A 57,671-nucleotide genomic window follows, 5' to 3' on the forward strand; every position below is an offset into this window, starting at 1 on the left:
GAGTCGCACCCTATATGGGTGCGTGGATTGAAATACCAAACGCCGTATATTAGCCATGTGGGAGAAAGGTCGCACCCTATATGGATGAGTGGATTGAAATGTTTTCTTTACGAAGAATATGTGTCTTATGATAAATCCCTCATCTTAGCACTAGGAAAATATTTTTATCTAAATACTGGATTAAAATAGACTCTGACGGTCTCTTTTGTGTTGAAGATTTGATTCAATGTAATATGTACCTTTTGAAAACTTTTAAACAAAAAACCAATGTAGAAGGTATACAGCCTATAGCATTGGTTTTTTTGAATCGTTTTATTTTTTTATTGGATATCCAGTAATACAAATATCATCCCCAAATCTTTCTATTGAGATGTTTTCTAATTCAACTGCCTGTGCCATTAAATCGAATCCTTTACCACCAATTGGTGTAATGCTTCGCTTTCCTCCAAGTAGTTTCGGAGCAATGAATGATACTACTTTTTGAATAAGACCAGCTTCTAGCATGGACCAGTTAAGCTGACCTCCACCCTCCAACAAAACGGATTTGACTCCATTTTCTCCTAAAATTTTCATTACTTTCACTAGATCAACTGAGTTATTACCAGCACGAAATACTTTCACTCCACGCTCTTCCAATTGTCTTGCTTTCTTTTCATCTGCTTCTTCGGAACAAAAAACCCATGTTTGTGCTTCTTCTGTAGTGTTAACTAAGGTGAAATCAAGTGGAATGCGTAACTTGCTATCAGCTACGATCCGTATTGGGTTTTTTCCTCCTCCTTCAGGTAATCGTGTAGTCAGACTTGGATTATCGTTTAAAACTGTGTTGATCCCAACCATGATACCATCGAGATTGTGGCGTATATAATGTACATTTTCCCGAGAAATACTATTTGTTACCCACTTGCTGTCTCCTGATTCAGTGGCCAATTTCCCATCTAAGGTCATGGCTGTCTTCAAAACAACAAAAGGTAGTTTTGTTAGGTTGTAATAATCTATTATTTCTTGATGATTAAACTTCATGCTAAATTTCCCCCTATTTTATAACATAAATTGATATTCAAACTGGTACACATCTGTCCGGCTTGTAAGCTGGCAATACTCCACAAGTTTACTGGATGCATCGAAAGTCTTTCGAGTAATTCTAGCTACTGGTACATTCTCTTCAATTCCTAAAAGATCGATTTCTTCATTTACAGGTTTACCCACAATTAAAACCTCATCACAAGAGATGGGTTTTCTTCCGAATGATTCCAAGGTTTTATACAAACTAAGTGTCGGATTTTCTTTTACTTCCTCAAGGGCTTTTTTCAAATCTTCAATAGGTAAAGAATTGGGAAGATAAGATTTTGAAATGGTGATAGGTACACCGTCTCGTAGTTGTAATACTTGGTAAAACAACACAGGAGGCTGCAACTCCTTACGTATGTTATCTGGAAGATCAGCTAATGTATTGTAAATCTGGAGATCAAGATATTTTTTTGTAGCCTTGTTTTTATGATCTCTGCCAAAACCTTTACGAGTCGAAGAAAATCGCCCCAAGAGCCAATCTACAGAAACATTATATAAGTCAGCCAATTTGGATAAAGTCTGTGGGTCTGGATCGCGCCTTCCCTTTTCATACAGTGACAGAGATCCATTGGAGATTTCTATTTTTTCGGCAGCTTCTTTCTGTTTAAAGTTAGCTGCAACTCTTGCTTCTTTTAGTCGTTGAGCCAATATTGTCATTTTATGATTCACCTCGATTTCTTACTAACTTAGTATAGTGTACGTCATAATTAACGAAATGGAAAGAAAATTTACAATTTGTCAATTTTAGTATTGATTTTACATATTGTAAATTATATACTCAGATTATTAACATAGGATAAAAAATTCTGAAAAGGTGATGCCGATGATGAAAACATTCATCATTATTGGCTTGGTAATCATAGTCGTAGCACCAATTGTCCTTATATTGCGAAATCTATATGACAACCTAATAAATCCAGCATTTCAACACAGTTTAGACAAGATCAAATCCCTGATACCTCGATGGATCAAGGGAAAGTAATTTAGAACTTTGACAACTGAAAAGGGGTGAGGAAGTTGAATTTAGCGGGAATATTTACCCTTGCAAATTCGGTTTTAATTATCATTGGAGCTTGGCGGATGATCAGAGTCTTTTGGAAAAAGGAATCCTCAATCAAAGATACCAAGAAAGAGTTTTTTCATTTGATTTTTATCTTGATTGTTTTCGGGATGATCCCAGGACTTCCAGCATTCGCTATGCATACAGGTGAAGCGTTAATGAAGCCATTGACAGCGATTGTTGATTTTATCACGGCTCAAGTTACTGGTGCGGTTAATGAATCGGTAAAAGGAAACTAGGACCATGAATCCTATTCTGCAAGTGATATATATGTCCATCACGGTGTTGATGTATTACAAAATTCTTCAACTTTTCTTACTTGGCTTGGTCATAAAGCGAGCGGTCAAGGGTGATACCAAACGAGTGGGAATCACGGTTTTGTCATTTTTTATTGCACTGGTGTTTCTGTGTGGTATCCCATCTGGTTATGTGAAACAGAAGTATCCAAAATATATGCCAAATGCAGAGGCTGAGATTATCAAGGAGGTGACTACTTCATGGAACCACTAACAGCTTTCTTGATTAGCGTGGCAGGTGCTGGATTTCTTGTCGGATTGTATAAGTTTTTGGAAATGAAAGAACAGAAAAGAGAACAAACCACGGATAATACAACCAACCATTATGAGGACTAATTTTTTAGCTAGTCCTTTATTTTTTAGCCCATTTTCCATAAGTACACCCTTTAGTACACCTGAGAAGGAGGAAAACCCATGAAATATAAACGGATCAAAACAGATAGTTTTCGTGTGATTCCCATCAAACCGTTGGGGCAAATACCTATAGTGGAACCAAATGATTTTAAACAAATCATTCATACCATCACGCATATGAACGATTTGTTCACTGGGACGGGTAAGATTCGCCAAGGGAAAGAATGGGTTTACCGAGACGAACCGAATTTCAGTTTCAAACTTTATAAGAAGGATGGACAAATCCATCAATTGGTGACGTTTCCACAAGATCAGGATCAAGAGTCATTTAAGCAAATAAAGAAGCCCTTATGCCCAATGCTCCAAGCGTCTATCTTATCCGATGCACAAAGCTGTCGATTTGTATCAGAAGATTTGGAGCTATTTGATGAAAATCTATATGCTTTTGCGGTTCGGGGGTTGGAACAATATGCAATCAACCTAGAGCAAGACTTTCGTCAACAAATCAAATCCCTCCTTCTATCTACAGGTAAAGATGATTTGCTTTATAGCTTAACGATGAAAGAAGTAGTGGATCATAAGAAAAAACGAGTAGAACTGCTGGATTTACTAGCAGGAATAGATCCTAACCAAAGATATTCGATATGGAACCACTCCAAAAAGTGGATCGCAAAGGGGACGAAATTGTTATACGAGCAATTTCATGATGAATCGGAAATCGAGAAACATCAAGAAGTAGTAAATCGTTTAAAGGAAAAGAGTAGTTGGTTGAAAGGGATGGTTCATAAAAAAGCAGATGAATGGGAGTGGACTAACCGAAAGACTGCGGAAAATCGATACACACAAGTGGAGTTATTATTTCTGCTGTGGACAGATTCTAAGGAAAAGGCACAGCAATTTCAAACCAAGCTGCAAAGACTCATGACGGATATGCAGGGAGAGAATGAACTCCAAGTTGTATCTGTTAGACCTGATCTCAAGCGAGTTCAGAAAGGGCAGCTTCAATATGATGTGGTTCCACAGTTGTGCCTCTATCAAACGGAATTAAGCAAATTCCTCTATATGCCTAATGTGAAAGAAATAGATGAGTCATTTTACTTTGAACAAATTCAGAAAACCCAGATACCAGAAATGATGCTCAAAAATAAAATTGGATCACTAGCCTTTGGGCGTGATTTATACAATAACCAAATCGTCTACATGCCACGCCCGATTAGTAAAACGGAACTGGATGACCGAGTGAAAGGAACAATTGTAGTCGGAGAGCAAGGAAGTGGAAAAACAAGTTACTTAGAAAATCAAATCTTAGAAACATACCTTGGTGGATCTACCAATGAAAAAGAGTGGTTGATATATGGAAGGTCTGTCATTGCTTTCGAAGTAGCAGACGGTGCATTGATGAAAAACGTCCAGCAACACATCCCAGAATGGTCAAGGAAAAATGTAATCATCCTCAATCATGCTGATACAGCAAATCCCATCTATGTAGGATTTCACGATGTGCTCAAGGTTAACAAAGACAGCCGTAGTATCAAAAAGCAGGTCGCGGATACGGAGACAAAAATCCTCCTTGACTCAATGGGGGATGATAGCAAAACAGTAGCTGTCGAACGTTATTTTAAAGCAGCGCTGCAAGCAAGCTACGAAGTAGGAAAAGGTAATTTGATTGATGCACTACGGATACTCAAAGATCAAAAATACCTATTTGATGTGATTCAAAAACGATTAGAGAAGAAAAAAAGGTTCAGTTTGATGCAAATCCTAGAAGACAATGCAACCGATATGATCAATGATCCCTCTGTGTTGAAGACAATTAAGAATCGTCTTATCCCGTTTATGGCTGATGATGATTTCATGAACCTGGTAGCCCAAGATGTAAACGAAGAAATTGACTTCTATAAGTGGATGAACACCGAACCGTATCTTGTTCTGATCTATCTACCTGGTAGCGGACAAGAAATCTCCCAAGAGCTACGCAAATTTCTGTTTACCCATTACTTCATTAAAATCTGGATGCTTATGCTTTCGAGGGAACGGATCGAGCAAGATAAACGAAAAGAATGTTTGGTGGTAGTCGATGAACTTCACCAAGTGATTGACCAACGAGCTATTCAAAATCTATTCGGTAGCCTGTTTAAAGAGCCAAGGAAGTACCGTTTTCGTTTTGTTTTCTCTGTTCATGGCTGGTCCAGCTTCAACGAGGCAGGTAAAAACAAAGATAGATTGATTCGAGCTATTGAAGACGCGAGACCAAACCTTGTGTTGCTAAAGGGTGGTAATGATTTCTTTAAGTCCATGTCAGCACTATTAGCTCCTTATGATTTGGAAGATTTTAAAGACCTTATGAACATGCAGTATTGTGGAATCTTTCGGGTGGATGTAGCAAAGCAAACACATATTTTCCGATCCAAGTTGATTGAGCCAATTGATATGAGGTTTCCCGTTTATCAAAAGATAAACTTAGAAGAATCTAGATCGATGAAAAATAAGTTAGGCCGTCCTATAGCAGAAGTTGAAGAGATGATTTACAACAGACAAGAGCAAGATGAGGAGGGGAAAGCATGTCAGGAACAAGCAACGCCAGCAGTTCAAAATTTGGAGGAAGCTATCGATCAAGAATTCGCAGCACTTATAAAAGACTAAGACTTCCAAAAAGTGAGCTGTCCTTAGATTGGGCGAAAACCAATGTGGAACTTACAGAGAGAAAAGAAACCATACTCCAGATTCTGAAAACGCACCACTTACTAACAATTGACCAGTTAGAATATTTCCATCCTGATTTTGGGCATCAGTCCCAAAGTCAGCTCCTACTAAGGAGAGATATAAACAAACTCCATGAGACATTCTTTTTAGACAAGGCTACTCGAAAAACGATAAAGCAATGGGATAACAACATCAAGAAGACGATCATAGTCGCACTAGGTGAAATTGGAAGTCAGTACGTTGGCTGGCAGAGACACTATAAACGGATTCAGCATCAAAATGGTGAGGTGATCCTTCCAAAGAAAGCTCACCATATCCTAAGAATTCATGATATGGAGATTCAGACAAGAGAGCTATTAAAAACAATGGATGTTGAGATTAGAGGATGGGCATATGAATGCGGAAATGGAATCGTAAACCATGAAAACAAATTAAATCCTGATGCTTTTTGCATGATGGAGGATCAGACAAACGGAAAAAAATATACTGCTTTTTTTGAATATGACACAGGAACAATGGATTTTAGGAAAAGAAAAAAATTCCCTGAGCTATCTCAGAAGTTTCGTAAATACAAAGAAATTCAAGAATGGAAACCTTGGTACAACAAAGCATTCAGTCTAGCAAGTGAGAATAGATTTCCTCATCTTTTCTTTGTAACAGAAGCTGAAAGTCGGTTCCCTGGCATACCAGATATGCTAACGAATATGGGATTAAAACATACAGTTTGTATGCAAGATGAATTTACTTTACATCTAAAAGAATTTATCGAAAATATGCGAAAGAAGAACGTATGACCCTGTATTAAAGGGTGTACTTAATACATTTTCCTTAAGTACACCCTGCCAAATCTATTTCGAGCGTTATTTTTCAATAGATTTTCGCATGAATTACCAGAACTATTTTTATTGCAAGTTTCTTTATATGCACTCTTTTTATCTTTTCTTTTAAAAATTTGAATCGAGTGGCACATGACAATCTCTTTTGAGGGAGGTGAAAATGATGTTTGTACAGCTGGATAATTTCTTCCGATCCGCTTCCGAAACGGGAGGACTCATCATCATAACAACAACTTGTTTACTTATCATTTATCTGCTCTTCAAACTAACATATTTTATTGAACGTATCATTCAAAGAACAAGTAAACAAGATGTAGATGTGGCTATAAATAATAAAGAAATTCATATTAATGTCGGGCAAAAAACAATTGAAATCCACTCTAAAAAATTAGACCGTTTATTCTGGTTATTGATGGCCCTAGGGTACATTGTAGGAATTGTATATGCACTTTCCAATTTCTTTTTTGTTGTTGGGATAATCCTTTTGATAATCCTTCTAATTTTTGCTCCAAAAAAAATATTGAATATCTTCGGATTTATACTCCGAACAGGAGTCAAAGGAGTGCTTCGGATTGGTTCACCAAAATAAAACAGGTATATAAATCTGAATATTCGTTCTATTTTCTGATTTAAATTTAAATAAGACATGCTTTTATGCATTGAATGTTTGCATACATTGAATGGAAGGGGTGATTAGTTTGAAGAAATCAAAACTAAGCGTAGGCAAGGAAATATACGGTACAAAAGACATCAAACAGGCTTTTTACGAAGCATTTGCACCGTATTTCGAACAAAACAATATGCACCCTGCAAGGTTTGTAAGTTGGATAACTCAAGAGCCCAAAAAACGTGTGGGGAGTAGTTAGCCCCTTTTTTGCTAGAGATTTGGACAAGCATAGAAAGGTGATGTATGAAATGGCACGATCCCGAAATATTAAGCCAGGATTTTTTCTAAATGATTTATTGGCGGAAGTTGATCCTCTTGGAAGATTACTTTTTGCCGGACTTTGGACCATAGCTGACAGGGAAGGAAGAATAGAAGATCGTCCCAAGAGAATCAAAGCTGAGATTTTACCATATGACAATTGTGATGTAGTCGAGTTATTGGACGAGCTTAACGATAGAAAATTCATCATGCGTTATCAGGTTAATGGTGGAAAATATATTCAGATTACTGGCTGGAACAAACATCAAAATCCACATGTAAAAGAAAAAGCAAGTACCATACCAGCACCAGACTTATCTAGTGCAAGTATTGTACAAGCACAACAAGATAATAAACAAGAAAAAAATAGTTTTGGTTCTGGTGATGACAAAGAAAAAAAGACGAAGAAAGATAAGCTAGCTGATTCAGATGAAATGGATGGAGGAGAAATTTTTGAGAATAACAAATCAGCGAAATCCTGTATAAATAAAGGGATTTCGGAAGAACTGGACAAGCACCATACAAGTCCAGTACAAGAACCAGAAAAGCATACAATAAATCTTGCTGATTCCTTTAACTTGATTCCTGATTCCCTTAACCTGATTCCTGATTCCTTCAACCTCGTATCTGGTTCAAAAGAAGATGAAGATGATTTATTAGCTCATAAAGAAAGTTCGTTAAAAAAGATCGAAGAACAATACATTCAGAATCAAATCATAGGTCGTGGTGTTGGAGTTATACCTAACCCGAAAGACTATGAATCTATGAAAAACCTTCTGAAAGCCAAAATACCATTAGAAGATATCCTATCTGGTATTGATCAGGCTTTTAAAAACTTTAAACCTAAGCACCCCAAAGATCGTATAAATTCATTTGCTTATTGCGAATCAGTTATTTTAGATCAACATGCAAAAAAGCTAGCAAGAGAAAATACAAACAGGGAGAGTGTTAACTATGATGGATTTTCACAAAGTATTGGATCAAATACCCAATCCACTGAACAGTCAAAAGGAAAATGGGATCACCTCGTCTATCGTGGATGAAATGGATTCAGCACATTGCTGCTTGATCTGTAGGAAAGAGATACGACGATTGGAGTTACATGTACTTGATAGAATCATACGCCCGTTACCTGTTTGCAACTGCATCAAAGAAAAAGAGCTTGCTGAGCACAGGGAACGAGAATTAGCGGCCCAACGGGAGAAGGTAAAACGGATTTATGGTGAGGGATTGATAGACGAGGAATTAAAAAAAGCCAGCTTTGACAACTTCAACAAAAGACCTGAGTTAGAGAGTGCTTATCGCATCGCAAAAGATTTCACAACAAATTTTCAAAATCAAGAATTCGGATTATATATGTTTGGTCCGGTTGGAGTTGGAAAAAGTCATTTAGCTGCTTCCATCCATAAGAAGCTAATCCAGCAGGGTTATGCATCTGTATTTATTGACGTAACTCAATTGTTTGGACTAGCTAAAAGCACATTCAAAGACGAAAAAAAGAGCGACCAGGATTACATACAAGCAGCTATCAAATGTGATCTTTTAACGTTAGATGAGATAGGCCTAAATCCATTGAGTAGCTATGAATTCGGTCTTCTGTTTCAAATCTTGAACGGTAGAAAAGGAAAACTCACTAATCTAACCAGCAACCTAAATCTTGATAGATTGCGGAAATGGTTTGCGATTGATAATAAAGGTAGACCTTTAGATGAAGACGGGCGAGTATTCGATAGATTGATAGGAAGTACCTTATTGATAGAATCACAAGCAAGTTCCTACAGAATGTACAAAGCACAACAAAGAATGATGGCTATGCAAAAAGGAGCAGTTTAGATAGCTAGGTTGAAAAAATTGCAGGCGAGGTTCACATGATTTGTTCTATACAAACTTTATGCATGACGTTAGTGTGTGTCTTGATCTACAGAATGAAAATATAATTTACAAAACGTAAAATATTTTATTGATTTTACATATTGTAAATTATATACTTGGATTATTACCAAAAAATAAAAAAATTCTGAAAAGATGATGCCATGGAGGACTACACAACAGAACAACTCCTTCAAGAAATCAAGGAATTACAATCATCAAAAAGCATTTGCGCAGTTTGACATACGAGCAGAACAGCAAATAAGCCTATACCACAAGTTATAGACCAGATAAGGGAGGTGAGATGAATGTTGAAAATCGTTTCTACATCACTTTTAATAGTTGCGGAAGGCCCTGATGGAGACGCAGTATTCGAAGCTGAAGAGGGACAAGTACCAAATGAATAAAAGCCCTCAACACATGGTAGAGGACTCTCGGCAAAGAAATTTTACCATGTGTGAGGACCATCCGTAAAGGAGGTTCTACCATGTCGGTTGATGACCTTGTAAAAGTTGATGGTGAGTATGCAACCATCGTTGAGATAAGAGGATCAGAAGTTACAGTCAAATTTTGTGATGGAAGCAAGGAAACATGTAGAAAATCTGAGATCAAAGAGCTGTAAAGGAGCGGAAAAATGAATCGTGTTGAAATGGAGCCGTGGCCAACAGAGCCAGTGAGATGAACTGTTAATATACTTTATTCAACTTGGAGTGAGACAAAATGCAAGAACTGAAAGAGATTGTGTTCCTTTATAACAACATTGAGGAAGTACTGATTGTTGAGGATATAGAGACAGGCAAACGAGCTACAGTCACTAGTGTTTCAGATATCAGACATTTTTTACATCAACAATATTTATCCCCTGATGATTACTACAGTGGCTGGATCGATGGAGACGATGTACTTGATCTCTTTAGTTAATAGGTAGAGATCCCATGGGTCGCCTTGAGCCGTCTGAGTATTTATTCTTTCCACAGTGATCGAAAGGAGGAGACAGCGTGTATATTCCAGCAGATCCAATAGAAGCTCAGAAAGCAATTGAAGCGTACATGAAACAAAACCTCACAAAAGAAGAAATCGATATTCTTATTGATGCAGTCAAAGAAGCAAAACGGAGAGTAGATGAGCAAATTAACCAGTTGAAGGAAAAATAAGATGTCGACAAAGTAATTTTCATCGGAGATGAGAGAGATAGTTGCTATTGTTGTGATGTTTAACAGCAGAACTGGAAATGTAATGGATTGTGCGAACCAACCTGTTCTGTTCGAGTTTGGCTTCTGATCAGGAGTATGAAGATGAATAAGCAAAATAAAAAAGGATTTTGCGTGGAATCTCTAATCTGAATTATTAGAGTTTATTACTTGGATCTCCAAAAAAAAGGAGAATGTAAAATGCGTGATTATATGGATAATAGCAAGGGCAGCGAAGCCATGGAAAAAGCATATAAAAAGTTACTTGAAGAAAAAGAACTGAAGAAAGCAGAAGAAGATCGCAAACGTAAAGAACGAGAAAATAAAAAGTAAACGTAACCCCTCTATTTGAGGGGTTATTTTAATTCTCCATTATGTATTTGTAGCAATTCATGTTCCTGTAGAAGCTTAAAACATTCGTGTAGATCAACCCAAATGTTACGGTTTTTGATATCATCATTTTTTCCATAATATATAGCAATATCACTAATCCAACTACGAATGGATACAGGTGAGCAATCTTCTACAGCTCGTAAGATCAAGGGTTTTACCTGGTTAAACTTGGTTAAGATTAGTCGTTCATTATCAAGATGAACATGATCTGTATAGTCTAAAGCTCGTAGCTTTGACCAATGTTTACTGATTTTCTTAGTTAGAAGATTAATCATAACATCACCCCTATACTTCATGGGATGAGTATACCAAATAACCGTATCATTTTTGATACGGTTTATTAATCGTAGTAGGCGCCTTCTACGATTAATATGATGTTATGGCTCTATCTTGAACATTTCCTTTTTGATCTTCTGTGTTGTTATTCATCAAACCCAAAATCCTCATGTATCTCATCAAAATTATTTTTATTGATGGGAATAAACTTTTCATCGAAATCATCAGCATCAATTATAAAAATTACTTGTTCTTCAATATCAAGGATCGGAAAATACTCTGTAGCCATAAATTGTTCCTTATCTCGATCTGCCCTTTTATTTTAAATATGACAACTAACTATTATACACAAGCCTTTATTTTCCTGCTTTTCAAAACTCAAAATGTTTTTCTTTAACCGGACAACCTTATAATACGAAGAGCCACCACTAGGGCAGCCCTTCACAACCATACGTTCATGATATTTATGCTCAATCAGGAACATATGATTGTATTTTATCAAAACAGCGTTGCTGTCACTAGGTGCAAAAAAGCTTGTAATTATTTACAGGGTTTCTCAAGATGTAATTCGAGTTAAATTCTACTATGCGATCACAGGGATATTTATATGATTTCAATTCAAATAAGGATGCAATTCAAGTTTCTCCCTTTAGCAATTGTTTTTCTTTAAGGGGAATCGCCGTATGTAAATTTGAATATTTTAATAATTTAGATTAAAATGTAAATAGATATTATTTTTTTGTTTTTCTACAAAAACTGCATGTAAATCAATTCAGTAAAATTAAAAGTCAATAAGGAGTGATCTAATGCATCAAGGCCGTATCAAACCGAAAGGAAAACTCAAAGAACATGATAGAGCATTCTATTTTGCGATTGATGAAACTGGGAATAAAGTATCCGCAACCGAGGCATTAAAAATAAAGCAGGAAAAACCTAATTCGGTTTTTTATTGTCCATCCTGTTATAAAAGAAATCGCAAAACAATTGGTATTCCTCAGAACACTCTGCCTCGTCACCGATTCCATCGTTACGAAGCTGATTCACATTTAGATGATTGCCCATATAACAATCCAAGAAAATTTCTCATTAGTATGACTCAAAAATTGGATATTGAACTAGATGATCAAACATTAAAATTAAATCTTATGCCATATGAGGGAAAGAGTGTTGTCATTTGTGACTTTATAGATAGATTGAAAGTTCATATGCAGGAAGATCATATCAAATTCATTGGATTGATTGAATATTTACTCCGGGATTATGACATGCAGTCATTTTACAATGAATACAGCGGCTTAAAGATTCCCTTTGAAGGAAAATCAAAGTCGTTCAATAAATTGGTCTACTCAACCGAATCGGTGAAAGAGACAAAGCGTCCATATGTAGATAAATTAAACATCGTAGTGGGGACTGTGAATCAATTACAAGTGAATTCCCCTTATTTTGTCTTTCATTTTGAGGAGTCTGGTCAGCATTCATTTCCTTTTTTTATTTATGTTCATGATCATTTCTATGATCAAACGCTTCTTGATCAATTGATAGGTAAGAAAGTAGCTTGTTGGGGTTATGTGATAACCGAAAGGGATAGGTACGGAATGGAAATTTTATCAATTCCTCATCAAATTGCCTTTCTCACAAATGATCCAAAGGAGGATATGAATCCATATTTTGATGAAAATCGATTTCTTGATGAGCTTTTTGACCCTACTGAAAAATTAGGAATCATAACTTATGATAGGTTTCAACGAAATTATTCTGATTACAAGCTTCAAAAATTTGATGATGAATTTCAGATTATATTGAATCAAAAAGAAGCTCGAATCCAGGAAATAGGAATTGAATTGTCTGAGACAGAAAAACAAATACAATTTATAAATAATGAACTCGAAGAAACTAAATCTAAGTTAAACCACATTTTAGAAAAGAAAGGGAAGTGGCTAACGTATATATTTAGTTTTAATAAAATCATACGAGACGAAAAATATTACAAACAAAAGCAAATTGAGCAAGTAGGATTAATTAAAGAAAAATCAGAAACAAAGGCATTTCTAACAGATGAACGTAATTCTTTGTATATAGATATAAATAAAATTAAAAGTGATCGTAGTATACTAGAAAGAGAAAGCAATTCGGAACAAAATCTAAAGAAGAATGTAAATGAAGATGATTTTTATGAAGTAGTACTTGATCATTCACATTCAATTTTTATACAGATATATTTCGATATGCAGGTTTTAGAAGTTGAAATAAAAGTCTTCATGGTAGAAAAAAAGGATGGATTCATTATTCCTTATGATCATAGTTATAGCTCATTAAGATCAAGGAAATTCCGATCAATTAAGAACATTTATAAACCCATTCAGGAGACTTGGGATTACATTGAAAGAAAGATCAATGATCTGAAAGAGTTATATAAAAATAACGCGGTCATATGATTGTGTTTTTTTATATACTGCATAATTCGAACTTTACGGTATCAAATTTGAAAGATATATTGAGATAATATAGATTGGTTATTATTCGATTTTAAAGCCCATCAAAAGGAAATGAGGGGCTTTTATATATATAAATTGTCTTTTTTGTTAAATCCAACTCACTGATGAAATTTTCTGTATTATAAGGTGATAACTATATTAAAATTTGAAAGGGGTAAAGATAAATTGGAAAAGAGGTAATAAAGATGCCAGAATATAAGGATTGGATTAATTATTTCCTTACTTTTATTAATATTGTAGTTACCGGATATTTCAGTTTTTTGGAAACAGGGAGTAGATCTGTCTACAACTATTTATAAGACTAAGGTTTTAGAGGACAATGAGAACCGTAAATTCATAAGATTAAAAGTAGTGATGGACTTAGAGCAGATTATTGATAGATTGATTACTTTTAGTCTCACTCCTAATAAAATAACGGTAGACAATATAAAAAGATTAATGCCAAATACAGAGATTATACTCAAAAATTTTAATTTAGACGAGCAGAAGAGAATTTTCGAAGTAGAATCCCTATTGAGGGAACATCTAGAAAGCTTTGAAGAAACGGAAGCTGGGTTGCATATGATTGGAAGTAGTGTAGTTATTGTTAAAAAAATAAACGAGTTAGTAAAGTACTTAAATGACTCATCTTCAGGTTAAGGATTTTGATTTAATATTGCCATCTATATAGACAGCGTCTGATAATCGAACTCCCCACCTTTGGATCCTTTGGCAGAGGACGGGCACACTAGGTTTTAGCCCATTTAAGACTAAATGAAAAAAAAGAGACTCATCAGTGATCGGTAGTCTTTTTGCTCTAATCTTAAAACTTCTACAGCGGCGAAGAAACTTAGTGAGGAAAATAAATACACAAGAACCCTTGAAGTCCAATTTATTCAAGGGTTCTTTTTTTGATGTTAATACTATACTATTAGAGGAAAGGGGGATGGTAACATGCTCTCTAAAATGGTTAAAAAGATACTGAGTAAAAGCTCAAATTATGTATTACGAAATATAGAAGACTTTGAACATGATCAAAAGAGATTAGATAAAGAAATGGATGACTTTGATAAAGATCTTAGAGAATCTATATCAAAAAGCCGTTTTATTCGAAATAAATAGCGACTGGAGATATAGTATAGTCACCTTCATTTACTACTCCAATTTGTCGCAGAGCGGAGTTCAAAGAATTTGATATTTTTGAAATATTACCGAAGAAATCCTCCGGAAAATTGGTATTTTCCACTTTGAAAGGATTTTGATTTGGTGTAGATATCTTTTGAGTTATTTTGCCAATCATCGAAATGGTGATTTTTGGATTGATCCCGTATTTGAAATTCAGCTCTTTGGTGTTTTCTCTTAGATATTCTTCTTTTAACGGAGCAATGCAATTGTCAATTTTAATCAAAAACTTTGAAGGGAAAATGTTCTTAAGGTAGCGAATCAATAATTCGATTCTATCAAAATCTTTTTTCGTTTCTTTTTTTCGTTCCTTTAGTGATTGGGATGCCATGTTAAATTGATTCTTATTGACGTTAGCTTTTAAAATATTCAACTGCTCTTCTTCATCTAAGAACATAATGTTGATTAAATCTTCGCTTATCATGTTTGAAATATAGTCTAGGTCAATGACTTTGAATGTAGAATCTATTTTCACATAACGACCAACTGATAAGTTTTTACTTCCTGTTTCCAAAGGAAAGTCGATCAATTCTGTTTCTCGAAGGTAATTTTCGAAGTCAATCAACGCATTATCATGAAGTTGCTTAGAAATAATTTCCTTTCCAGCTTCGCTGAAACTTAAATTTTGAAGTCTTGAATCGTTTCCTTTGTACCCCAAATTGCCTTTAACTTTAACATCACCTTTTAAACCAATCATTTGAGCTACCATGCTAGGGACACCGGCTCCCATTTCTCCCCCTATATCAGCATTAACTTCTCTTTTTTTCTCATTTTGAGAAATCCTTGTTGTTGTTTCTTGTGCTTCAACATCACTAGAAACAGGTAACCCCATATTGGTTTGTGCGAGAAATGAATGAAGGAAAGAAGTATCTAAATAAACAAACTCTTTCAAATATAAAACCTCCTATTTATATTATGAATTATTATAACATTACAATTTAATATTGTTCGAATAACTTTGGATGATAGATTTCAGAAAATAAATAAAAAGCGGGATTTCCCGCCGTTCATTTATCTTCGTCGTCTACATCACTGATATCATTGGGGTTTCGTGAAACTAATAGGTCAATATTAATAATATCGACATGCTCATATGTATCGTCTCACATCGTCTCGAATACGGGTTTATCCGTTTTTTATCTCTCTAAATGCAATACGTGAATAATGCGTTGTTATCCCTTTATTTTTCATCTCTTTATATGTTGGAAATCTTCCTAGCTCATCGGTCAATTCTTTCGCAGTCTGGATCGCTTTGATTCTTGCTTCTGTGTTTGCTTGAAATAGATGATCTTGTTGTTTCTCTTCTTGATAAAATCCAATTTGACGTTTGAACGGTATAACGTGAGTTTCTTGTGGCCCTGACTGGTTATCTTCTATTACTGGAGTGATAACTATCTCTTGTAGTGGTTCTGGTTCTTGTCGGAAGTACTCCGGTAATCCTTCTCCGATTATTTTCTTTCGCTGTTCTTCTTCTCTTCGAGCTACTTTTATCAGTCGTAAATCCGGCTTTCTTGCTTCCCATTTCATCCACTCAATTTTCTGTATAACCTTTTCCTCTTGAATGACTTTTTTTGCGGCTAACATGCGCTCTCTAATGCTTTTTACATGGGGTTCGTGGCTTCTTGTCCAAAGCCATACTAATGTATTTTCCATGAGCCACATCGCGCCGGATATAGTCAAACCGACAATAGAACCGATTAAGGCATTTGTTTGTGCTAGCCCATACATATTTACTGCTGTTACAAATCCTAAACTTATGAAATATCCCAGTTCTAAGAATATTGGGACATTTCTTTGTAAAGCTCTTTGTTTTCCTCGAATGAATAACAAGGATGCAAAGAGTATTTCAACTAATCCTGCTGTTAAATATGGGTTAAGACCTAATGTTCCTGATAGTTTCGTTGTGTTCTGAAAGGATAAGGAAACAACGATTAACGCAATCACCACTACAATCCCTAGGACAATGATGTCTAATGCTGTTCGTTTTTTCATGTTGTGTACCTCCTGTTTATTTGACCATAGATATATATTATATATAATATATCATAGATGTAATAGATATCAAGCATATGCTATAGTTAATTCAAAAACATTGGGGAGATTTAAATGGCTCGAAAAAACAAAAATATATTATTGGATGAGGATTTATATAAAGAAGTGAAGGCATTGGCTGCTATTCAAAAGGAAAGAACCTATACAAATGATTTAATTGAAGAAGGTATGCGTTTGGTGTTAATCAAATACGGAGTAAGAAAAGAAAAAAACGAGAAGAAAGAAGAATGATTGTCTACAAATCAACAAACAAAGTAAACGGAATGGTTTATATTGGGCTAACACAATTGAGTCTCCAGTACCGAAAGTACACTCATAAAGCTTCTATGAAAAAAGGAGAAAAAACACCATTTGCTTTAGCTCTTAGAAAATACGGGTGGGACTCATTCAATGGGAAACATTAGATACTGCAAAATCATTGCCAGATTTGGTGAAAAAGGAAGCTCATTGGATCGAAAAATTCAATGCCTTAAACAGTAATTTTGGTTATAACTCAAGAAGAGGAAATATTACTCCCAAAAAAGCAGATAGGATCGAAAAAGTGAGAGTTCAAGTTGACATACCAGAAAAATTGCGAGCAAGCTTAGAAAAAGAAGCAAATGAATCATATAGAAAACTAAGCAATTATATTGTCCATATATTAAAGCAAAGAAAAAATATCTGGAATAAGCAGTGAGTAAAGGGAGCATAGAACAATGAACGAAAAATATGCATGTTATGTTCGTGTTTCTACTGATCGAGATGAACAAGTATCCTCTGTTGAAAATCAAATTGACATATGTCGTAATTGGCTAGAAAGACATGGATACTCTTGGAACGGGAACAGCGTATATAAAGATGAAGGAATCAGTGGGACCATTCTCAAAGATCGACCAGCGATTCAATTGCTATTGGAGAAAGCAAAGAAAAAAGAAATCAATATGGTGTTGTTCAAGTCGATCAGCAGGCTGGCTAGGGATTTGAAGGATGCGTTGGAAATACGAGAAATCTTTTTATCTCGAAATGTTCGAATTATCTCAATTGAAGAAGGTTATGATTCAGACGTTGCAGGGAAAAACGATATGAGCTTTGAAATGGCATCCATGTTTGCAGATCACTATAGCAGAATGCTGTCAGGAAGTGTATCAGCTGCACTTGCTGCTAAGGTTAGACGTGGTGAACACATTGGAAAGATACCCTTTGGTTATAGTCGTGAAAATGGAAAACTGCAAATTAAGCAAGACGAGGCTGAAGTTGTGACGATGATTTTTGACTGGTATGTAAATGAAGGATTAGGATTTAAAACGATCACTCGTAAATTAAATGAGCTTAACTTGAAACCGAAAGAAATACAGAAATGGCAAGTAACTTCTGTACAAACAATCATTCGAAATCGTTTATACTGTGGGGATTTTGTGCTTAACAGATATACCACAATGAAAGTTGAAGGGAAAAAGAAACAAATTCAAAATCCGGAAAGTCGATGGATTATTTTTAAAGAACATCATGAACCAATTGTTAGCCGTGAATGGTGGGAAAAAGCGAATTCCAATCTTACCAAGACGAAAAAGAAAATATCAGCTTGGAATGATCTTCGAGGGATTTTAAAGTGTAGCGAATGCGGATCGAGTATAGTGCCTATGTTGTCATGGAGATTGCTTGCAAATGGAACAAAAAAAGATTATCGTTACATGAAATGTAGCAAGTATCGTCGAATGGGTGAAGCTGGTTGTATAAATCATAGCCCAATGTTATATGAGGATGTAAAATCATTTTTGATTAAACAATTATTAGAAAAAAGCTACATGCTCCAATTTTCGTTTGAGGATAACTTTCAAGGTCAAAAAAATGATCGTCTCTCTGTGATAAAAAAAGAAATCGAAGACCTCAAAAATAAAGGGTCAAAATTAATTGATCTGCATTTGGAGCAAATTATCACCAAAGAAGAATTTAAACAAAAACGTGATGAATTAGATTGGAAAATTAAAAATTTAGAAAATGAACAAATTGATTTGTCCAAACAGGATTATGCAACGGAGAAAATCGAGAACATAAAACAGGCGTTTGATGCCTTGAGCAATGATGGTCAAAATTTACATCATGCGTTTAGAACGCTACTTGACAGAGTAGTGGTACATCCGCAGGGGGAAATGGATATATACTATACATTTAATGTGGAATAGAAGGTGGGGTAACACTAGCATAACTGTTACAATTAGAAGTCCTGTTTATAGGGGCTTTTTTTCATACCTTTAACCTCTGTTTCTAGCAGGAGTTATTAGAGTATTAGAGATCAGTTTACCCAAAAAAATAGAAGTGTAAGTATCCTGTAATGCTATATTTTTATTATATACAACAAAGATGTTACCAAAGGTTATTACTGAGTATTCTTGTATATCGAATAATTGCGTTATACTATTGAATCTATATTGATTTATTGAAAAAGGAAATATGATGAATACTGGGAAATTCAAGGATGGATAGTAAATGAGGAAGATCTATTTATTGATACTTCATTCGCTTGATTAGCTATGAAAATAGAATAATTTCTCAATTATACCCACAATACAATGGGAGTTGTTTTATTAATCTCAAATAGCTTACTAAAAATCAATGATATAAAATCTATAGTAATACCAGCTTGTTTGGAGGGGATTGAGTATTCAATACATGGATTTAAACGATCCGTTAGAAATCAATGTAGATATACACTTGATTTAGGAATGGAAAGAAAGCTATTATTACTCATGTATTTTAGAAAGGAATAAAGAAATTGAAGGAACAATTTATCCATTTAAACAATACTTCAGCTTTGTTTCTTGCGAATTGGCTATTATCACAATTTTATGATGATGAAGTACCCAAAAAAGAAGAATTCCCATTCAGCGTTGAGGGCGGATTAATTTCAGTTACAGCTAAACCTCATAAATGGACTGTCTTACATGCTATTTTACTAGATATACTTAACGGCGCATTAGAAGAATGTTTAGAACATGTCGGAAGTGCTTTCTATATTAATCAATTGATTAATATCCTTACGGATGCTGGAATAAAAGGTATAGAAAAGTTTACAGGTGAAGAGTTGATTTGCGAAGTTACAAAAGAGGATATAACATTAACTTATTTTAATGAAACCAGTGATCTGCCGTATATAGATGATTGTGACTGTATGATCTGTACAAAAATAAACGATGTATGGAATCACCTTTGTCTAGAATTAGAACAAGCCAAAAGAGCAGTATCACATCAAGCTTTTCACTATCTTTTCCAAAACAGATCTTTTCTCCGTGATTTTCACACACTTGTAGCCAATGATATCAAAAAAAATATCGATGTTCTGATTAAAGAATATCCCGATGCTTTTACAAAGGAAAAGAGAATTAAACGTAAATACTTTCCTAGCTGGTTAAAAAATGCTTTGTTTCATAGAGATAAGGGCAGATGTGCATTATGTAAAACGGATTTAACTAGTATTTTACATCCCATTAGAGACATAGCTATTGATCATATTGTTCCCTTAGCTAACTTTGGGACCAATGATCCTTCGAATATGCAGATACTGTGTAAAAGTTGCAACTCTAAGAAATCAAATCATAACTCTAATACGTCCAATTTTGACATTCCTTACTGGGTATTAGATTAGGATTAAGCAACATCAGGTGAAGTCTTTGTTGAGTTTTTCATTTTCACATGAACTTCTTCTATAATATTCGCATGACAACACTGCTTTTATGACCAGTATTCCTCGTGATATTCATGTTTTTCCCAACCAGTATCTCCTAGTTGAGTTATAAATTTAAAAATTTGATTAAAAAGAATTTAGGTTGCAAATGGGGTTAATGGATTACTCTTTTAAAATCCACTGAGTTAAGATAATATTTGCTGCCTTACTTAGTGGCTTGTTGAGGTTATTTTTCTAATGGTGTGCATAGTGAATTTTATAGTTATATGATAAAAAAAGATGCAAAAAATTTGCCTTGGTCAGAACAGAAATTTCGTGAGAAAATTTTTCCGATCTCTTTGTTTGATGCCCTTAGTTCTTGTTTTTCTTGATATTTGGCTAATATTCAAAGATACTTTCTTATCTATGCCTTCTTAATAAGGATACACAGATCAATAGATTAGGACAATACAACAAGCGTTCAAGACTTGTATCAGTCGTTTTTAAAGTGTTATCAGAAGAGGTATTTATAATCCTGATGAGACAATTGATGTTAGTTATTCATTTGAGAGAGCAATGTAATTTTTTTTATGAATAGATGATTTCGATTGAAACGTATGCTGTAAATAAATATGTTAAACTGATAAAAAGCTGTTTGATGATAAATACTATTCCATCAACCAGCTTTTTATTAGTAGTATTTTGCTTAACTTTTTTTCTTGAGCGGCATTAGGGGCTGACAAAAATTAAATACTTGTTTTATCATAGTGAAGCATTTAAAATGAAGGGTTTAATGTTTAAAGGACTTTTCGATAAATTTTTTGCCTGATGATCAAAGTATTCCTTAGATTCTTTTAAGCTACATTTAAGGCGTTTGGAATACCTACTATCTGCTTTATCCCAATGATCACAATTAAACCATCCAACAAGATATAAACCATTCCTACATTCATTTTCAAGAAGATAACGATTAACTAATTGGGTTTCCATTGCAGTTCTTATTTCTTGATGCCAGCAACCTTTAACTTCGATTATTACTGTTATAACATCATAATTGGTATTTTTGTTGTTTTTAATAACGGCATCTACTTGAATGTCTGTTCGCTCACCTTTTTTATTTCCATATCCTTTTCGAATTTCTACTTCACGATTTACTATTATTCCCCTCATTTTTAGGGTTTTATCAAGGTAATGCTTTATATAATCAGATAGCTCATTTTCATCTACAGGTTTGTATGTAGTATTTCCAGAAGTATTTTTGCATTTGTCCCATAAAAAACGAGCTTGAGGTGTTTCACTTTGAAGATCATTTTCTAATTCCTGTAAACATTCTAATATAACATCAAGAAGTTGATTACCGTTTTCCACTAAACGTAGGTTGGACTGTTTAATCACATTAATTATGTCAGAAGGTTTATGAGGATGCCAACAATGAAAGCTAGTAATTTTTTCTGCATCTAGCAAAATCCATTTAAAATAATCAGTTTTAGGAAATTGATCTATGATTTTTTTTAGCTCAAATAGTGATTTTTGTGTTCCTCTATACCTGAGCTTATTAATAAGATCTCTTTTAAGATCTGTAATATGATTTCTAAGAGTGTAAAAGCCATTAAGTTTAGTATCATCTTTACTTGGATACATATCTTCTAGGAAAATAAACAAAGTTGATAACTGTTCCTCAGTAAACTTAGAGAGAAAGAGATCCTTGTTGTGATCAGTAGCAATATTTTCGATAACTTTTTTTGCGATATCATTTTCTTTAATTACTAATGGCCATATTGTATCCCAATGAGTTTTAGTTGAAAAAAGCAATAACTTACTAGCTATTAAAATTGAAACTTTTGAATCTGGTTTAGATGCGATTAGAGATTCTGCTAAATCTATGGCTTTACCATAATTCTTTCCTATGAGAAAAGATAGTGCCTCACCTGTATTTTTAAGAGACAATTTATTTGTCGTAATAAGGCTAAGTAGAATGTCTGATAAGCTTTGATTCCAAATTGTACTCAGTTTTTGCAAAATAAACAAATGACCTGAGTTATTTTCGTGTTCAATCAGGACTTTCATTGTTTCAGATAATTCTTTTGGTGCATTCCTATAAGCAAGTTCTATTAAATTTTGTTGTATGTCTTCATTTTCACTTGAGACAGGGTAAGCTATGAAAACAGACGCCCAGTTTTTCCAGATATCAGTAGAAAGACTTTTCACAAATTCGGGATTAACTTTAAGCATTAATTGGAATGCTCTAAAACCAGCATATTCAGGACGAGAAATGGTATTAGGTTTTATCCAAGAAAATCCATCGATTTTTTTTTCTAGAATATACTTTTTTGCAGATTCTTGGATTTTTGTTTTAGTTGTATGGGTAAGTTTAATCCATAATCGATACTTTGTAAGATCTGACTCAAATTCATTATAGCCATTTGTGAAAGATAAATCACAATTAAGATGCCACCAACTATCTAAATCCCCTTGTTCCATTTTATATAAATGTGATGAAATATTATTGATAACTAAAATTTCGGTTTCATTGTTCTTTTTTTCATCATCAATTTTTCTATAATATCGCTTCTTTGAAGTTGTTGCTTGTTTGGACAATAAATCAACAGGTCCAATGATATTTGACATAACTTCATTTAATATCTGATTCTCTAAGGCTACTTCCAAAATAGAATCTACATGTGTTCGGTTAGTGCTATCAAAAATCCAAAGAATTAGTTCTGACCAAACTGTTTGCATTGATAGTTCTTTGCTTGATAGAAGATTTTTAATAAGAAAATCTAAGTCCTGTGAGAAGATTATAGAATTTCTTACATAGTAAGATTTACTGATATCTTGTTTGAGTAATTGAGCAAACTTATCAATTAGCAAATAACGTTTTTTATCATCAGATAGTAACAATTCTTGGTCTAGGTATTTGTCTTCATGATTAACCAATCTCGAAAAAACGATATGTGATAATTCATCTAAAATATTAGCATTGAAGAGAAATTCCCAAGCTCTTTTAAAAATTTTTTTAATAAATTCTCCCTGAGTATATTTTTTAAATCCACTACTACTATTTTTTATCCATTGAAGAGCAATGAATAAATCTGATTCAGATAATTGTCCTGATATATCATCAAAATAAAAAAGAGATTTATAAACTCCAAATAAATTATCATTTTTTGGTGGGGTTAATACATTGAAAAGTTCCTCTGTTGAAATGAGATTAGGCCATAATCCTTTAAGGGCTATCCCTTTTAACTCATCATCAATATCATTTTCACAGTCAATTAAAGACTTAAGTTTAAGTTTATTCTGTGCATCCCCTATGTGCATTACTGTGATTGCAGCATGAATTCTAATTTGGTACTCTTCAGATTTATCTAGAGAAATATTTGTCAATAGTTCTACAGTGTTGACTAAATTACATGCTTTGGCAATACGTATGGAAGCTCTTCGTACAAATACATTTTTATCTTTATTAGAAATGTAAGGGACTATTTGTGCATATAGGTTTGGATGATTTAATTTACTATAATGCTTATCTAGATCAATTTCATCATCGAGAATTTTTTGTTGATCATATAAGTCAAGAAGAATAGAAACTAGTTCTTGTTTGGCTTTAGAATTATAGCTACCGATGTCTGATCTAAGAACAACTTCAGGATCTCTTTTGGTTATATCTTTTATTAATGAAGGGTCGATAGGATCTAGAGTAATTAACCGAGAAGCAACTTCTCTTAATTGAGGAGCTATTTTTTCTTTTGGATCATACGGATCAATTAGGAAATTAAGTATTTGTTTATTCGAGAGAATACTATTCTTTAGATAAAGAGCTGTAAGAAATTCAGCATACGATTGATGTGCCCAACCTAAACGATTCAAACCGCGTGAAGAAAATAGTCCAGTACCTAAAGTTTCTTTAATTGAATCATCATTAACTTCAACCTTTGTTTCTAAAAATTCTTCCCATCCATTATTAATGATTTCTGAAATCTTTAGATCCTCTTCTGTAGATTCGAATTCTTTCCCTAACCAAATGGAATAGCGATTTGACAACATTGTTAATGTGGCTATACGTGATGCAACAAGTAGTCTTTGTCTGGCACTAAGATTACCTGCTTGTCTAGAAGTAGTACGAGATTCATTATGTTCTTCGCAAAGCTGGATACAACCATCTAAGTATAAATTACTTTGTTTATTGGGAAATGTACCAGACTGTTTATATTCATTTATTAGTAGGTGGAGAGTTAGCGGTATAGTTGCTAGGGGAGTAGCATTTAATAAATCTAGATCTTTTAAAAATTTATCACTGTCAATTCCATCAAAATTAAGGACATTTATTACATCTTTTTCTCTAAGAGGGGCTAATTCTAAACAATTAATTGAGTTGTCTCCCCAATGTTTTTTAAGTTCATTTTCTAAAAAACTTGGCCAACCTGCAGTCCGACAAGCAATACGAAGATATAACCGATCTGCTGGAAGATTCTTTATATTTTCACTAATAATCGATGATAGTTGGTCTATTCTTAGCAAACATTCATCGAAACTGTCTAGAAAAATATATAAGTTATAATCTCCATTTATCCATTGTTCCATTTCTTTATTATTAAATAAATCTTTGATTAAACGATCTTCACTACCATATTGACGCAAATCCTTAAACATTACTGTGTGTTTACTGTTTTTTTTCTCTTCTAGCTTTTTGAATTCCAAATCTAAGGAATGAGATTTTCCTATCCCAGGTTCTCCAAGTAATATAATTATTGGTGTATCTAAATCTGCTTCCAAAGTGATAGTTTCATCACTATAAAAAAAACTGTTTTTAGATTCAGGATCAGATAAAAAGTCATTTACTTTACTACCTCTTTTTAACCAAAATCTTTTACAATTAAATGGTAAAGTCATCTTAAACTTTCACTCCATTATTAATAATCAGTATTTAAACAGGGTTTTAAAACAATTTTACCTTTAATAGATTATTCGGTAAAGTTTGATGTAACAAACAAATTATTTGTGGTTCAGATTTATTTTGCTATTGATCTATATACAGACGTGAGTGGAGGAGGATCTCATTTGAGTTCCAGAAAAGTTGGTTTTACTAAATTAGTCCAATCATTACCAAGGAAATTTCTTACTGCTTTCTTATGTTTGATCGTGGTCGTAGGACTGTATTCTGTTCCAATGCTGCTTCCGAATGTTGATAATGGAAGGTTATTTGTGGATTTTGATGATGATAGAAAATTTTTCTTTATTTTCTTTGCTTTTTGGGCTTCTATCGTAATTTTTACATATGGTGTTATAACTTCATTGTTGATAGATTTCCTAATAGATAATCTATCTTTGCGTTTTGCACGATTATATAAACTGGTATTGTATATTATTTTAGGAATGTTGGGCAATTTAGTAATAGGAGAAGCAAATTTTGCCAATCCAATTTGTATTGTTATTTCACTTATTTTTTTTGGAATAGATGAACTGTTGCAAGCAAAGAAGAAAGTAATTTAGTTTACAGATGTTTTGCAGACTAATTGCGTTAATTCAATTAAGGGTTAACTCTGCTTTAACGTTAAAGATTGAAAAATTAAAAATTCGGAAAATGAACAAATTGATTTGTCTAAACAGGATTATGCAACGGAGAAAATTGAGAGCATAAAACAGGCATTTGAATTGTTGAGCAACGACAGTCAAAACTTACATCATGCGTTTAAAACGCTGATTGAAAAAGTAGTGGTACATCCGCAGGGTAAGATGGATATATACTATACGTTTAATGTGGAATAGCTTGCTAAGAATGTCTTTTATTTCTCTATTGGTATGCATAGCAAATGTGATGCAAAAGTTGGCAGTAAAAGGTCGTTCCCAAGCAGTCGTGGAATTAGTTCGTTTAGGTGAGCTAAAAATATAATTACATTGAACCCTACCACAGAACAGATTTAGGTAGGGTTTTTTAGTTGTGTATACGAAAGTGAACGTATTTAATTAAATTTCAGACTAATGTAGTGTAAACGTAAAAATTTCACGAAATAAAAAAGGATAAGAACAAAGACAAGTGTATGCATTCCTGAACGTGTCCGAAAGATTGAATATAAACAAGAGAACCCATCTTAGAGTTCCCTTGCTCTGTTCTAATTCGATTTATTCTAGAACCCTTTTATCAATAAGATAAAATAAGGAGGATCATTTAGATAATTGAATCCAAACCTTTGTTTTATCCTCACTTACTTTGGTTATCTTCATTTTCAATCCCACTTTAGGCAACAGTTTTCCACCAGCTGGATTAAAAGGACTACTGTAATCGCTATTATCATCAAAGGCGGAAATTCCTGGTTGAGAGTCGTACTTCATTGTCATATTCGGATAAACAACGTCCATTGGTGAGGTAGCTTCGATGTTAAATGCGGCATCATTTAGCTGATAACGAGTGGTTCCAACTTTACCATCACTCCAGAAATGCCCTTGTTGGTGCGCGTCGACGACTCCTAAAAAGCCTTCACCAGGATGGAGTCCAGTCATATTGTCTTCTCCATATCGTCCATCATAATACCAAACGAGCATCCCAGCATCGTAACTCATGATACTATTGTTACGGCGTAGGTGAGCAAGACCGTTGTCCACTCCATTATGTGTGCGCCATTCTACTAAGTAGTAACTAGGATAATCCTGTGCAGATCCATCAAAAAGTTGAAATTCATTTAAGGCAAAAAGGCCAGTAGTTTCCACATCGTCATGGAGAACGGTTTTGCCGTCTGCATTTACCTGAATGTTATCCACATAGAATCCTTCTTCTGCAAGACCGATATCGGTAACGTAGTTAAACTCAACCTTGATTTTATGACCAGCGTATTTGGACAAGTCTAGTTTTTTGTTTACCCACTCTTTGTTTGAACCAGTTAATGATAGTATTTGTTCTGGTTTACTCGCGCCATCTACATAGATTTGAACATAGGCAAAGTCATAACCTGCTTCGATACTGTACCAAGTATCAAAAGAAAGCTCAGCTTGTTGCACATTGGTAAGATCTATTTCTGGAGATGTGAGCTTTGTATTTAACATATTGCCTTTGGTCGAGTAGTACGATTTTTTTCCTAAAGGTTGAAGCGGCGGTTGAACGATTCGATTTGGAAGATTTACTTTTATAATCTTGTCTTTACTTGTATTGGCAACGGCTTCTTTCAGTGCAATTTGGCGTGAAGTAGTAAGACTAGCTTGATCTACTACTGTTGGCACAGGCCATGTACCACCATACAACTCTGAGAAAAAGAGCTTAGCCCAAGGGCTGAAACCAGTGGGTTCTGTACCAGGGATCGTCCCTGTCCAGCTTCCGTAAGACATAAGGGACCATGCTTCTACTGGTGAACCTGTTCCTGTATACCCTGTATCGTATTCATCGGGTAAACCTAGATTATGTCCATATTCATGAACAAAGACACCTGTTGCTCCATCTTCAGGTTGAATGATATAGTCAAATGCTTTTAATTTCGTTCCTGGGATCGCAACTGGCTCTGGGCCAATAACAGAACGGTGAGACCAGATCGCATTATCTCCTCCTCCTGCTTCTTCCCCTTTACCTGAATGAACGATAAATAGGCTATCGAGCAATCCATCAGACTCCATTACATTCCCATCGTTGTCCAAGTCATATGGATCTCGTTGATCATAAATCGCTTCTTGACCTGCTATTTGTTTGCCTACTTGGTTTAGTGTTTCTTTAACCAGTTCTGCTGGTTTGGCATCATTAAGGGTATAGTCAGGGGTGGTAAAATGTCCTCCGTAGTAGGCAGCATTGTTTTGTGCATTTATCCAAGGCGTAACCGTACCTGCAAGGGACCAAAATCCTACTGATTGTTGCTGATAATATTGATTAGCAGTGATTAGTTTTTTTCCATTGTCCATTAAAAATCCAGTTTTACCAAAAAGTAATTGTTCATAGTGTGTTTGGTTAAAGTCTTTACTCCAAAAACTACTGTCTCCTTGATAAGGAATCTGGTTATGTGCTGCATCTGGAAATTGGATTAAAGCTACTACAGCTCTGTCTGTATGTTTTTTTATACTATTCGTTTCTTTACCCTTAAAAGAATGAACTTTTTTGGCGGTTTTTTGTAAAATTTTTGTTCGCTGGGTGAGTACTTTCTTACCAAAACTGCTAGAGGTATTGATTCCATCTGTATTTGGATAGGGATTTTGCCCACGAGTAGCGTAATCTTTTACTGCTTTTTCTACTTCAGCTGCCGTGGCGTTTTGTTTGATTTTACCTGTTTTATGCAGATATTGGATCAGTGCTTCTTGATTTATCCCGCCCCAGTCTACATACTGAGAAGCTTTATCTTTAACCGGTGCTGCTTGTACATTTGAAACCTCTGTTAACGAAAAACAAAAATTGCTTAAGACAAGGGTAGTAATAACTGCAGTCATACCGAATTTACCCAGTTTCATCCAATCCCTCTTCTCATAAAAATATCTCTGTTATTTTTAAACGTACTATTTCTTGTAACTGTGCTAAAAGATGATAGATGCATGCTTAATCCTTCGTAACTTAGAAAAATTTGGTGCACCTAGACAAAAGATAATGAAAGCGCTTTCTTTTGGTGTCAAAAAAATAGAGAATTCCTAAAGTCGAAATGTTATTTCTTTTGTCTTAAAGTAATCATTTTACTCACAGTCTCCATTTAAAATGAGTGCTGTTGGATAGTTCGAAGGTCGACGATTAGAGATGTCTTAACGTTTCCTGTTCTACTTTACGTAATAGGTGTATTCTGTTTCTCACCCCCTCTTTTTTGTTTTTTGATTTTTTGGTTGTTTTATTATAATTCTATATTTCGCTGTGTTTGTTATATCATGATTAATTGAAAAAGGCAATAATATCGTATTTAAATGAAAATATATTTGTGTGGAGTGGGCGATAAAAAGAGAGGAACAATAATGACAATGATTGAAATTTGAATTTTTTTATTGTAGTTGGAAATGATCATCCATTTATTTCTTGGGGAAATACGTTTACCATATGACAGACATATGGTAAGTGCATCAGAGAGTTTGTTGCGAAGATATATATAATAATAATGTATATGAAATATCACCAACTACTTAGACTCTTTAATAGGAGTGGATTTACTTGGAAAAAGAGTTTTGGTTAAAAATGTCTGATGGACAAGAAGTGTATGTTCATAAATGGTATAACCAAGATGTAGAACCAAAAGGGATCTTACAATTATCACATGGCATGGCTGAGCACATTCGAAGATACCATGGATTTGCTAATTTTCTAGTATCACATGGAATATTTGTATATGGAAATGATCATCGAGGGCATGGTAGGACAGGTGAAAAGAGTGAGCTATTCGGTTTTTTTACAGATGAGAATGGTTTCGAGCGGGTGGTCAAAGATATAAAGGAAATCAATGATTTCATTCATCAACAGTACCCTGAAACTCCAGTATTTTTGATGGGACATAGCATGGGGTCTTTCTTAGTTCGTCGTTTTGTTCAGTTATTTCACGGTAAGATTAAAGGAGTTATCATTTCTGGTACTGCCGGAAAGCCTCTTTTTGGACAAGTGGGAAAAATGATAGCAAAATACCAAATACGTACATTGGGAAAACGAACAAAAAGTTCTTTTATGAATAAAATGATATTTGGAAGTTATAATAAACATTTTAAGGATGCTAAAACAGACTTTGATTGGTTATCGAAAGATATAAAAGAAGTTCAAAAATTTATAGATGATCCATATTGCGGTTTTATTCCAACAACAGGGTTTTATTATGATTTGTTGTCGGGTCTCGAAGAAATTCATAAGGAACAGGAAATAAGAAAGATAGAGAAGGATTTACCATTTTTTATTTTTAGCGGAGACAAAGATCCTGTTGGAAATAATACAAAAGGAGTTTTATCCGTTATTCGGCAATACAAGAAACATGGTATAAATAATATGGAATACGTTTTCTATCAAGAGGGAAGACATGAAATGCTGTTTGAACTAAATCGTGATGAAGTAAAAAAGCGTGTATTACAGTGGTTGGAAAAACAACTCGAAAATATGTAAACCTTTCCTGGTATAATATTCTGATTGAAAAGATGGACATCAAAAAAAGGCATAGATATTGATGTCCGTTTTTTCGATTAGTAATATTTTTCTTCTAATAGTTGATAGATAAAAGAACACATCGTTTTTTCAGGGTGTGTTCTTTTTTATTTTGTGATTTTGTTTAGAATGTTTGTGAAGAGTGGTCTATTTTTCACTGCTATTACCAGTGAACCGGAGAAGTTATTCGGTTTTTGTTGCATAAAAAGGTTTTTGCCACAATGCATCTAGCCCAGTCTGCAAAAGTGATTTACTATATGTGAATAACTGCTCAACAAGATACTCATTTTCTGAATTGCCAAGAGAAAAAGAGGTGAGTTTTTCTTCTTGAACAAGATTATTGATTTTTTCAAGGAGTTCATTCGGACAACGGAAGTGAACTTGTGTATATTTTATTTCATCTTCTAAATTGGGGTCTTCCACCCACCATTCAACACAAGTGAACCATGCATCTGGATACTCAGGATGGAAAGCAAGGTACTGGGTTATATCTTGATCTTCCTCATGGCTTATTTTCTCTAATGTAAGCTTTTCATCGAAGGAAAAATATTTGATCTGTTCTGAAGGAACAGTATGTTTGGCCATAAATCGATGTTGAAATCCAAGTTGATAAGCAAATTTTAAGAATCTATCTTGTGTCCAAGTATATCTTAAATCCCAAGTGTCGGTATCATAGAAAAAGTGGGTGTCATGATGGGTATTTTTTTCGAAATTTCCTGTTTTAGGAGGAAGTGAAACACTTGGAATAGGAGTTCCTGTTTCTTTTAATGCAGTTTCCATGGTGTCTAATGTTTTTGGCATCTCATGAAATACCGCCCACGTGTATGGAGAAAGACCTACATCATTTTTGGATGTTAGATCTGCACCGTGTTCGATTAACCACTTCGTCATTTGAACATTTCTACGAGTACTAGCATGTAGAGCAGGGGTTATGTTTTTTTTATTTGATTTATTGATGTCAGCTCCTAATGTTACCAAACACTCTACTATTAACTGATTATCCAAATCTATTGCCTTCAGCAGGGGAGTTTCATCTATTCTGCTGATGGAGTCCAAAAACTCAGGTCGTTTTTCAACTAAAATTTTTATGATCTTCGGATATTCATCTGTCGTTTGATCCACTCTTCTGATCGCATCGTGAATAATATAGTCTTTATTCAATGGAGCTCCATAGGATATTAGTTCTTTCAGCATAGTACTATTCCCTATGTTTACTACAGCTTCCCAGCAAGCTTGATCCAATTGGTCTTCAGTAGCTTTTGCTCCGTATTTGTGAAGTGCTTGAATGGTTGCTACATTGTATGCAGAACGGTACAACGAAACTCCACTATGTACATTAGGATTGGCTCCACGTTGTAACAGCAGATCAACAATTCGATGATATCCAATATAAATAGCATGATACAACGGAGTTTGCTCCCAGTAGTCCACTTGGAAATCTTCGTGATTGAGCAGATTTGGATCGACCCCAGATGAAAGCATATATCGTACTGCGGCTTCTTTTCCCTGTTTGCAAGCATCATATAAGGAGATATTCTCTAGTTCTTCCTCTAAATACTTTCTTGCAACTTGTCTGTTCTTATAAAATAGGTCACAAGTAGCAGGTGTTGATGCTAATTGATGCGGTTTTTGACCCCAGCGATTTTTTGCTTCAACATCTGCTCTATTTTGTAAGTAGACAGAGACAGCTTCTGTAAATCCTTCATAAGCGGCAAGATGAAGTGGGGTGTTGCCCCATTCGTCTACTTCATGAACGGAAAGACCTTGATTGATGAGATAAGATGTCATTTGTTCCGATTGGCTGAAGTAGAGGAGTGTTGTTCCGTTAGCAGTTTTTTGGTTGAGATGAGCGGGAAAGATACGTAATCTCTCTGTTACCTCCTCGAGTTTATCGTATCGTACAAGGTTGCAAGTTTCCCAAAACTCTTTGTCTTTTTTATCAATATGGCGTATAAATCGAATACTATTCACTCCCTTTCTATTGGAAAAATAAATTATATTATATATTTTGCTAGTTTTTCGTTTTTTTTGCAATAATAAGTGGTTTTTTTAATAATGAATCTGTTTTATAATCTTAAGCTGTTTTGTGTAAGGAATCCTTATCAGGTGAATGAAAGATTTAGTTGGATGAACTCTGCTGGGAGTAATGGCAGGTTTTTTTGTGTGGGGTATAGGAGTATTTTGGTTTTTTGGAGGATCGTTCAGAGATGATAAAAACACCAGTTCGTTGTAGGGGGAATAAATAGTGATTTGATCCTAGACTATCCCTACCTCCTACTTAATAAACGAAAAGCACTTCTGAATTCTCTTAGAAGTGCTTTTCGCTTCAGTATGAACTATCAAAAAACGGAAGTAGTTTTATTTTGTATCGTTTGCTATGGTGATCAAACCTAACTTCTCTAAACGGGACCGAATACCGCCAGTCTGCCTGCCAAGCGTCTGAGCAATTTCTGTAACTGATTGGCCATTATCAAACAATGATCGGAGCTGTTCCTCTTCTTCTTTCGTCCAAGGTTTGTATGCTTTGGGATGCGTTTTTTGAATTTCTGCTAAAGGAGAAGTTGATTTTGGTTTATGTTGTTGTAATAATTCCAGAAAGGCTTGGCCAAAGCGTTGCTGTCTACTTTCTCCCCAGCCTTTAATGCGCAACATAGCCGATTCGTCTTGAGGTACGAGAGTGGTCATTTCTCGAAGTGTAGCATCATTGCAGATGACATAAGGTGGTACGTTTTCTTCTTCGGCAATTTTTCTCCGCAGTTGTCGCAATTCTTCAAAGATCGGGTTGTCTTCAAATGGAATATCTGTAGCTGGTACAGGTTCTTCTGCCAGATCTATTTCTACTTTTTCCTGTCCTTTCAACACTGCGACAGCAGAAACATCAAGCTTTGCTACTGGATACAATCCTTCTTGTAAAGGCTCGAGTCGTATGTATCCTTCATCTACCAATGATTTGCAGATTTGCATCACTCTTTTTTCGCTCTGTTCTTTCATTAGTCCGTATGTAGAGAGTCGATCGTAGCGGAAGTCTATTATTTTTTTGCTTTTTGAACCTCTTAATATTTTGGTGAGGAAAGACAGACCTACTTTTTCATTTACTCTACGCATGCATGAAAAGATCATTTGTGCTTCTGTTGTGATATCGACTGTATTTTTGTCCTTATCTGGGTCACAGTTATCACACATTTGGCAGTGTTCTGTATCTGCTTCACCAAAGTATTGTACAATTGTGGTAGATCGACACTGTTTTGTTTTGCAATATTGAATCATAGCTTGTAATTTTTTGTTGTCCAACGCTTGACGATCTGGATTTGATTGTTCGATGAAGTATTTTTGTAGATATATATCACTGGGTTCATAGAGCAGAATACAATTACTATTTTCTCCGTCTCTACCAGCACGTCCGGCTTCTTGGTAGTATGCTTCTATGTTTTTTGGTAGGTTGTAGTGAATGACAAATCGAACATTAGACTTGTCAATACCCATACCAAAGGCATTGGTTGCCACGATGATAGGGGTGCGATCATAAGAAAATGCTTCTTGTGACGAATTGCGTTCTTCTTCATTCATACCTGCATGATACTTGCCTACTTTAAACTTTTGCTTGAGCAGAAATTGTTGTAGCATATCAACATCTTTGCGAGTACCCGCATAAATGATGCCAGATGCGGTTGGATGGGTGCGTAAGTATTGGACAAGAAAATCTTTTTTGTTTACGTTCTTTTGGACGACAAAATGCAAGTTGTCTCGTCGAAACGTTGTACGATAGGTGTTTTTAGCAGGAATATGCAGCAAGGCCAGAATATCATCTTGTACTTGCTTGGTTGCAGTTGCTGTTAAGGCTAGAATAATTGGTTTATTGGGTAGTGCCCGTATAGCACGAGGTATCAATTGATAACTGGGTCGAAAATCATGTCCCCATGTAGAAATACAGTGAGCTTCATCTATTGCCAATAGTGCCACAGGTAATTGACGAAATAACGATAAAAAATACTCCGTTTCGAGTCGTTCTGGTGCTACATAAATAATTTTGTATGTATGGTTATGAATCTCAGAGATTCTTTCTCGTAACTCCATGGCGCTCAGTGAGCTATTTATATAAGTAGCAGGAATACCAATCTGTCTTAGTGAATCAACTTGGTCTTTCATTAATGATATAAGGGGAGAAACGACAACCGTTATGCCATCTAGTAACATAGCAGGTATCTGATAGCAGATCGATTTTCCTCCACCAGTGGGGAGAATGCCAAATGTATCATTACCAGCTAATACACTTTCTACAATCTGTTGTTGTCCATTGCGAAATGTTTCGTAACCGAAATATTTTTGTAGATAGGGTTGTGCTTGAGAGATATTCATAAAAGCCTCCTGACAGCCTTATTTTAATCAAATACGAGAGGAATAGGAAGACTTTAGGAGGGAATTGTTCCAATGATAGTAGAGATGAAGAAAGTTTCTTGGCGGAGAGAGCAGCGGTTGATCTTGGATCAAATAAATTGGCAAATTCAAAAAGGGGAACATTGGTGTTTAGTAGGGTTAAATGGGTCTGGAAAAACGAGTATTCTTGATTTGATCAATGGCTATCTTTGGCCTACAAGTGGAGAAATATCGGTTTTGGATCAACGTTTTGGTGAAATAGATTTGCGAGAATTACGAAAAAAAATAGGTTGGGTCAGTACCTCTATGCAACAGCGTTTACATGGTTATGAAACGATTGAAAATGTGGTGCTAAGTGGGAAACATGCATCTGTTGGTGTTTATGAGAAAGTAGAAGAAAGTGATTTGGAAAAAGTAAGAGATCTTCTAAAGGATTGGGATTGCGGACATTTGCAAGGCAGGATCTATCAAACATTATCTCAAGGTGAGAAACAAAAAGTTTTGATCGGACGAGCATTGATGGCTTCCCCTGAGTTGCTTATTTTGGATGAACCTTGTACCGGTTTGGATATTTTTGCGAGAGAGCAAGTATTGCAAATGATTGATCAAATTACCAAACGAGCAGATTCGCCAACCATAATATATGTAACTCATCATATCGAGGAGATTTTGCCGTGTTTTACTCACACATTGCTACTCAAACATGGAATGGTAGCTCAGCAAGGAGGAAGCAAAGAAGTGTTAACACAAGAGAAGTTAAGTGATTTTTTTGAAACAGCACTAACAGTAGAGGTGAAAAATGAACGAAATTGGATTCTTTTGCATTGAAGTAGTTAATCGATGGTAGTTAGAAAGGGAAGGCAGAGTCATCTTCGGATGGCTCTTTTTATTTAGGAAAAATGTAAATCTGTCCGTGGAGAGTAGTATTTTTAAAGTGGATCAGGGATCAATGTCTATCAGTCAATTTTTTGTCACATAGAGGATATATGATTAATCAATTAAATCAGGTAAATTTAAGTTGATGTTCATTTATTTTCCTAATAGACTATTTTTTATAACAGCAATTTAGGGAGGGACCAAAACATTAGTTAACAACAGAAAGTCGCGAATATAATTATCTTTCTATTTAGAATATTAACAAGAAAGGATTGGACTTATTGTTGAAACAAAAATGGTTGGCTACAGGCATATGTATGGTGCTTATTACCTTTCAATTGGGAGGCTTTGTTTCAAAACAGGTGCAAGCAGAAACATCCCAACAGAAATTAGTAACTGCTAAAATCTCCCCTAATATTCATCCCACTAATGGGAAAAGAGTGACTGTGATTGTGGAAATGAAGGATTTGCCGCTTCTCACTTACCAAGATTTAGTGAAAAAGAAAATCATTTCGTCTGTAGGTGCTTCTACGTATTTGCAAAAATTGAAACAAAAACAACAATCATTAGTGAAGCAAATAAAAAAGTTATCGCCAAAGTCTGAAGTAAAATACACATATGATACCGTTTTTGCTGGAATGTCCCTAACTATAGATGGAGAAGATCTTAAAAAAATAGCAGCCGATCCGAATGTATCCAGAATTGAACCGATACGCAATTATACTACCGAGCCTTCCCGTAAGAAAGATACTACGATAACTGGAGATATCAGGTCGAATATGGGTATTGATCCTTTATGGACTGGAAAAGGCATTAAAGTGGCTGTGTTGGACTATGGAGTGGATGCAACTCATCCTGATTTGAAGGGAAGTGTTGTTGGAGGTTATGATTTTATTGATAATGATAAAACTCCTCAAGATGATGTTGGACATGGGACACATGTAACTGGAATTATTGCAGCGCATGGAAAAGTAAAGGGAGTCGCTCCTGATGCTTCTATCTTGGCCTATCGCGTTTTAGGGGAATATGGTGGAAGTACTGATGTGATTTTAAAAGCAGTAGATCAGGCTGTAAAAGATGGAGCACAAGTGATGAATTTGTCTCTAGGAAGCAATACCAATATTCCGGATGACCCCTTAACGAGAGCTTTGGCAAAAGTAATAAAAAAGGGAATTCCTGTTGTTGTGGCAGCTGGAAACAGTGGACCTGAGCTTTGGACATTGGGGACACCAGGTGCCGCTGATGATGTTATCACAGTAGGTTCTGCAACAAAGGTCGCACCTGCTCCAACGGTGACGGTGCAAGGAAAAATTGAACCAATGGAGTTAAATGCAATTTCGTATTCTCCTGCATTTCCGATGGAAGGAAACTATGAAATCGTGGACATTGGTAAAGGTTCTCCAGAATCATTTACTGATGATTTGGCAGGTAAAGTGGTACTTGTGGAAAGAACAGATAATGATGTAACTGATTTATCATTCTATGCAAGACAAAAAAATGTTCGTGCGGTTATTGTTTACAATAACCAAGAAGGCGATTGGTTTGCAAACCTGAATGTTAGCGATTTCGATCCAGAAAATGAATTTGCGTCTATTGCTACTTTAGCAGGTGGCTATGGGAAGGAACTAAAAAAACAGATCAAAGCTGGGATAAAAAACATACAATTTGGTACTATCAATCGTGAAAAGATGAGTGATTCAAGCTCTCGAGGTCCTTCACAAGGATCATGGAAAATAAAACCAGATGTAGTAGCGCCAGGTGTAGATATTGTAAGCACGGTTCCGAAACAAGTTGATCCATCTGGTTATATGCAGATGACAGGAACAAGTATGGCAAGTCCTTATGTTGCTGGTACGGTTGCTCTACTTCGACAAAAGCATCCAAATTGGACTCCTGATGAAATTAAGTCTGCATTGAGTCAAACGGCTGTTAAATTAAAAGATACAGAAAAAAAACATTATCCATACCTCGTACAAGGTGCGGGGAGAGTCAATCTAACAAAAGCAGTTCAAACGCAAGTTTTGTCTGTTCCCAATCAGCTTGCTTATGGTTTTGTTGATGCAAAAACGGGAGTTCAGACATTAAAACAATCCATACAATTAAATAATCAAAGTAAACTACCACAGCTTGTAAATATGAAAGTAGTAATGGAACAAGGTAAAGAAAGTATCAAGGTTAATATGAAAAAATCGATTCAAATCGCCCCCCAATCTCAAATTCAGTTACCAGTGAGTCTATCGATTGATACCAACAAATTACCAAAAGGCATATATTCTGGTAAGGTTTTATTCCAATCCAATCTACAGCGGTGGGAGATACCGATAATGGTACTCTTGGACCCGGAGGGGTATTATTATATTGATGGTTTCTTTATCTCCGAATGGGCTATTTCGCCAAATGGTGATCATAAACAAGATGAAGCCGTTATATCGTACTATTTGCCAGTATCTATCGAGCAAATGACTATAGAAGCTATAGATGGTTGGAATAACAGAAAGTTTACGATCTATGATGGAAAAAATATAACCCCTGGTTCAAAAGAATGGGTTTGGAAGGGCAAAGATATTCACGGCAAACAAATGCCAGATGCTAGATATGAGATAAATGTTGTTGTGAAACGAAATCACAAAAAAGCAGAGCTTGATTGGTTTATTAATGTGGATATCACTCCACCTAAAGTTCAACTAGATAAACCAGGAAAATCTCCTGCATTAAAAGGAAAAATCACTGATTTGGAAATAGACGCACTCAGATGGAAACGAGTTGGTGATAAAAACTGGCAAGATTTGGACTTTCACTATGTAGATGGAGAAGGCTTTAAAACGACCTTTAATTATGTATTTAAAAAAAATGAGCTTAAAAAAGGGAAGAATCAAATTGTATTACAAGCAGAAGATTCTGCGGCAAATGTCACAACGAAAAAATTGGAGATAGTTATTCCTTAGAACATTTACTACCCCTCTTATTGTAAGAGGGGTTTATTCTGCTAAAAAGAAAACGAGTTCGCTTCTTAAACTAAACTTCTTATTTCTTTCCTGAAAAAATGGGGAGATCCCATTTTTTATGCTTCGTCATTTTCGAGGAAAGAACAGTGTGTATTCTTCGTTGCTTTCTTTGCTAGAGCAGTTACAATTGTCCTTTGCTAAGTCCGAGATTTTGCTACATTTATTGTTTGTACATCTTCTTGAACATGTTCGACATACTCTACTCGGATGCCATCTGGATGTTCCACTAACATATTCCATCCTGTTGGTACTTTTTGTGGTTCTTCCAAGACTTTTGCTCCTTCTTTTAGCAGATAGTCCTTTAATCCATGAATATCTGATACTAACAAGGTAGCATTGGTAGCTTGAAAAGGTACACGTGCTTCGGCTGTTCCTGCGATGATCAGCGTATGATCAACCACCGCTAATTGTAAATCTTTCTCCTCATATTCAGCTCGCAAGGAACATTGCTGGTGAAAAAGATTTTCATAAAAGGTAATCGTATCATCCAACTGTTCTTTTTCAATATATACACGAATGAGAGTATGTAACACCTTCATAACCAATCCTCTTTTCTAATTCAAGAATACTCTTATTTTAAGAATCAAAAGAAAATCCTACAAGTAGACACAATAGTGTTATATAGTATAAAAAATATACTATTGAGAGGAGATAAAGCTTTGCGAGATCGAAAGAGTGGTTTTGGTGTATGCCTCCATCAAGGGGCTTGTCCTGTAGAGGCGACCCTCGATGTGATTGGAGGGAAATGGAAAGGTGTAATCCTTTATTCTTTGCTAAGCGGAACGAAGCGATTTAATGAAATTCGCAGAGCCTACCCCCATATCACTCAGCGAATGCTTACTTTGCAGTTAAGAGAATTGGAGAAAGATGGTGTCGTACATCGTGAAGTGTACAAAGAAGTTCCTCCAAAAGTAGAGTATTCCTTAACAGAGTTTGGACAATCGTTAGCACCTATTATTTTTTTGATGAAAGACTGGGGAGAAAAGTATCGGTTGAAGGATTAAGTATGTTCGTGCCATTATGAACCAAAGAGGAGTGTACATGAAACAAATTATTCTTGTCATTTGTATCTTATTTCCTATTCTAGCAGCTTGTACATTAAATTCTGAGCACGAGCAAAAGGAAAAACTTTTGATCGGTACTTGGAAAGAGACGGAAAATGGTTGTAGACTCTATAATCAATTGGTTTTTCAAGAAAATGGAGATTTAAAAGCAATGGTGGGCAGACATCAATGGTTAGATGGATATTATGAACATCTTAAAGGCGATTTGTATGATCTTGTAGTTCCTGACCCGCGACATCATGAGATTACGCTAAAAATACAAGGAAACCAAATGACGATGAGTGCTGCCTATGTAGACTACACATGTACGATGATCAAACAGGAAACGGAAAAATAAATATAATCTATCTGTATAAGGAGAATGGAGATGTCAGCAAAACGAAATGTATATGAGGTGTATTCACTAGCCTTTCAATTACAGGTTGCCAAAGAAGCTTTAGAAATAGGAAATACGGATCAAATAGCAAGTAAATATAAGCTTGGCATTGATCTCTTAAACCAATGGATTCTTCAATATAAGACAGGAGAGTTGGATGATTCATTACTTTCTTTTCCAACTTCTATTGATATAGATGTGGATCCTCCAAACGGGATTACAGGATTTCCTCAAGATATGCCTGCTGAAGATCTGAAAGCGTCAGCTACCGAGTTAATGGGGAAGATTCGGGTATCTGATGAGGGAAGTGACCAGAAATTTAGATCGATGAAAGTGCTCGCCCTCCATTCCCAATTTGAAATTGTCTTTCATATCGAAAATGGAAAAACACTTAGTGCTTCAGAAATATGGATTCCTGATAACTCTGATTCTATTAGGATCAATATTCGATTTCGTGGTATAGATATATTCCGTACACCTGCTCTTCAATTATTGAAACAAATAGAAAATATGGGATATCAAGTAATAAATCAAGGGGATTATTGTTTTGTGCCCAAACTATCCCTTGGATTTACACGTGTTGCAGGGCATGAAGTACCACTAGATACAGATGGATATCCGCTATACTTTCAAGCGGTTTTGACTGGTCCAACGAACTACTATGATTTTTTGCTGGAGAGGGACTAATGTTGTCTAAGTATTGGATATTTAGTCATGGATTTTATTTATCTGATTTCAGACGACTCCCCTGGACAAGCTAAAAGCAATCTTAAGTTATCCTGTAAAGAAAAGTGAACTTTTGGGGAACTAAGCCGATTTCTGCATCCTTAACTTCGGAGGAATCGGCTATTTTTCTATCATTCCTTGCTTGATGTACGTTTGAGTTAAAATACCTAAGATATCCTAGGTGTACTGGATGATCTGTTGATATTACGATATTCTCTAGTTTTTATATGAATTTAAATAAAATCGAAAAAATGAAATATGTTTTTTCTAAATATAGAGGTCGCTATATTAGAAAACAAAAGAATTTTTGAATACTGGGGAAAAAAGGCTTATAGTTAACATAATTCCATTTCAGGAAGCAAAAGGGGCACTTTTATTACCATATTTCCCGAAAACACAAGTTAATCCTGTTAGACCTGTGGTTGTTAATACATAGGGGATCAATGATGTAGGAATACCACTAAAAGGGAATACAATTTTTCATAGGTTGCATCCAATAGATTCTGTTTCAAACTGTAGATCTTAACTACCTCCTTACCCGTATTAGATAGAAAATGTATATTTTTTCTAATTTTTTATGTTAAAATAAATCGTACATTTGTTCTGTTTTTGGAAAGGTATAAGGAGGCGATTTATATTGAGTGGCAAATCAGAGTTTAGTATCAAAATATTAAATTTAGTATTGCAATACCAAATTATTATGACTATAATAATAAAGGAGAGGAGGGGAGATTGATGCTCTCACCCATCCAACATTCAGCCCGCTCTTTTATGGATCTTCTCAAGCAATATCAAATCTATTTTGCTGATGATATTGCAAGAGAGTTTCTAAGAGTTCATCTAACCAAATCAATACTAGAAAATAACATGCTTTCCATTGATGTAGATACAGTCTTTTCAACCATGCAATCATTAAACTTGGATACATTTTCAGGGGATAAAGAGATGTTTTGGGAGTGTTTTCAAGCAGGACAGCAGTTGGATTTTTATGAGACATTGCTGGAAGTGTACAGCCAAGATCGAACAGGAATTGTGATCGTACCAGAACAGGTGACAGAAGCATTTTCGGAACGAATTAGTACGATTCAACCTCATAGAATCTTGATCCCAGAGGCTCATAAGTTTCTGCGTGGACTGTTTGAGATGGTGCATCAGTATCTCTATTGTGAGTTTGTCCTTCTAGCAGAAAATTACCTCCACCAGCAATGGTTACATTTTTTGTTTCGTGATTGTGATCATGTAGAAGTACAAGTGGCTAGTTTATATAGTGTTTTGGAAATGGAATCATTTGATTATATTTTAGCTTTTCCTGCATTTGGTCGAAAAAGCGATGTAGAGTCAGAGCGATTTATCACACGTGAATCAGAAGGAGTTGCCGTCGAAAATTTATTGCAGCTGCTCGATAATCACGGAGAGTTAGATATTATCCTGCCAGCGAGATTCACCTTTTCAGGAGGATCTTTTGCACGATTGCGAAAAGAAATTTCCCAGCACTATGGTGTAGTCAGCATATACTCACTACCGAGCGGTACTCTTCGCCCCTACACGATGATGAAAACGTATGGACTGCGCATCCAATGTGATCCGGTTGAGGAAGTAAAAATAGGGGAATTTCGCTCTTTTCAAGGTCGTTTTCAATCCGTTGATCGTGTTTCCGTATTAACAGAAAATTTCGCCAAGCGGGAAGACTGGCGGATCGAGCTGATCTTGAAAGAGGCAGAACAAAACAAAGGAATTAGAGAGAGCGAAAGTCAGCTAGCCCAAATACGTCTTCGTGATCAAGCTACTTTGTTTCGAGGGAAATCAATCATGAAATCGCATATCCAGCCTACTGGTGAGATCGAGGTGCTCAATATTTCCAATCTGGAAGATGGAGAGATTCGTTGGGATAACTTAGATCGCATTCAAGAAGATTTTATCAAAGTACAGCGCTATGCACTCAGACCGTACGATTTGGTGCTTACTTGTCGAGGGACAGTCAACAAAGTTGCCGTTGTTCAGGCAGTGTCCTCACAAGTTATCGCATCAGCAAATATAATCGTTGTGCGGTTTACGGATGATCCCAAATGGTGGAGTCATTACGTGAAAATTTTCCTGGAGACACCAGCTGGATTACACATGCTCCAATCTTTTCAACGCGGGACGACGGTGATGAATATCAATCCTACGGATCTGGCTGAAATGCAAATTCCTGTGCTGCCAAAAGATGAAATGGAGCATTTGGTGGAGAAATATATACAAGAGCAACAGATTTATCGTTCATCCATCCTCCGTGCAAAAGCGAGATGGGATGAACAAAAACAAGCAATCTATCAAAAATGGCAGTGACAGATAAGAGGGAGAGAAACAAGTGGCAGTTTCCAATAGCAACAAAAGTGCAGAGCTCGGTTTTGAACATAAGTTATGGAACATGGCGGATCGACTCCGTAATAACATGGATGCAGCAGAATATAAGCATGTTGTACTGGGACTATTATTTTTAAAGTACATTTCCGATAAATTTGAATGGAAGTACAAAGAATTAAAAGAAGATGAGTGGGCGGATGAAGAAGATCCAGATGAGTATTTGGCGAGTAATGTTTTCTGGGTTCCTCAAGAAGCCCGCTGGTCTTACATCAAAGAAAATGCCAAAAACCCAAAGATTGGTGTATTCATTGACGATGCTTTTGTCGCCATTGAAAAAGAAAACAAATCGTTAAAAGGTGTACTTCCCAAAAACTACGCTCGTCCTGACTTGGATAAGACCAAATTAGGAGAAATCATTGATGCTTTTTCCTTCACCATCGTCGATGGGGAAACCGATATTTTAGGTCGCGTGTATGAGTATTTTCTCAACAATTTTGCCAGTGCCGAAGGAAAAAATGGTGGTCAGTTCTATACTCCGCGTACCATAGTAGAGCTATTGGTAGAGTTGATCGAACCGTTCAAAGGGCGGATCTACGATCCTTGCTGTGGATCAGGCGGGATGTTTGTGCAAAGCTCTGAGTTTGTGACTTCTCATCGTGGTCGACTGGATAATATCTCCGTTTATGGTCAAGAATCCAATCCGACGACGTGGCGCTTGTGCAAAATGAACCTTGCCATCCGTGGGATCGATAACAACTTAGGAGAAGCAAATGCGGATACCTTTGCCAAAGACCTCCATCCGATGCTCCGTGCTGATTATATTTTAGCCAATCCACCGTTTAATGTGAGCGAGTGGGGAGGAGAAAACCTCAAAGAAGATGTGCGCTGGCGTTATGGTACGCCGCCAGCAGGCAATGCCAACTACGCATGGATTCAACACATGGTATCCAAACTTGCACCAAGTGGTACAGCAGCGTTTGTCCTTGCCAACGGTTCGATGTCAACCAATACTTCTTCTGAAGGAGAGATTCGCAAAAACTTGATCGAAGAAGACCGTGTAGAAGCGATTATTACCCTTCCCGGACAATTATTCTACTCCACCCAGATCCCTGTATGCGTATGGATCATGACCAAAAACAAAGCAGCCCAAGGACAGCGTGATCGCAAAGGAGAAATCCTGTTTATCGATGCTCGTAAGCTGGGAACGATGATCGATCGCACCAGAAAAGAATTGACCAAAGAAGACATCCAAAAACTTGCATCTACTTTTCATGCATGGCGTAGACAGACAGAAGAAGGCAAGTATGAAGATATCAAAGGGTTCTGTAAGTCTGCGAAGTTGGAAGAAGTCAGAGAACATGAGTATATCCTTACACCGGGACGTTATGTAGGGATTGAGGATATAGAAGACGATAGCGAGCCATTTGAGGAGAAGATGACACGATTGACTGGTGAACTCGGGGAGTTGTTTGGGAAGTCGCGGGAGTTGGAAGAGGAAATCAGGAAGAGTTTGCGGGGGATTGGGTATGAGTTTTGAGGAGTGGAAGGAAGTTAGGTTAGGGGATGTGGTGACTCTTAAAAGAGGCTATGATTTACCTAAGAAGGATCGAAAAATTGGAGAGTATCCGATTATCGCATCTAATGGTGTTACTGATTTTCATGAATCATTCAAAGTAAAAGGACCTGGTGTTACTACTGGGCGAAGCGGTACATTGGGAGAGGTTTACTATCAAGAAGGAGATTTTTGGCCGTTAAATACTACGTTATATGCTTATGATTTTCATGATAATGATAGGAGATTTATATATTATCTTCTAAAGACGCTAAATTTAAGTAATTATAATGCAGGTTCTAGTGTCCCTACGTTAAATAGAAATCACATTCATTCTTTAACATTGAAGATACCACAGGTCAGAGAACAACAAAAAATTTCAGAAATACTATTCCGATTAGAAAAAAAAGTCGATCTCAACAACCAAATCAACCAAAAACTCGAAGAAATGGCACAAGCAATCTTCCGCTCATGGTTTATCGACTTTGAACCATTCCAAGAGGCTGAGTTTGTGGATAGTGAGTTGGGGAGGATTCCCAAAGGATGGGAAGTTGGAAAATTATCAGATTTCGTCCAGCTCAACCCAAGGGAAATTTTAAGAAAAAAGACAATAGCTACTTATATAGATATGGCCAGTTTACCGACCTCTTCCGCTAGAATAAACAATATTAATCTAAGAGGATTTAATTCTGGTACTAAATTTAGACAGGGAGATGTATTGTTTGCTCGTATAACACCATGTCTTGAAAATGGGAAAACAGCAATTGTCGATTTTCTAGATTCAGATGAAGTTGGTTGGGGTTCAACCGAATTTATTGTAATGCGTGGGACAGAAACAGATATGATGGAATTTCTTTATTTTCTTGTTAGGGGTAAGAATTTTAGATCCTTTGCAATGAAAAATATGACAGGAACTTCAGGAAGACAAAGGGTTTCAGCGGATTCACTCGGGAATTATAGCTTAGCGATTCCACCTATTAATAAAATAAAAGACTATATCGAATTAGTTAGACCATTTTTTCTGAAAATGAAAGAAAATGACAAACAATCCCAAACCCTCGCCAATCTCCGTGACACACTCCTCCCTAAACTCATGTCTGGAGAACTCCGCATACCATCCGAGCCGATCGAAGGGGGAGTTACCGTATGAGTACTGGAGCATACCTCGAGCAAGATCTGGAACAAGCAGTGCTCGAGTATTTTCAAGAACTGGGCTATGATGTGGTACATGGTCCAGATCTTTCTCCAGGGGGAGATTATCCCGAGCGGGATGCTTATTCAGAGGTCATCTTGCAAGAAAGGCTTCGTGATGCGATGTTTCGGATTAATCCCCATTTGCCGATGGAAGCAGTGGAGGAAGCGGTTCGCCGGGTGATGTTGTCGGATAAAGTGGGATTGTTAGCAAACAATCAGGCTTTTCATGAACTGTTGACGACCGGAATTCCCGTATCGGTCCGACTTCCGGATGGGAGTTTTAAAACCGAGATGGCCTTCGCAATTGATTTTCAGCGAATGGAGCACAACGACTGGTTGGTGGTTGATCAGTTTACGGTGATCGAAAATAGAGCAGAAAAACGTCCCGATGTGGTTGTATTTGTAAACGGTATCCCCCTTGTCGTTATTGAACTCAAGAACATAGGCAACGAAGAAACCGATATTACCCAAGCATTTCAACAGATCAAAACATACCAGAACAAAATTCCTACTCTGTTTCAAACCAATGCATTTTCCGTGATCAGCGATGGCGTAAATGCGAGAGTGGGTACTTTAACAGCTGACGAAGATCGGTATATGATGTGGCGAACGATGGATGGAGAAGAAGTAGCTGCACAAGATATTCCCCAGATTGAAGTATTGCTGAAAGGAATTTTCCGAAAAGAAATATTCCTTGATGTAATCAAACATTTCTTACTCTTCCAAAGCGATGGGAGTAATACTTGGAAGATCTTTGCTGGTTATCATCAATACCATGCAACACGCAAGGCACTGGCAAGTACGCTCCGAGCAACAGACGAGGGTGGGGACAAAAAAATTGGTGTTGTCTGGCACACTCAAGGTTCGGGAAAAAGTTTGTCGATGGTGTTTTATGCGGGAAAAGTAGTACAGGAGCTGAACAATCCCACAATTTTGGTATTGACGGACCGCAACGATTTGGATGAGCAATTATTCCAAACTTTTAGCAGCTCTCATCAACTGTTGCGACAAACACCTGTACAGGCAAAAAGCAGGGCTCATTTGCGTGAGTTACTCCAAGTAGAAGCTGGAGGTATTGTATTCTCTACGATTCAAAAGTTTTTGCTGGACAAAGAAGAAGAGCAGATGCCTATTTTAACGAATCGGCGAAATGTTGTGGTGATCGCAGATGAAGCACATCGCAGTCAGTATGGTATAGAGGCAAAGGTGAAAAAGACCGGTGAGATCACCTATGGTTTTGCCAAGTATATGAACGATGCCCTGCCCAACGCTTCTTTTATTGGATTTACAGGAACGCCAGTGGAACTGACTGATCGTAACACACCAGCAGTTTTTGGAGACTATATCGATGTGTATGATATGACACGTGCGGTGGAAGACGGAACAACAGTGAAAATCTTCTACGAGAGCAGACTTGCCAAACTAGAGATGTCCAAAGAAATGCGGTCGAAGATTGACCGAGAAGTAGAAAATATCTCATCTGAACAAGAATTTGACACACAAGAAAAAATGAAATCCAAGTGGTCGCAATTGGAAGCATTAGTCGGAGCGGAAGATAGGTTGCAATCGGTAGCCAAAGATTTGGTCAAACATTTTGAAGACCGACGCCAGTCGATCTTTGGCAAAGGCATGATCGTAACGATGTCCCGTCGTATTGCCGCCGATTTATATGATGCGATCATCGCCCTACGCGCGGATTGGCATTCCGATTCGCTCGCCGAGGGTAAGATCAAAGTCGTGTATACCAACGGTAACTCGTCAGATCCCCTTTCCATGCAAAAACATCACACGACGAAACAACAACGGGAAAAGCTGGCAGCTCGAATGAGAGATCCCGAAGATGAACTGCAATTGGTGATCGTCGTTGATATGTGGCTGACAGGGTTTGATGTCCCTTGTATGCATTCGATCTACATCGATAAACCGATGAAAGGTCATAACTTGATGCAAGCGATTGCAAGAGTAAATCGTGTGTTTCAAGACAAACCAGGTGGTTTGGTTGTCGATTATATTGGGATATCTGATTCCTTAAAACATGCATTAAAACAATATGCAGATAGAGATCGTCAAAATACTGGTGTGGATACGAGACAAGCATTTGAAGTGATGTTGGAGAAATACGATTTGCTCACTCATTTGTTACATGGACATGACTACACTTTGTTCTTCGAAGGAACTGCTCGTCAGAGATTGCAGCAGATCACTATCACCATGGATTATGTGCTTGGTTTGGGTGAAGAAAAGAAAAAGAAATTTATTCAACTTGCTTATGAAGTGGGAGCAGCTTTTACATTGTGTGGAACATTGGATGAAGCCAAAACCTACAACGAAGAAATCAGTTTCTTTAAGACAGTACGAGCAAGTTTGATGAAAATGATTGCTGATCCCAAAACAAAGAAAACATCCGGCCAGATGGATGCTCAAATGCGCCAGTTGGTATCCAAATCGATTATATCTGATGATGTTGTAGATGTATTTGATGCAGCAGGGCTGAGTAAACCAAACATCGGTCTGTTGTCGGAAGATTTTATGGAAGAAGTCAAAGCATTGGAACAGAAAAATCTTGCAGTGGAACTATTAAAGCGTTTACTCAAAAGCGAGGTGCGCAGTTTCGGCAAACGAAACTTGGTCAAGTCCAAAAAATTCTCGGAGATGCTGGATCAAGCGATCTTGAAATATCAGAATCGTTCTGTAGATACTTCTATCGTCGTCCAAGAGTTGGTCAACATCGCCAAAGACATCAATAAGGCGAAAAAAGAGGGCAAACCTACTGATTTGAATTCCGATGAGGAAGCTTTCTATGATGCGCTGTCGGATAACGAATCAGCCAAAGAAATACTAGGTGAAGTAGTATTGAAACAGATTGCACGAGATTTAACAAAGATGATTCGCAACAACCTTACAGTAGATTGGAATTTACGAGAGTCGGTGCGTGCCCGCTTACGAGTTGAAGTCAAGCGACTACTCAAAAAATATGGCTATCCACCTGATCAACAAAAGATGGCGACGGATATGGTACTTCAACAAACGGAACTCACTTGTCAATCAGATTTTGATGAAGAAGATGAATAATCTTCTTCACTTCTCATGGAGTAAAAGGAGTGATGATCACCTATGCAAAAACCGTTGTATTCCGTGCTCCTATATTGTTTTGACTTTACTACGGATATCAAAAGTAAAATAGAAAATTGGATAAAAGACGGCATCAAGGTATATCTTTTTACAGCAGATGCACTGGATGATATCGAGGCAAACCAAGATTGGATTGCATGGAGAAAAGCGTATTTTCTCCAATGGTTTGCTGTCCCTTATCGAGCTGAATATGTGGATCGTACACATTTCTTTTTGGATGGTAAAATCGATGATGAGGACTTGTACCATTTCTTGATTTCTGAAGCAGAAGATCAAGGGTTTTATTCTTTTAACCTCGAGCAGTATCAGGTGGAGCATGCAAGCGTTGATGATCATCTATTTGTTATGGCTGGCGCAGGTACAGGAAAAACAACTGTTATGGTTCAACGTTTGCTGTTTTTAAAACATACCCTTACTGATTTTTCTTTTGATTCCGTAGCTATGATTACATTTACCAATGAAGCAGCATCTCTCATGCGAATCCGCTTGCAAAAGAGGCTCAGAGAATACTATCAACTAACCAGCAAACGTGTTTATCTCCATTGGTTAAGAGAGATGACAGATATACAAATCTCTACGTTTCACTCTTTTGCGAAAAAGTTATTTGAACGAGAAGGTCGCGAACTTCATTTTCCCTCCCATATTCAAATCCGAAATTATATTGAGAAACGAAGAAGGTTAATCGGTGAATGGATCGATCGATTTGCCATGAAAGAAGAGGGAATCTTCGAATCTTTTGAAAGAGTACCACATTATTTGTTAGTACGTTCGATTGAGACGGTTATTCAAGAGGTGGAAAACAACTCCCTGCATGACTCGATGTTTTCCATAGTGGATTTTGGCGTGGATGAGAAGCATTTCCATAAACTTCTTCAATTTGTTGTCGTGAACAGCATGCAAGAATTGGCAGCGTATAAACAGGAGCGGGGAGAATGGGAAGTGAATGATCTCATTCGCAATTTATACGAAATGCAGACTGCTCATTTTCGTTTAAAAAAACAATACCACACGATTTTCGTTGATGAATTTCAAGATACGGATTATATGCAGGTTCAATTTCTGCAATGGTTAGAACAAACCAATCATTGCCGTTTGTTTATCGTGGGGGATATCAAACAAAGTATTTACCGGTTTCGAGGGGCTGACTATACCGCTTTTGAGCAGCTCAAAAGTGCATTGTCTACTGAGTCTATCAAGGAGATATACTTGACTAAAAATTATCGCAGTACGAGTAAGTTGCTGCATGATATGGAGCCGTTTTTTGAGTTTTGGGGAGAACAGATGCCTGCTTTCCCATACAACAAAAAAGATGCCCTTACTCCGATGACGAAGAGGGAAACAGGTGGTATTCAGTATCTGAACGAATTAAATTTGAGGCAAAACCTGCGAAAGCTGGAAGGAAAGGATACAGCCATTCTGGTTCGGTCCAATCGAGATGTGGAATCGATCGTGGATCAGTGTGAAGAATGGGGGATTGCTTGTATTGGTCAGACAAAAGGACAATTTTTTCGATCTCGACCAGTTCGTGAGTTTTATCAGTTGATTCGGTTTCTTTTATTTCCACGCTCTGCATCCACTTGTTATGCTTTGCAGCATTCTTCCTACGGAGATCAGACACTTTTGCCAATAGAGTTGATGGATCAGTTTTCAGAAGAAAAAGATGCATTTTGGAGAAATTGGGAGAAACAACCGGATTTTGCTTATTGGCAAAGCTGCTTGCAACAAATGAGGAGAATGCCAATAATTCCTCTACTTGAAAAGATAGTGAAAGAACGTCATCCTGCCAAATGTTTTGGTAATCGATATTGGCAACGTTTTGTTCATGATCAAGAGCAGGATGAAGAGAAATTCCATGCTTGGTGTGAACAGCGTATGTATCGATATCAAAGCGGATTGGAGCAATTGTTGCTCTTACTAAAAGGGAAATTTTCCGATTCCATGGCTACGCTTTTTCGTTTGGAACAGTATTTACGGATATGCATGACAACAAATGTAACAGAAAATGATTTACCTGTACCAGAAATCGAACAGAGTGATAGCAATGCCATTCAGTGTATGACCGTGCACAAGGCGAAAGGGCAAGAGTTTGATCATGTGGTTATACCAAATATGGATGCTTCTTTTTATGTACATGCCAGACCCCATGTGTTTTTGAATACTACCGAAACACCACAGAAAATCGCCTATAAACTGAGATTGGATCAGATCCGCATTTTCAATAATCATTTTGAAACGTACCGCAAAGCAGAGCAAGAAGAGCTTCGTGCAGAGGAAACGAGATTGCTATATGTTGCGATGACTCGTGCTCGAAAAAGTTTGTTGTTGGCAAATCCACTGAGATGTTTGAATGATAAACCAAACAATTGGGCGGAATTGATCGGATGGAGGGGGTTATCGCATGTTTCAAGTGGAGACATATCAAAATCCTAAAATGTATTACGCTGATTTGAAGTTGGAAGCAAATGCATTGCATGTAACGGGGGATTCTTCCTTTTTGTTGCATTTAAAGCATAGCAATGTAGATACAACAGAGCTTTCTCTATTTACCTACGATAAACTGCAAAACAAGCTGTTTCCTGAGTGGCATTCTCCTTTTACGAATCTACTGATCAAATCAAAAATACGAGAAAAATTCTCTTCGCTTTATCCAGAAGATAGAAAGATGTTGCAGTACGCAATGGATAAGTGGGTAGCAGGATTAAGGTTGCTGGTTGAGATGGGATTGATGCAAGGCACAGAACCTCGCGATAGACAAAACAAGGAACAAATGATGTTCTATCGAATTTGGAAGGATCTACAACAAGATAGCCAGTTAAAACGAATTTTTGCTACTCGCCATAGCACAAAAATTATTCCTGCACTCCGACACGCCATTACCAAACACCACATCAAGGCCATTTATGTGTATCATATGATCCAATTGACTGCCAGTAGAGTGATGTTTTTGACGAAATGTGTGGAGTCAGGGATACCTGTTATTTTCCGTATTCCTTATGAACCTGCACTTCCTCATGTATATAAACCGTGGTCCGATATTTATCAAGTATTGGTACCACTGTCCGAGTGGAAGCACCAACAAAAGATGTCTATCCCGCACAATGGTAGTAGGTTTGCTTCGTATTTAGAAGGAAGCAGTTTGGCGAATACAGATGATGTATCCATCGAATTTCTCAAATTTATCTCGCCCGTTCATTTTCAACGATATATGCAAGAGCACCCCATTGAAATCAATAAACGAAGGTATACGATTTATCGAAATGAAAAAGTTCGTAAGCTATTTCGTCAAGGGGTGAAACAAACAGAGGAACAAACAAAAAACCCTTATTCATTAAGCCAGTTACCTTGCAACCGATTCTTCCCGTACTTTTTCAACTGCAAACATAAAAACGGAACTATCTATCTCGAGTATGACGAGTTGATGGAATGCATGAGTTCAGGGTGGATCAAAACAAAAGATACAAATGGAATAAACGCAGAGACATTGTTAATGGATCTAGAACCTTATATGAAAGGAATCTCAACAATCGATGAGGTTTTGGATCGATTAACCAATTTAATCGAGCTAAATGAAGAAAGTGCTCAGTTTGATGAGTTAGTAAAAGATAAAAGCAATAGGAGTAAAGTAAAACGATATCTGACAAATCCTTTTCGTGTTCTCCCCTATGTCCACCGCAATCGTTCTCGAGTTACTTGGAAACAACTCCAAGCGTTATGTGCAGCCTTTAAAAAAATGGCTATTACACTTTTACCGCCAGAAGATACCGAAATGTCCGTTCAAACGCACTTGGATCATCTTTATCAGCTGTTTCAACGAGTAGAAGCCGAATTGTTTTTAACCCCAGATGACAGAAAACGGATGGCAAAAGTGTTTAGTAGTCAATCGTTTGTGACATGGAACGGGAATCGACAGGAGATCGGAGAGATAGTTGCTACCTTATTGAATATTGCTGATGATAGAGATGGGAACGATCATCATAAAAATGTAGACAACCTTGATCAGCTTGAAGGGTTAGCATTGCAAATGGAAGAGATGCATGTTACAGGGTTATCCATGCAGATGGTAGAAAAATATGGAGTGGACCAAAGAATCGATCCTCTTGACTTTGAGTGGTTAAAGTACTGGGCGTACTATGATGGGCAAAGAGGACGGGTTTCTTATTACAAAGTGACAAAAGCATTGCATACACATTTTGTTTTAAATCAATTTAAAAATGCTTATCTCGATTTTCAAATGTATTATGTACTCGCTTTTGCCAAAGGGAAACTGGAAATGAGTTGGATAGATGGTTTGCATGAGCATGATGGGGAAAGCGGTATTTTTAATACACTGTTTCTTCTCTATAGTGGGGAAGTAGTCCCACATAATTGGGTTCAAGAGTCTAGACAGATTGTCTTTACAAAGGAAAAGGAAATATCTGCGACTGATCCGCATAAAGCAGCACAAAAGCTGTCTGGTCAGATTCCAGTTGTAAATTGGTTGGATCAAGATTTTTGCTCACGAAAGTTTTTTTGGAATACCGTTGTAGAATCTCATCCTATCTACGAATCAGATTTTCATCAACAAATCGTTTTTTCTATGTTGAGTTCGATGTTTGCACAACAAGCAATGGGACCAGAGGCAGTAATGCAGCACCTATTTCCTTTGTTTCCACAGTGGACGTCTACTTTAAAGAAAAACCTGATGAGTATTGCATATCGATCCGATATTTTTGCTTATCGCTCTTTCCAAAACGTTTCGTATCCAAAAGCAATGGAACGACTGCAACGATTGTATAGCCGCTACCAAGTGACCAAACGTTATCGAATTCGCAACGCTTATATCAAAGATCGTAACGATGATTCCAGATGGATCAAAGAGTTTTCCCAGACGATCAAGCATTACGAGGTAGAAGCGGAGCCTGGAGAGCATTGCACCATGTGTCCCTATTTGATGATTTGTGAGAAAGGGGAGTTTGCTATTGATCGCAAATACAGCGGGTGAATATCGAGAGAGCAGAAGTAGTTTTTTCTATCGTACCGCAAAGCTATGGCAAAATTACTTTGATGCTACAGGCGTTTTACCTGGAATAAGCCCATCTGAAGATCAAAAAGCTATTATTCAACAAGAGGAAGATCAGCTACTGATCAACGGTTCAGCTGGTAGTGGAAAAAGCATTACCTTGATGTACAAAATGCTCAAAGTGATGAAAAAAGAACAAGAATCCAAGCGTATTTTATATGTTACATTTGGTAAAACCTTGGTTCAAGATTCTTTCAAGCGATTGCAAACATCCAAAACGTATCAACATCTAGAAGAGAAAAAACTTCATCAGGTTTATCTGCATACTTTTCATGCGATGGTTTATGAACTTTTATCAGCTATTGGGGAGCCTCATCTAAAAAAACTGCATACCTCGTTAAAAGAAATGTCTCGAACTCAAGGAAACATGATTCGTAGATTACAAGCGATCCGAGATCGCTGGTTTGAATCAGAGGAGCAAGATAAACTTCCATTGGAGCAAAAATTGACACTGCGGCACACAGCAAATTTCCTGATGGACGAGATCTCTTGGATGAAAGCAAATGGATTTATTAATCGTGAAAAATATTTAGCAGTGGAGAGAACAGGGAGAAGTCAGAATCCGCGGTTGACGAGACAACAACGGAAATCGGTTTATCGGATCTATGAGATATACCAAGAAAAGATGAGAGAAGATTATCAACATGATATGGATTTAGAAGATTATGCTCTCTTGCTTCTGAAAAATATCGATTATTTTCCAGAAGAGTTGAAATACGATTATGTATTTGTTGATGAAGTACAAGACCTACAACCGATGCAAATTTTAGCTCTAGTCAAATTAACCAAAAAAAGTATTGTTCTTACTGGTGATCCCAAACAACGTATTTATAAAAGTAGCCCACATAGTTACCAATCCCTCGGTTTACATGTAACAGGTAGAAAAAACAGGACCTTAAAACAAAATTTCCGCTCGACCAAACAAATCATGGAGTTAGCTAGTAAGCTTACTTTTGAAGATGTTGAAAATGATAGATTGGATGATCAAACGTTTTCCCAAGAGGGTGATCTACCTGTTATTTCTTATTATGCAAATAGAAGAAAACTAGCTAATGGCCTCATCAGGCAAATAACAAAAGTGTACCAAAAGTCTCCTCAAGCTACGATTGCTATTTTGCATCGCGATGATGACACATTGCATCGAGGACAACGGCATGACATGGCTGTATACTTGGAGCAAAAATTCCATCTGATCACTACAGAAGAGTTTGGTCGTCGATTCGACTATCGCGCTAGTAAAAAACCTATCTTTTTTTCGGATGTATACAGTAGTAAAGGACTTGAGTTTGATCATGTGTTTCTCATCGATTTTGATCGAGATCATTATCCATTGCAAAAAAAGATAGAGGACTTGAAGAAATGTGCAGATCAGGAGGAGTCAGATAGTTATCAAAAAGATTACGATCGGGTATATAGTGATGAGAAAAAAATGCTCTATGTGGCAATGACAAGGGCAAAATCATCTTTGCAGTTGATGTATCATGGAAATAATTCGATGAAAATCTCTCAATTTGTCAGAGACTTTAAAGGTACAGGATATATTGCACGAGGATTCGATGCTAGCAGATATAGATAAATGAAAAGGGAAGAATAGAAGGAATGAAACTGTTCAACTGGATAGAGCCTCAATATTTTTCTTTCGTTACCATATCTTAAAGCAAAGCCTTGAATATGAACAAAACATATGAGACGCTATGCGTAACCAATCGTGAATAGAAGGAGCAAAATATATGAAACAAACTGCGACCTACACTGTAGATGTACCAGCGGATTTTGCATTTGAGTGGTTGCTACATGGGAACTTCTTGCTTGCAGGGCTTGATCTCAAATCGTTTCAATTTGATGTGGTGGCGGAAGGCGGCAAGTTTATTGCCTATGAAGAGTTTAATGATCATCGTTTTGTACCGATCAAAGGACAGTTTTTAAAATTGGATGAACCCCATCATTTTCAACTCGAAGTGTTTTTTCCAGGTGGAGAACAGATAATAGAATATCGATTGGATGGGGAAGATCGCAAATCGAAGATAGAAGTAACCTATACCAATATATATCGTTCGCTAATGGCAGGTTGGTGGAAGAAAACATTTCCTAAAAAAACAGATAGCCTGTTTGCTACGGCGATTGAAATGGAGAAAAAGAATTTACAAGAGGCGTTTCATCTCAATCGGTTGAATACAAGAATATCTGGAGTGAAAATAGATCCATATGAAATGGAAGAGAAATGGAAGATCCATTCGCCTAGTAATCCATACCTACGTTGGGTAAGACCAGAAGTTTAGAATGGGATCCAGAGGTAAAATAGACATAATTACTTTATCTAGAAGCTTGAGAAAGCTTGTAATGAAGTGATTATGTCTATTTTGGTTACTCAATTTATTTCCTATGTATTTTCTAATATTGGAATAAGCAATGTATTGCAATTGTACACTTTGTTAACAGAAGGGAAAAAGTGTTTAAGGAATAGGCTTTGGAGTTAATGCTTCGATAAGATTGCTTAAAAGGTCGAAGATCAATGAATTTGACTGAAGTATAACTTGGCATTCCTTTATTCTTTCTATTGCATGTTCTCTGAAATGATGTTCTAATTGTCCTTCAGATTGGATTTGTATACGTTCAAGAATAGATATCAACTCATTTTTAAATGTTAAATCCATCCCATTACAAGTGCGAATATAAGGTAGCATTAAGTCAAGGATTTGAGTTATTTGTTTATTGGTATGAATAGTTAGTTGGGCGTGGAGAGTTGAGTTATTTTTAGAGACATTCACTTGTCCGCCGTAATTGTGAATAGTGTGTTTTTCAGAACGGGGATTTTTTGCATAGTGAAGTGCGTATTGTTCTCCTCTCTCGTTAAGATCTAAACTTGGATAATCATGTAGTGGAATACTAAAAAATCTTCTGTTGCTATCCATTTTAAAAAATCCTCCATAATCGGGAAAATCGATTAAGGATAATCGACTGCTGAGGACGAAGGCTAACTCCTCTGCTTGCTTGAAATTTATCGAAAATTTTTGTGAAATGGAAATGAGTTCTATACTTTTATATTCCTGTTTGAAACATTCCAGTATTACATTATCAATTAACTCTTGGATAAGCTCATCTCCGAGATTTTCCAAATTAGAATGGGCAATATATTTATATGCATCTGTTGCAACATTAGGACGAAAAGGAACATGTTCTCTCGGTTTCCATGTTCCGATATAAGGAGTAATGTATTCCCTTCCTTTTGGAGTCAGAGAAATATATACATTATTTTCGAAAAAATAATCGCCATGGTCCAAATCAAAAAATAATTTACAATATTCATCCTTAAAATAATGAGGGGATAGATATCTCTTCCAGTTCTTGCGACGGATATCCCATAGATTATATTTCTTGTAATATCTGGATAATGCGATTAACTGATTTCTTGCATTTCTATAGAAGCTAGAATCGTTTATTCCAGGGACAAACATCTTTTTATAGTCTACGGGAGATCCATAAAAATCAAAGACAACTAGATTTTGATTTTCAGCAGAGAGTATGCATTTATAATTTCTCATTAACTTGTCTAGTTCACTATATATACTTATAAATGGAT

At 36.4% G+C, this 57,671-nt stretch carries 48 protein-coding genes and 1 pseudogene (1 of these 49 cut by a window edge); 37 read left to right on the plus strand and 12 right to left on the minus strand.

The window, feature by feature from the left end; all coding sequences use genetic code 11:
- Positions 1-189, plus strand: a 189-nt coding sequence (locus tag A3GQ_RS27910; RefSeq protein ID WP_211227756.1) for a hypothetical protein, incomplete at its 5' end; no start/stop codon positions are given.
- 123 nt (positions 190-312) lie between these two features.
- Here the strand turns inward: A3GQ_RS27910 and ribD are convergent.
- Positions 313-1,020, minus strand: coding sequence for a bifunctional diaminohydroxyphosphoribosylaminopyrimidine deaminase/5-amino-6-(5-phosphoribosylamino)uracil reductase RibD (ribD, locus tag A3GQ_RS25385; RefSeq protein WP_051272270.1), 708 nt, complete (start codon positions 1,018-1,020; stop codon positions 313-315).
- Positions 1,021-1,038: 18 nt separating this feature from the next.
- Complete coding sequence (locus A3GQ_RS25960; protein WP_051272273.1) at positions 1,039-1,725, minus strand: helix-turn-helix domain-containing protein; 687 nt, start codon at positions 1,723-1,725, stop codon at positions 1,039-1,041.
- Between the two features lie 360 nt (positions 1,726-2,085).
- Between A3GQ_RS25960 and A3GQ_RS0122130 the strand changes: the two genes are divergently transcribed.
- The 13 genes from A3GQ_RS0122130 to A3GQ_RS28325 all read left to right on the plus strand — a co-directional run bounded on the left by A3GQ_RS0122130 (position 2,086) and on the right by A3GQ_RS28325 (position 10,634).
- Complete coding sequence (locus A3GQ_RS0122130; protein ID WP_028778865.1) at positions 2,086-2,367, plus strand: hypothetical protein; 282 nt, start codon at positions 2,086-2,088, stop codon at positions 2,365-2,367.
- A gap of 4 nt (positions 2,368-2,371) precedes the next feature.
- Positions 2,372-2,638 (plus strand): hypothetical protein, encoded by a 267-nt coding sequence (locus A3GQ_RS0122135; protein WP_028778866.1) that lies wholly within the window; start codon positions 2,372-2,374, stop codon positions 2,636-2,638.
- Complete coding sequence (locus tag A3GQ_RS28315; protein WP_281170855.1) at positions 2,626-2,760, plus strand: hypothetical protein; 135 nt, start codon at positions 2,626-2,628, stop codon at positions 2,758-2,760. The genes A3GQ_RS0122135 and A3GQ_RS28315 overlap by 13 nt, the downstream gene beginning before the upstream one ends.
- A gap of 78 nt (positions 2,761-2,838) precedes the next feature.
- Positions 2,839-5,421 carry a type IV secretory system conjugative DNA transfer family protein gene (locus A3GQ_RS0122145; protein WP_028778867.1) on the plus strand — a complete coding sequence of 861 codons (2,583 nt, stop codon included), beginning with the start codon at positions 2,839-2,841 and terminating at the stop codon, positions 5,419-5,421.
- Positions 5,340-6,275, plus strand: a complete 936-nt coding sequence (locus A3GQ_RS0122150) for a replication-relaxation family protein (RefSeq protein WP_083964377.1) — start codon at positions 5,340-5,342, stop codon at positions 6,273-6,275. Before A3GQ_RS0122145 ends, A3GQ_RS0122150 begins: the two co-directional genes overlap by 82 nt.
- A 205-nt stretch (positions 6,276-6,480) precedes the next feature.
- Positions 6,481-6,906: a hypothetical protein gene (locus A3GQ_RS0122155; RefSeq protein WP_028778869.1), complete on the plus strand. Its 426-nt coding sequence runs from the start codon at positions 6,481-6,483 to the stop codon at positions 6,904-6,906.
- A 109-nt stretch (positions 6,907-7,015) separates the two neighbouring features.
- Positions 7,016-7,183: a hypothetical protein gene (locus tag A3GQ_RS27575; RefSeq protein WP_169818327.1), complete on the plus strand. Its 168-nt coding sequence runs from the start codon at positions 7,016-7,018 to the stop codon at positions 7,181-7,183.
- A gap of 49 nt (positions 7,184-7,232) precedes the next feature.
- Positions 7,233-8,285 (plus strand): hypothetical protein, encoded by a 1,053-nt coding sequence (locus A3GQ_RS25395; protein ID WP_051272275.1) that lies wholly within the window; start codon positions 7,233-7,235, stop codon positions 8,283-8,285.
- Positions 8,197-9,075 (plus strand): ATP-binding protein, encoded by an 879-nt coding sequence (locus A3GQ_RS0122170; protein WP_083964366.1) that lies wholly within the window; start codon positions 8,197-8,199, stop codon positions 9,073-9,075. The genes A3GQ_RS25395 and A3GQ_RS0122170 overlap by 89 nt, the downstream gene beginning before the upstream one ends.
- 523 nt (positions 9,076-9,598) lie before the next feature.
- Positions 9,599-9,733: a hypothetical protein gene (locus A3GQ_RS28320; protein WP_281170856.1), complete on the plus strand. Its 135-nt coding sequence runs from the start codon at positions 9,599-9,601 to the stop codon at positions 9,731-9,733.
- A 98-nt stretch (positions 9,734-9,831) separates the two neighbouring features.
- Complete coding sequence (locus A3GQ_RS0122185; protein WP_028778871.1) at positions 9,832-10,032, plus strand: hypothetical protein; 201 nt, start codon at positions 9,832-9,834, stop codon at positions 10,030-10,032.
- Positions 10,033-10,109: 77 nt separating this feature from the next.
- Entirely contained in the window at positions 10,110-10,265 is a 156-nt protein-coding gene (locus tag A3GQ_RS27580; RefSeq protein ID WP_156877906.1) for a hypothetical protein, read from the plus strand.
- Between the two features lie 237 nt (positions 10,266-10,502).
- Positions 10,503-10,634, plus strand: coding sequence for a hypothetical protein (locus A3GQ_RS28325; protein ID WP_281170857.1), 132 nt, complete (start codon positions 10,503-10,505; stop codon positions 10,632-10,634).
- Positions 10,635-10,657: 23 nt separating this feature from the next.
- On the opposite strand, the gene A3GQ_RS0122200 is transcribed toward A3GQ_RS28325, so the two are convergent.
- The gene (locus A3GQ_RS0122200; RefSeq protein WP_028778872.1) at positions 10,658-10,969 is read right to left on the minus strand and encodes a hypothetical protein; all 312 of its coding nucleotides are present in this window, start codon (positions 10,967-10,969) and stop codon (positions 10,658-10,660) included.
- 146 nt (positions 10,970-11,115) lie between these two features.
- A complete protein-coding gene (locus A3GQ_RS27585; protein WP_156877907.1) occupies positions 11,116-11,259 on the minus strand; it encodes a hypothetical protein in 144 nt (47 codons plus the stop codon).
- A 517-nt stretch (positions 11,260-11,776) separates the two neighbouring features.
- Here A3GQ_RS27585 and A3GQ_RS0122210 point away from each other — a divergent pair.
- From A3GQ_RS0122210 to A3GQ_RS27590, 3 genes are all read left to right on the plus strand, one after another.
- Positions 11,777-13,405 carry a hypothetical protein gene (locus tag A3GQ_RS0122210; RefSeq protein WP_028778873.1) on the plus strand — a complete coding sequence of 543 codons (1,629 nt, stop codon included), beginning with the start codon at positions 11,777-11,779 and terminating at the stop codon, positions 13,403-13,405.
- 411 nt (positions 13,406-13,816) lie between these two features.
- Positions 13,817-14,104, plus strand: a complete 288-nt coding sequence (locus A3GQ_RS0122215; protein WP_169818329.1) for a hypothetical protein — start codon at positions 13,817-13,819, stop codon at positions 14,102-14,104.
- A gap of 294 nt (positions 14,105-14,398) precedes the next feature.
- Positions 14,399-14,566: a hypothetical protein gene (locus tag A3GQ_RS27590; RefSeq protein ID WP_156877909.1), complete on the plus strand. Its 168-nt coding sequence runs from the start codon at positions 14,399-14,401 to the stop codon at positions 14,564-14,566.
- Here A3GQ_RS27590 and A3GQ_RS0122225 read toward each other — a convergent pair.
- On the minus strand, positions 14,550-15,518 hold the full coding sequence (locus tag A3GQ_RS0122225) for a DUF6414 family protein (RefSeq protein WP_028778875.1): 969 nt from the start codon (positions 15,516-15,518) through the stop codon (positions 14,550-14,552). The genes A3GQ_RS27590 and A3GQ_RS0122225 overlap by 17 nt on opposite strands.
- A 233-nt stretch (positions 15,519-15,751) precedes the next feature.
- Positions 15,752-16,618: a hypothetical protein gene (locus A3GQ_RS0122230; protein WP_028778876.1), complete on the minus strand. Its 867-nt coding sequence runs from the start codon at positions 16,616-16,618 to the stop codon at positions 15,752-15,754.
- A gap of 114 nt (positions 16,619-16,732) precedes the next feature.
- On the opposite strand from A3GQ_RS0122230, the gene A3GQ_RS27805 reads away from it, so the two are divergent.
- The 4 genes from A3GQ_RS27805 (at position 16,733) to A3GQ_RS25965 (ending at position 20,300) form a co-directional block, all read left to right on the plus strand.
- Positions 16,733-16,909 (plus strand): hypothetical protein, encoded by a 177-nt coding sequence (locus tag A3GQ_RS27805; RefSeq protein WP_169818330.1) that lies wholly within the window; start codon positions 16,733-16,735, stop codon positions 16,907-16,909.
- Positions 16,910-17,054: 145 nt separating this feature from the next.
- Positions 17,055-17,354 carry a GIY-YIG nuclease family protein gene (locus tag A3GQ_RS0122245; RefSeq protein WP_028778877.1) on the plus strand — a complete coding sequence of 100 codons (300 nt, stop codon included), beginning with the start codon at positions 17,055-17,057 and terminating at the stop codon, positions 17,352-17,354.
- Between the two features lie 19 nt (positions 17,355-17,373).
- Positions 17,374-18,840 (plus strand): recombinase family protein, encoded by a 1,467-nt coding sequence (locus tag A3GQ_RS0122250; RefSeq protein ID WP_028778878.1) that lies wholly within the window; start codon positions 17,374-17,376, stop codon positions 18,838-18,840.
- Positions 18,841-19,430: 590 nt separating this feature from the next.
- The gene (locus tag A3GQ_RS25965) at positions 19,431-20,300 is read left to right on the plus strand and encodes an HNH endonuclease (RefSeq protein WP_051272277.1); all 870 of its coding nucleotides are present in this window, start codon (positions 19,431-19,433) and stop codon (positions 20,298-20,300) included.
- A gap of 780 nt (positions 20,301-21,080) precedes the next feature.
- Here the strand turns inward: A3GQ_RS25965 and A3GQ_RS0122260 are convergent.
- On the minus strand, positions 21,081-25,211 hold the full coding sequence (locus A3GQ_RS0122260; RefSeq protein ID WP_028778879.1) for an NACHT domain-containing protein: 4,131 nt from the start codon (positions 25,209-25,211) through the stop codon (positions 21,081-21,083).
- 168 nt (positions 25,212-25,379) lie between these two features.
- On the opposite strand from A3GQ_RS0122260, the gene A3GQ_RS0122265 reads away from it, so the two are divergent.
- Together A3GQ_RS0122265 and A3GQ_RS26500 are read left to right on the plus strand one after the other, a co-directional pair.
- Positions 25,380-25,811 (plus strand): hypothetical protein, encoded by a 432-nt coding sequence (locus A3GQ_RS0122265; protein WP_028778880.1) that lies wholly within the window; start codon positions 25,380-25,382, stop codon positions 25,809-25,811.
- A gap of 313 nt (positions 25,812-26,124) precedes the next feature.
- Positions 26,125-26,211: pseudogene (locus tag A3GQ_RS26500) on the plus strand (helix-turn-helix transcriptional regulator); the annotation flags it as partial.
- Between the two features lie 272 nt (positions 26,212-26,483).
- Here A3GQ_RS26500 and A3GQ_RS0122275 read toward each other — a convergent pair.
- On the minus strand, positions 26,484-28,739 hold the full coding sequence (locus A3GQ_RS0122275; RefSeq protein ID WP_028778881.1) for an immune inhibitor A domain-containing protein: 2,256 nt from the start codon (positions 28,737-28,739) through the stop codon (positions 26,484-26,486).
- A 679-nt stretch (positions 28,740-29,418) separates the two neighbouring features.
- Here A3GQ_RS0122275 and A3GQ_RS0122280 point away from each other — a divergent pair.
- Complete coding sequence (locus A3GQ_RS0122280) at positions 29,419-30,348, plus strand: alpha/beta hydrolase (RefSeq protein WP_028778882.1); 930 nt, start codon at positions 29,419-29,421, stop codon at positions 30,346-30,348.
- A gap of 222 nt (positions 30,349-30,570) precedes the next feature.
- On the opposite strand, the gene A3GQ_RS0122285 is transcribed toward A3GQ_RS0122280, so the two are convergent.
- Positions 30,571-32,358 (minus strand): ankyrin repeat domain-containing protein, encoded by a 1,788-nt coding sequence (locus A3GQ_RS0122285; protein WP_028778883.1) that lies wholly within the window; start codon positions 32,356-32,358, stop codon positions 30,571-30,573.
- Positions 32,359-32,745: 387 nt separating this feature from the next.
- Positions 32,746-34,743, minus strand: coding sequence for a DNA helicase RecQ (gene recQ, locus A3GQ_RS25405; protein ID WP_083964368.1), 1,998 nt, complete (start codon positions 34,741-34,743; stop codon positions 32,746-32,748).
- A 72-nt stretch (positions 34,744-34,815) separates the two neighbouring features.
- Between recQ and A3GQ_RS0122295 the strand changes: the two genes are divergently transcribed.
- The gene (locus tag A3GQ_RS0122295) at positions 34,816-35,589 is read left to right on the plus strand and encodes an ABC transporter ATP-binding protein (protein WP_028778884.1); all 774 of its coding nucleotides are present in this window, start codon (positions 34,816-34,818) and stop codon (positions 35,587-35,589) included.
- A 329-nt stretch (positions 35,590-35,918) separates the two neighbouring features.
- Positions 35,919-38,582: a S8 family serine peptidase gene (locus A3GQ_RS0122300; RefSeq protein WP_028778885.1), complete on the plus strand. Its 2,664-nt coding sequence runs from the start codon at positions 35,919-35,921 to the stop codon at positions 38,580-38,582.
- Between the two features lie 197 nt (positions 38,583-38,779).
- Here the strand turns inward: A3GQ_RS0122300 and A3GQ_RS0122305 are convergent, their stop codons facing one another.
- Positions 38,780-39,181, minus strand: coding sequence for a VOC family protein (locus A3GQ_RS0122305; protein WP_028778886.1), 402 nt, complete (start codon positions 39,179-39,181; stop codon positions 38,780-38,782).
- A gap of 120 nt (positions 39,182-39,301) precedes the next feature.
- Here A3GQ_RS0122305 and A3GQ_RS0122310 point away from each other — a divergent pair, with 120 nt between their 5' ends.
- The 11 genes from A3GQ_RS0122310 to A3GQ_RS0122365 all read left to right on the plus strand — a co-directional run bounded on the left by A3GQ_RS0122310 (position 39,302) and on the right by A3GQ_RS0122365 (position 56,370).
- Positions 39,302-39,646, plus strand: a complete 345-nt coding sequence (locus A3GQ_RS0122310; protein ID WP_028778887.1) for a winged helix-turn-helix transcriptional regulator — start codon at positions 39,302-39,304, stop codon at positions 39,644-39,646.
- A 37-nt stretch (positions 39,647-39,683) separates the two neighbouring features.
- A complete protein-coding gene (locus A3GQ_RS0122315; RefSeq protein ID WP_028778888.1) occupies positions 39,684-40,043 on the plus strand; it encodes a hypothetical protein in 360 nt (119 codons plus the stop codon).
- A 30-nt stretch (positions 40,044-40,073) separates the two neighbouring features.
- Entirely contained in the window at positions 40,074-40,769 is a 696-nt protein-coding gene (locus A3GQ_RS0122320) for a hypothetical protein (RefSeq protein ID WP_211227757.1), read from the plus strand.
- A gap of 774 nt (positions 40,770-41,543) precedes the next feature.
- A complete protein-coding gene (locus A3GQ_RS0122330; protein WP_051272280.1) occupies positions 41,544-43,136 on the plus strand; it encodes a type I restriction-modification system subunit M/S in 1,593 nt (530 codons plus the stop codon).
- A 22-nt stretch (positions 43,137-43,158) separates the two neighbouring features.
- Positions 43,159-44,691 carry a class I SAM-dependent DNA methyltransferase gene (locus A3GQ_RS0122335; protein ID WP_028778891.1) on the plus strand — a complete coding sequence of 511 codons (1,533 nt, stop codon included), beginning with the start codon at positions 43,159-43,161 and terminating at the stop codon, positions 44,689-44,691.
- Positions 44,681-45,856 (plus strand): restriction endonuclease subunit S, encoded by a 1,176-nt coding sequence (locus A3GQ_RS0122340; protein ID WP_037465919.1) that lies wholly within the window; start codon positions 44,681-44,683, stop codon positions 45,854-45,856. Before A3GQ_RS0122335 ends, A3GQ_RS0122340 begins: the two co-directional genes overlap by 11 nt.
- A complete protein-coding gene (locus A3GQ_RS0122345) occupies positions 45,853-48,972 on the plus strand; it encodes a type I restriction endonuclease subunit R (protein WP_028778893.1) in 3,120 nt (1,039 codons plus the stop codon). The genes A3GQ_RS0122340 and A3GQ_RS0122345 overlap by 4 nt, the downstream gene beginning before the upstream one ends.
- Positions 48,973-49,014: 42 nt before the next feature.
- The gene (locus A3GQ_RS0122350; protein ID WP_028778894.1) at positions 49,015-51,462 is read left to right on the plus strand and encodes a UvrD-helicase domain-containing protein; all 2,448 of its coding nucleotides are present in this window, start codon (positions 49,015-49,017) and stop codon (positions 51,460-51,462) included.
- Positions 51,431-54,013, plus strand: a complete 2,583-nt coding sequence (locus tag A3GQ_RS0122355; RefSeq protein ID WP_028778895.1) for a hypothetical protein — start codon at positions 51,431-51,433, stop codon at positions 54,011-54,013. The genes A3GQ_RS0122350 and A3GQ_RS0122355 overlap by 32 nt, the downstream gene beginning before the upstream one ends.
- Positions 53,991-55,667 (plus strand): UvrD-helicase domain-containing protein, encoded by a 1,677-nt coding sequence (locus tag A3GQ_RS0122360; RefSeq protein WP_028778896.1) that lies wholly within the window; start codon positions 53,991-53,993, stop codon positions 55,665-55,667. The genes A3GQ_RS0122355 and A3GQ_RS0122360 overlap by 23 nt, the downstream gene beginning before the upstream one ends.
- A gap of 154 nt (positions 55,668-55,821) precedes the next feature.
- Entirely contained in the window at positions 55,822-56,370 is a 549-nt protein-coding gene (locus A3GQ_RS0122365) for an SRPBCC domain-containing protein (RefSeq protein ID WP_028778897.1), read from the plus strand.
- Positions 56,371-56,544: 174 nt separating this feature from the next.
- On the opposite strand, the gene A3GQ_RS0122370 is transcribed toward A3GQ_RS0122365, so the two are convergent.
- Positions 56,545-57,671: the 3' portion of a hypothetical protein gene (locus tag A3GQ_RS0122370; protein WP_028778898.1), read on the minus strand. 178 nt of this gene lie beyond the right edge of the window; the window shows 1,127 of its 1,305 coding nt (coding positions 179-1,305); its start codon lies off the right edge, out of view — the gene reads right to left on this strand; it ends in the stop codon at positions 56,545-56,547.

Source organism: Shimazuella kribbensis DSM 45090 (assembly GCF_000428065.1).
In the GTDB taxonomy this organism is placed as follows: Bacteria; Bacillota; Bacilli; order Thermoactinomycetales; family Thermoactinomycetaceae; genus Shimazuella; species Shimazuella kribbensis.

Bases quoted from the DNA above. Each gene is read 5' to 3' on its own strand.
- ribD (WP_051272270.1), bottom strand. From the start codon at position 1,020: ATGAAGTTTAATCATCAAGAAATAATAGATTATTACAACCTAACAAAA.
- A3GQ_RS25960 (WP_051272273.1), bottom strand. From the start codon at position 1,725: ATGACAATATTGGCTCAACGACTAAAAGAAGCAAGAGTTGCAGCTAAC.
- A3GQ_RS0122135 (WP_028778866.1), top strand. From the start codon at position 2,372: ATGAATCCTATTCTGCAAGTGATATATATGTCCATCACGGTGTTGATG.
- A3GQ_RS28315 (WP_281170855.1), top strand. From the start codon at position 2,626: ATGGAACCACTAACAGCTTTCTTGATTAGCGTGGCAGGTGCTGGATTT.
- A3GQ_RS0122145 (WP_028778867.1), top strand. From the start codon at position 2,839: ATGAAATATAAACGGATCAAAACAGATAGTTTTCGTGTGATTCCCATC.
- A3GQ_RS0122150 (WP_083964377.1), top strand. From the start codon at position 5,340: ATGTCAGGAACAAGCAACGCCAGCAGTTCAAAATTTGGAGGAAGCTAT.
- A3GQ_RS0122155 (WP_028778869.1), top strand. From the start codon at position 6,481: ATGTTTGTACAGCTGGATAATTTCTTCCGATCCGCTTCCGAAACGGGA.
- A3GQ_RS25395 (WP_051272275.1), top strand. From the start codon at position 7,233: ATGGCACGATCCCGAAATATTAAGCCAGGATTTTTTCTAAATGATTTA.
- A3GQ_RS0122170 (WP_083964366.1), top strand. From the start codon at position 8,197: ATGATGGATTTTCACAAAGTATTGGATCAAATACCCAATCCACTGAAC.
- A3GQ_RS28320 (WP_281170856.1), top strand. From the start codon at position 9,599: ATGTCGGTTGATGACCTTGTAAAAGTTGATGGTGAGTATGCAACCATC.
- A3GQ_RS0122185 (WP_028778871.1), top strand. From the start codon at position 9,832: ATGCAAGAACTGAAAGAGATTGTGTTCCTTTATAACAACATTGAGGAA.
- A3GQ_RS28325 (WP_281170857.1), top strand. From the start codon at position 10,503: ATGCGTGATTATATGGATAATAGCAAGGGCAGCGAAGCCATGGAAAAA.
- A3GQ_RS0122200 (WP_028778872.1), bottom strand. From the start codon at position 10,969: ATGATTAATCTTCTAACTAAGAAAATCAGTAAACATTGGTCAAAGCTA.
- A3GQ_RS27585 (WP_156877907.1), bottom strand. From the start codon at position 11,259: ATGGCTACAGAGTATTTTCCGATCCTTGATATTGAAGAACAAGTAATT.
- A3GQ_RS0122210 (WP_028778873.1), top strand. From the start codon at position 11,777: ATGCATCAAGGCCGTATCAAACCGAAAGGAAAACTCAAAGAACATGAT.
- A3GQ_RS27590 (WP_156877909.1), top strand. From the start codon at position 14,399: ATGCTCTCTAAAATGGTTAAAAAGATACTGAGTAAAAGCTCAAATTAT.
- A3GQ_RS0122230 (WP_028778876.1), bottom strand. From the start codon at position 16,618: ATGAAAAAACGAACAGCATTAGACATCATTGTCCTAGGGATTGTAGTG.
- A3GQ_RS27805 (WP_169818330.1), top strand. From the start codon at position 16,733: ATGGCTCGAAAAAACAAAAATATATTATTGGATGAGGATTTATATAAA.
- A3GQ_RS0122250 (WP_028778878.1), top strand. From the start codon at position 17,374: ATGAACGAAAAATATGCATGTTATGTTCGTGTTTCTACTGATCGAGAT.
- A3GQ_RS0122260 (WP_028778879.1), bottom strand. From the start codon at position 25,211: ATGACTTTACCATTTAATTGTAAAAGATTTTGGTTAAAAAGAGGTAGT.
- A3GQ_RS0122275 (WP_028778881.1), bottom strand. From the start codon at position 28,739: ATGAAACTGGGTAAATTCGGTATGACTGCAGTTATTACTACCCTTGTC.
- recQ (WP_083964368.1), bottom strand. From the start codon at position 34,743: ATGAATATCTCTCAAGCACAACCCTATCTACAAAAATATTTCGGTTAC.
- A3GQ_RS0122295 (WP_028778884.1), top strand. From the start codon at position 34,816: ATGATAGTAGAGATGAAGAAAGTTTCTTGGCGGAGAGAGCAGCGGTTG.
- A3GQ_RS0122305 (WP_028778886.1), bottom strand. From the start codon at position 39,181: ATGAAGGTGTTACATACTCTCATTCGTGTATATATTGAAAAAGAACAG.
- A3GQ_RS0122315 (WP_028778888.1), top strand. From the start codon at position 39,684: ATGAAACAAATTATTCTTGTCATTTGTATCTTATTTCCTATTCTAGCA.
- A3GQ_RS0122320 (WP_211227757.1), top strand. From the start codon at position 40,074: ATGTCAGCAAAACGAAATGTATATGAGGTGTATTCACTAGCCTTTCAA.
- A3GQ_RS0122330 (WP_051272280.1), top strand. From the start codon at position 41,544: ATGCTCTCACCCATCCAACATTCAGCCCGCTCTTTTATGGATCTTCTC.
- A3GQ_RS0122340 (WP_037465919.1), top strand. From the start codon at position 44,681: ATGAGTTTTGAGGAGTGGAAGGAAGTTAGGTTAGGGGATGTGGTGACT.
- A3GQ_RS0122345 (WP_028778893.1), top strand. From the start codon at position 45,853: ATGAGTACTGGAGCATACCTCGAGCAAGATCTGGAACAAGCAGTGCTC.
- A3GQ_RS0122350 (WP_028778894.1), top strand. From the start codon at position 49,015: ATGCAAAAACCGTTGTATTCCGTGCTCCTATATTGTTTTGACTTTACT.
- A3GQ_RS0122355 (WP_028778895.1), top strand. From the start codon at position 51,431: ATGTTTCAAGTGGAGACATATCAAAATCCTAAAATGTATTACGCTGAT.
- A3GQ_RS0122365 (WP_028778897.1), top strand. From the start codon at position 55,822: ATGAAACAAACTGCGACCTACACTGTAGATGTACCAGCGGATTTTGCA.